Origin of the sequence: Egicoccus sp. AB-alg6-2 (assembly GCF_041821025.1) — a bacterium.
Classification (GTDB): Bacteria; Actinomycetota; Nitriliruptoria; order Nitriliruptorales; family Nitriliruptoraceae; genus Egicoccus.
The window spans coordinates 1-57,671 of sequence record NZ_JBGUAY010000003.1 but is presented as its reverse complement, the minus strand read 5'-3'; the positions used below and the strand labels follow the sequence as shown (position 1 = coordinate 57,671).

The following is a 57,671-nucleotide window of genomic DNA, read 5'->3' as shown; positions in this document are numbered from 1 at the left end:
CCCGTGAAGGAAGTACCCTTGGTGCGCGAAGCGCCCCGTCACCCCGTCCGGACCTGTGTCGCCTGCCGTGCAGCGCGACCCCAGCCACAACTGCTGCGGTTGGCCCGGACACCCGACGGGATCCGCTTCGACACGAGTGGACGCCTGCCCGGCCGGGGCGCCTATCTCTGCCCCGAACCCCCCTGCCTCGACGCCGCCGCACGCCGCGGCGCCACCGGACTCCGGCGCGCGCTCCGTGGCGGCACCGAGGCAGAGGCGCTCGCGGCACTCGCGGCGATACGCGCCCGAAGCAACGCCCCCGATCGGGGCCCCGACGAAGATGTGCAGCACCAGGTGCCGGATGGCACCGTGAGGAGCGACAACGCGTGAGCAACAAGGTCCGCGTCTACGAACTGGCGAAGGAAACCGGCCTCCACAACAAGGAGGTCCTCCGTCGCCTGACCGACCTCGGCGTCGATGCCAAGAGCCACTCCTCGTCCATTGCGGACGCGGATGCCGCGAAGTTCCGCGACTCGCTCGGCAAGACCGAGGCAGAGCGCCGAGCCGAGGAAGAGGCCAAGCGCAAGCGGGAGCAGGCCGAACTCGAGCGTTACCGCTCGATCCAGGCCGCCGCGCCGCCCGAGGGCAAGAAGGCCGCCAAGGTCCTGCCGCCCCATCTGCGCAAGCAGCAGGAGGAGCAGGAGGCGGCCAAGCGGGCCCAGGCGGCTGCCGCCGCCGAGGCGCCGGCCCCCGAGGCACCGACGGCGCCGGCTACCCCCGTCGCCCCGGCCGCGGAGCAGCCGACGTCGGCGCCCGCCGAGCCGCAGGCGCCGAAGCCCGCTGCCGAGTCGCCTGCGGCCGAGGCCGCACGTCCCGCCCCGACGGGCGGGGACGCCGGCGCTGACGCACGGCGCATGCCGGGCGCCCCCCCGCCGCGGCTGAAGCCGGGGGAGGCACCGTTGCGGCCGCCGTCGCAGCGTGGGCCCGTCCCGCCTCCGACGGTGACCGGCGGTGGCGTCCCACCGACCCGACGCTCCGAGGGCACCCTGCCGCAGGAGGGCTCCGGCCGGCGTTCCATCCCGCCGCCGTTGCGCAAGGCGCCCGCGCGTCCGCAGCCCCAGCCCGGCGCTCCCGCCGGCCGTGGTGCCGGCGGTCCCGGTGGGCCCGGCGGTGCGCGTGGCGGCCCGGGCGCTCCGGGTGGTCCCAACCGTGGCGCGCCCGGTGGCGCCAACCGTGGTGCGCCCGGTGGCGCCAACCGCGGTGGTCCCCCGGGATCCCCCTACCGCCAACCGGTCGGCCGCAGTGGTCCCGGTGGCGGGCCGGGCGGTCCGGGTGGTGGCCCGGGTGGTCGTGGCGCACCGGGCGGGACGGGTGGCCCGGGTTCGGGCAAGACCCGCCGCAAGAAGAAGGAGAAGCAGAGTCCCGCCGAGCAGGAGCTCGCGCGCGGGCCGCGCCGCCGGGACGTCCCGATCGAGGACCTGATCCAGGTCGATCGCGTCGAGGTGCTCTCGGGGGTCACGGTCGGCGAGCTCGCCGACAAGCTCGGCGTACCGGGCGCAGCGCTCGTCAAGAAGCTGTTCGAGATGGGCGAGATGGCGACGGTGCAGCAGACGCTGCCCGACGACACCGTCGAGATCATCGGTGACGACCTCGGGGTCGAGATCTACTTCCTCTCCGAGGAGGAGCTCGAGTTCGGTGTCGAGGCCGCCGACGCCCCCGAGACGCTGCAGCCACGGCCGCCGGTCATCACCGTCATGGGTCACGTCGACCACGGCAAGACCCTGCTGCTCGACGCCATCCGGCAGACCGACGTCGTGTCGGGCGAGGCCGGTGGCATCACCCAGCACATCGGTGCGTACCAGATCAACCACGACGGCCGCCTGATCACCTTCATCGACACCCCCGGTCACGAGGCGTTCACCGCCATGCGCGCCCGTGGTGCCCAGGTGACCGACGTCACGATCCTCGTGGTCGCCGCCAACGACGGCGTCATGCCCCAGACCCGCGAAGCCATCGCCCACGCGAAGGCGGCCGAGGTCCCGATGGTGGTCGCGATCAACAAGATCGACCTCGAGGGCGCCGATCCCAACCGCGTCAAGACCCAGCTGACCGAGCACGACGTGGTCGCCGAGGACTTCGGTGGCGACGTGCCGATGGTCGAGGTGTCGGCCAAGCAGAAGCTCAACCTCGAGGAGCTGCTCGAGGTCGTGCTGCTGCAGGCCGACCTGCTCGAACTGCAGGCCAACCCGGACAAGGACGCCCGCGGCCGCGTGGTCGAGGCGCACCTGGACAAGGGCCGTGGTCCGGTCGCGACGGTGCTGGTGCAGAACGGCACGCTGCGGCGCGGTGACATCCTCGTCGCCGGTACCGCCGACGGCAAGATCCGCGCCATGTTCGACGAGAACGGCAACAACGTCGACGAGGCGCCGCCGGCCCGGCCCGTGCAGATCATCGGTCTGAACGACGTGCCCGAGGCGGGTGACGAGTTCCGCGTCGTCGACGCCGAGCGGTTCGCCCGTGACGTCGCCGAGCGCCGCTCGGCGCGTGAGCGTCGCAAGGAGCTCGCCGAGCGGCGGCCGACGACCCTCGAGGAGTTCACCTCGGCGGTCCAGGCGGGCGACAAGGCCGTGCTCAACGTCATCATCAAGGCCGACGTGTCCGGTTCCGCCGAGGCACTCGAGGACGCGCTGCTCAAGCTCGAACTCGACGAGGTCCAGGTCCGGGTGATCCAGAAGGGCGTCGGTGCCATCACGCAGGGCGACGTCCGGCTCGCCGAGGCGTCCGACGCGATCATCGTGGCGTTCAACGTCCGTCCGGGTCCCAACGCCCGCGACGAGATCGACCGCTCCGGGGTCGACGTCCGCACCTACCGCATCATCTACGAGGCGATCGAGGACATCGAACGCGCCGTCAAGGGCCTGCTCGCACCGGAGTTCCGCGAGCAGATCATCGGTGAGGCCGAGGTCCGCGAGATCTTCAAGGTGCCGCGCGCCGGCTTCGTCTTCGGCTGCATGGTCACCCGCGGCGAGATCCAGCGCGACGCCGGTGTCCGTGTCATCCGCGAGGGCGTCGTCATCGCCGAGGACACCATGACCTCGCTGCGCCGCTTCAAGGACGACGTCCGCGAGGTCCGCGAGGGCTTCGAGTGCGGTATCGGGCTCGAGAAGTTCCAGGACGTCAAGGAAGGCGACGTCTTCGAGGCGTACGTGACCGTCGAGGTCGCACGCGACTGACCGCAACCGGCGCCCGGCCCATGCACGTTGACGGGCCGGGCGCCGGGAGAACCGCTGCAGCAGGAGGCCGCGCGTGAGCTCCGGGCACGGCCGCGTCCACTACGGCGTCGCGCGCATCGAGGTGCATCTGCCCGGTGTCGACAACCTCAAGGGCAAGCGGGCCCTGCTCAACCGCGCCAAGGCGGCGCTGAGCAACGAACTCGGGGTCTCGGTCGCCGAGGTGGGCGAGCAGGAGCGCTGGCAGCGGGCCGTCCTCGGGGTCGCCGTCGCCGCTTCGACGCACACCGGGGTCGATCGCGTCCTCGACCGTGTGACCGCGGTGCTCGAGCGCGATCCCCGTATCGTCGTGCTCGGCAGTGAGGACCTCGCCGACACGCTCGACGCCGACGGTCCCGGCCTGCCGTCGCTGCCCTGAACACGGCGCCCTGTCCGGGGGCGCTCCCCGCCGATCCGCCGGTCCGGCCGGCCCGAAGGAGTTTCCGATGGTCAAGAAGCGCAACCCACGCGTCGACCAGGCCGTGCGCGCCGCCGTGGCGGACCTCCTCGAGACCGAGATCGCCGATCCGCGCCTGCAGCTGATCACCATCACGGAGGCCGAGGTCACCCAGGACCACGAGGTCGCGACCATCTACTACTCGACCCTCGACCCCTCGCTGGTGACCGGCGATCCGCGTCGCACGGGCGGCGACCGCCTCCCCGAGGCCCACGAGGTCGAGGCCGGCTTCGCGGCGGCGGCACCGCGCCTGCGTGGGATGGTCGGGCGTCGCGCCAGGCTGCGCACCTCGCCCGAGCTTCGGTTTCGTCCCGACCCGGTGGTCGAGCAGGCCAATCGCGTCGAGCAACTGCTCCGCAAGCTCGAGCAGGACGAGTCCCGGTCGTCCGGTGAGGGCGCCGTGACGTCCAGCGATGACGGCGTGACGTCCGGGAACGACGGCGTGACGTCCGGGGACGAGCAGGCGTGAGCATGCCCGTCGCGCCAGCCTGGCTCGCCGACGTCGACGAGGACGTGTTCACCGCGGCGGTGCACCGCCTCGCCGCGTGCGCGCACGCCGGGGGTCGCATCGTGCTGGCGGCCCACGTCGGCCCCGACGGGGATGCGCTCGGCGCGGCGCTGGCACTGCACGTCGCACTGTCCGGCCTGGGCGCCCGGACCGTGCCGACGGTCGGGGAGGAGCCGCTGAAAGTGCCGGCGCCCCTCGCCGACCTCCCGGGCGTACGCGACCTCGTGCCCCCCTCTGCGTTGCCCGAACCGGCCGACGTGGACCTGCTGGTGACCCTCGACGCTGCCAGCCCGGCCCGCCTCGGCAGCATCGGGCACCTGCTCGACGCGGGCGTGCCCACGATCGTGGTCGACCACCACGCTTCGAGCACCGCCTTCGGCGACGTGCGCCTGGTCGCGCCACGGGCGGCCGCCACGGTGCTGATCGTCGACGAACTCCTGCATCGGCTCGAGGTGCCGCTGACGGTCGAGTTGGCGACCTGCCTGTACGTCGGGTTGGTCACCGACACGGGCCGTTTCGGACACTCGTCGACCGACCGTGCGGCGATGGAGTTCGGGGGTCGGCTGATCGACGTCGGCGTCGAGCACGCCGAGCTGACCCGCCGCCTGTACGGCACCGCGTCGTTGGGGGAGCTGCGCCTGCTCGGGCGCGCGCTGGAGCGGCTGACGTTCGTGCCCGACGTCGCGCTCGTGCACACCCACCTCACGGCGGACGAGCTCGCGCTGACGGGGGCGGGGCTGGAGGCGACCGAGGCGTTGATCGACGTGGTCCGCACGGCGGACGTCGCCGAGGTGGCGTTGGTGTGCAAGCCGGCGCCCGACGGGACCTGGCGCGCGTCCATGCGCTCGCACGGCCGCGTCGACGTGGGCACGATCGCCGAGGGGTTCGGCGGCGGCGGGCACGCGTTCGCCGCCGGCTTCTCCGCGGCGGGACCGGTCGAGGACGTCGTCGCCGGCGTCGTCGCCGCGCTGCGGAGCGCCTGATGGGTCGCAAGCGCCGCAGTCCGGACGACGTCGACGGTGTCCTGGTCGTGGACAAGCCGGCCGGGCCGACGTCGCACGACGTGGTCCAGCGGGTCCGGCGCGCCGTCGGTCAGAACCGGGTCGGGCACACCGGCACCCTCGACCCGGCCGCGACGGGTGTGCTCGTGGTGTGTCTCGGGCGGGCCGCACGGCTCGTGCGGTTCCTGCAGGCGGGCCGCAAGACGTACGCGGCCCAGATGGTGCTGGGCGTGGTGACCTCGACCCAGGACGCTGACGGCGAGGTGCTGGCGACCACGTCCGCCGCCGACCTCGACGAGCAGCGCGTGTGCGAGGTGCTCACCCGCTTCCAGGGCGATCTCGAGCAGGTGCCACCGATGGTGTCGGCCGTCAAGGTCGGCGGGGAACGCCTGCACGAGATCGCGCGACGCGGCGAGGAGGTCGAGCGCGAGCCGCGGCCGGTCACCGTCCACGACCTGATGCTGGACGCCTACGACACGACCGACCCGGACCATCCCCGGGTGTCGTTCCTGGTGACCTGCTCGCCCGGTACCTACGTCCGCACGCTGGCGCACGACATCGGTGCCGCACTCGGGGTGGGGGCCAGCCTGACGTCGTTGCGGCGGGTGGCCAACGGCGCCTTCGGGGCCGACGAGGCCGTCGACCTCGACGTCGTGCAGGACGCAGTCGCGGCGGGCGCGTTGGACCGCGTGCTGTTGCGACCCGAGGACGCCGTCGCACGCACGCTGCCGACGGTCGAGGTGGAGGATGCCGCGGTCGCCTTCGGGCTGACGCAGGGAAAGCCGCTGCTGCCATCGCAGGGCATCGAGGGTGCGTACGCGGTCCGCTTCGGCGACCGACTCGTCGGCGTGTTCGCCGATCGTGGTGAGCTGGCCCGCTCGGAGCTGGTGTGGACCCGACCGGAGGAACTCGTGGACGTCGAAGGGACCGGCACGTGAGCGAGGTGTTCCACGGCGGTGTCCGCGACCTCGGGCAGCTGACGCCGGTCGACTCGGTGGTGACGATCGGCAACTTCGACGGGGTCCACAAGGGGCACCAGGTGTTGCTGCGGCGCGCGGTCGACGCGGCCCGCGGCCGCGGTGCACGTGCGGTGGCGATCACGTTCGACCCGCATCCCGCCGCTGTGCTGCGGCCCGGGAGCGAACCGCTGGCGTTGCAGCCCCTCGAGGAGCGGGTGGCCGCCCTCCTCGAGCTCGAGGTCGACCTCGTGGTGGTGCTGGCGTTCACGCCGGAGCTGTCGCAGTTGACGCCCGAGGCGTTCGTGACCGAGGTCCTGGCACGGCCGTTGGCGACGCGACGGCTCATCGTCGGGACGAACTTCCGCTTCGGCCATCGTGCCGCCGGTGACGTCGTCAGCCTGGTCGAGGGCGGCGAGGAACACGACTTCGAGGTCGAAGCGGTCACGCTGCTCGAACTCGAGGGCCGGCCCATCTCCTCCTCGGCGGTCCGTGAGGCGTTGACGAACGGGCGATTGTCGTGGGCGAACCGTGCCCTCGGCCGTCCGTACTGCCTGCACGGCGAGGTCGTCGAGGGCGAGGGACGCGGACGCACCATCGGCGTGCCGACCGCCAACGTCGCGGTGCCGCCGGGGCGGTTGGTCCCTGGCAACGGCGTCTATGCCGGCACCGCCGGCGTCGGAGGGCGGCGGTGGCCCGCCGTCACCAACGTCGGGCTGCGGCCGACGTTCGACGGGCGCAGCCGCACCGTCGAGGTCCACCTGCTCGATGCCGACCGGAACGTCGATCTCTACGGGCGCGACCTCGAGGTCGGCTTCGAGCACCGCCTCCGGGACGAACAGCGGTTCGACGGGGTGGATGCGCTCGTCGCCCAGATCCAGGCCGACATCGCGCGTGCACGCGTGTTGCTGGGCTGAGGCGGACCTGCCGGGCAGCGGCGGTGACCCCGGACCGTCCGAACGGTGGCAACCGTTTGGTCACACGACCAGACAAGTCGTCGCGGCCATGACCGTTTCGACCCTCCCGCCCGTGGAACCCGGGCCGCCGTGGCCGACACTCACCGGACACGACGAGGGGGAGCACGGATGAGCAACGCTGCACGCGCGAACGGTGCCGGAAAACACCCGGCGCAGTACCTGGCCCTGGCCATCGGCATCATCTACGTCCTGGTTGGACTCGCGGGCTTCCTGGTGACCGGGTTCGACGGGTTCGCCGAGCCCGAGGGCGACCTCCTGCTCGGCTTCGAGGTCAACCCGCTGCACAACATCGTGCACCTGCTGATCGGCGCCGCCGGCCTGGCGCTGTGGAGCACGCTGGACCGGGCACGCACCTATGGCTGGCTGTTGGCCGTGGGCTACGGCGCGACGTTCGTCTACGGACTGTTCGTGGCCAACTCCGACGACCAGGCCAACTTCCTGGCCCTCAACCAGGCCGACAACATCCTGCACCTCGTCAGCGCCCTGGCCGGTCTGGCCATCGCGTTGTGGCCCGCGCGTGACCGTTCGACGGCGAACACCCGCCGGTGAGGGACGCGTACGCCGCCGATCCCAGCCGGAGCACGCCGAGCGCGGCTCCCGGGTCCATCGCCCCGGGAGCGCGCGCCGTCGCGCCGAGGAGCACGACGATGAGGATCAGGAGCGCACAACCGCGCGATGCCCAGGCCCTCGGCGAGGTCCACGTCGCCGCGTGGCAGGCCGCCTACCGGGACCTGATGCCCGACGCCTATCTCGACGGCCTGTCCGTCGACGAACGGGTCGGCGTGTGGGAGCAGGTGCTCGCCCGCACACCGGTCGAAGGCGTGACCCGACTGGTCTGCGTCGACCAGCACGATCGTCCGCTCGGCTTCGCCGTCTCCGGCCCCACCGCCGTCGCCGAGGAGGCCGTCGGGGTCGGCGAGATCTACGTCCTCAACGTCCTGCCGACGGCCTGGGGACGTGGCCACGGTCGCCAGTTGCTGCTCGCCTCGCAGGACGCCCTGCGCGAGGGCGGCCACAAGCAGGCGGTGTTGTGGGTGGTGGACCGTAACCAGCGCGCCCGCGCCTTCTACGAGCGGGAGGGCTGGCACTACGACGAGGGCGGCGAACGGTTCGAGGAGGTCTACGGCATGCGGGTGTGCGAGGTCCGCTACCGCCGCGACTTGTAGGCTTCGGCCTCCTCACACGGTCGTCGACCGTGCCCCGTCGTCCGGAGCTGCTCGATGTCGCCAACGATCGGGGTCGTGGGTGGCGGGCAGCTCGCGCGCATGTTGCTGCCGCCGGCGGCCCGCCTCGGGTTACGTCTGGTCTTCCTCGCCCGTCCCGGTGACGCCGTCGCCGCGGTGTGGCCCGACGTGATCGAGGGGGACCCCGACGCGCAGGGCCTGCGCCGCCTCGCCGAACAGGTCGACGTGCTGACGGTCGAGCACGAACTGGTCGACCTGGCCACGATGCGGGCGCTGCAGGACGAGGGCACGGCCGTGCGTCCGTCGGCCGACACCCTCGACATCGCCACCGACAAGGTCCGACAGCGCGAGGTCCTGGGCGCGGCCGGCGTGCCGGTGGCCCCCTGGACGCTCGCGCACGAACTGGCGGGCATCACGGCCTTCGCGGGCGATCACGGCTGGCCGCTCGTGCTCAAGCGGCCCCGGGGTGGCTACGACGGCCGCGGCGTGTGGGTGGTCGAGGGCCCGGACGCCGCCGAGGCGGTCCTGGCCGAGGTCGACGGGGACCCGCTGCTGGTCGAACCCCGGATCGCGCTCACCGCCGAGCTGGCCGTACTGGTCGCGCGTCGCCCCGGCGGCGAACGCGCGGTGTACGACCCGGTGGAGACGGTGCAGGTCGACGCCATGTGCCGTGAGGTGCTGCAGCCACCGCGCGTCGCCGCGTCGACGGTCGCCGAGGCCCGCCGCATCGGCGGGCTCGTCGCCGAGGTGATCGGGTCCGTCGGCATGCTCTCGGTGGAGCTGTTCGTCGCCGGGGACCGGGTGCTGCTCAACGAACTGGCCGCCCGCCCCCACAACGCCGGACACGTCACGATCGAGGGCGCGGTCACCTCGCAGTTCGAGAACCATCTGCGCGCCGTCGCGGACCTGCCGCTCGGTGATCCGAGCCCGCGGGGTGCCGCGGCGATGGTCAACGTCGTCGGCGGTGAGGTGGATCCCGCCGACCGGCTCGCCGACACGCTGGGTGCGGCGCCCGGCGCGGCCGTCCACCTCTACGGCAAGGCCTATCGCCGGGGTCGCAAGCTCGGGCACGTCACCGCCACCGACGACGACCTCGAGCGTGCCCGGACGCTGGCGGTCCACGCCGCCGACGTCCTCACGCGGCCCGCCGCCGCCATTGCGCAACCGACCGGACAGGAGGCCACCTCGTGAGCGTCGCCGTCGTCATGGGATCCGCGTCCGACCACCCGGTGATGCGCGAGGCGTCCGAGATCGTCCGCCGGTTCGGAGTCGACTGCCACGAGCAGGTCGTGTCCGCCCACCGGATGCCCGACGAGATGCTCGCCTTCGGACACGTCGCCGCCGAGCGGGGTTTCGAGGTCATCATCGCCGGCGCCGGGGGAGCGGCCCACCTGCCCGGCATGCTGGCCAGCGTCACCGAACTGCCCGTCATCGGGGTCCCGGTCGCCCTCAAGACCCTCGACGGACTCGACTCGCTGCTCTCGATCGTGCAGATGCCCCGCGGGGTTCCCGTCGCCACGGTGGCCATCGGCGGCGCCGCCAATGCGGGGCTGCTCGCCCTGCGCATCCTGGCCGTCGGCAACGCCGAACTCGCGGGAAAGCTCCGCGACCACCGCGCCGAGCTCGCGGCCGAGGCAAAGCAGCGCGGACACGACCTGTTCGGCACGCCCTGACCGGCGCCCCCTCCCCGGAGGTCGCGCCGGCGCACGGCCGCACGCACGCGTGTGGCGGGCCGAAGGCAGCGGTAGCGTCGCGCGTCACCTTCGCAGGCCAGGACGAACGGGGAACCTCGTGCGACCGGTACCCGTCACCGACGCCATCTTCCTGTTGGGCGAGGGGCGTGGCCGGCCGCTCCACGTCGGTGGCCTGCAGCTGTTCCAGCCGCCGCGGGACGGGGGTCCGGACTTCGTGCGCGAGCAGCACCGGATCGCCCTCGCACACGAGCCCGCGCCGCTGTTCCGTCAGCGTGCGACCCGGACGCTCAAGGGTCTGGGTCCGTGGGCATGGACCGAGGACGACGACCTCGACCTCGAATACCACGTCCGCCACTCCGCGCTGCCCCATCCCGGCTCGGTGCGGGAGCTGCTGACCCTGGTGTCGCGGCTGCACGGCACCATGCTCGACCGCAACCGGCCGCTGTGGGAGAGCCACGTCATCGAGGGACTCGCCGACGGGCGACTGGCGGTCTACACGAAGGTCCACCACGCCCTGCTCGACGGGACCACGGCGATGAAGTGGCTGCTGCGCAGCCTGAGCGAGGACGAGGCCGAGCGCGACATGCCCCCGCCGTGGTCGCAGCCGGCCCGCAGCGGAGGAACGCGGCACGCTGCCGTTCCGGCCGCGGACGGGGCGGGCGGGCTGCTCTCTTCGCTGACCGGGGGCATGGTGGACGACCTGCTGGTGGCCGGCCGTGCCCTGGGCGAGGCGGGTGTCGTCGCGATGGAGGCCCTGACCAGTTCGCTCGAGGACCGCACCGCCGCGCTGCCCTACCAGGCCCCGCGGACGATCCTCAACCAGCCGATCACCGCGGCCCGTCGCTTCGCGGCCCAGTCCTGGGATCTCGACCGCGTCAAGGCGGTCGGCGCGGCCACCGGCGGCAAGGTCAACGACGTGGTGCTGGCGATGACCGCTGGAGCGCTGCGCCGCTATCTGGTCGACCAGCAGGCGCTGCCGGACCGCCCGCTGATCGCGGCGGTGCCGGTGTCGCTGCGCGACGCCAGCGACCGGCCGGACACGGGCAACGCGGTGGGCGTGGTGCTGTGCAACCTCGGCACCCACCTCGCCGATCCGATGGAGCGCTTCGCGCTGATCCACCGTTCGATGCGCGACTCGAAGTCCCGGCTCGCCGACCTGCACCCGGCGGCGATCCTGCTGCTGAGCGTGCTCAGCTTCGGGCCGGTCGCCTTCGGGCCGCTGTTCCGGTTCCGGGCGCTGCGCAGGCCGGCCTTCAACCTCGTCGTCTCGAACGTGCCCGGACCCTCCGGACCGCGGTACTGGAACGGGGCCCGCCTCGACGGGTTGTACCCCGCATCGGTCCCCTACGACGGTCAGGCCCTCAACGTGACCGTCACCAGCCACGACGGCGAGCTCGACTTCGGGCTGACCGGTTGTCGGGCCCGGGTGCCCTCGTTGCAACGCCTGCTCGACCACCTCGAAGCGTCCCTGGTCGAACTCGAGGTCGCCAACGGCCTGGCCGGGGGCGCGGGCCGATGACGTGGCGGCCTTGCCGCTGGCGCCACGACGGCTACACTGGCCGGCGTTGACCCAGGAGGGTCACCTTCACCGTGCCCGCTCGGGTGTCGGGGTTCCCTGATCGAGATGCCGGCGCTTCGTGGCGCCGACAACGCGCAGATCCCCCGCGGCGAGAACCACTCGCCACCCGGCGACGCAGGGCCGACCACGACAGGAGCACCCGTTGGCTGCCGTCCTTCCCGACGACAAGTCCGAGATCATCGCCAAGTTCGCCCAGGGCGAAGGCGACACCGGTTCACCCGAGGTCCAGGTCGCGCTGCTGACCAAGCGCATCAGCCACCTGACCGAGCACCTGAAGGTGCACAAGCACGATCACCACTCGCGGCGCGGGCTGCTGATGCTGGTCGGCCAGCGTCGCCGCCTGCTCAACTACCTGCGTGACAAGGACATCGAGCGCTACCGCGCGCTCATCGCGGAGCTCGAACTGCGCCGCTGATCTTCCCGGGCCGGGGTCGACCACGACCCCGGCCCGCGCCGTTTCCCGGCAGGTGGGCATGGGCCCGCCGCCGGGGCACCACCACAACCCAACAGTCGCGACGCGACGGGCACCGGAACCGGTCGAGGTTTCGTCGGTCGTCAGTGGAGACGCCTCGGACACCCTTCCGAGCCGCCCCCACTGATGCACCGGCACCCGACAACCCGGCCCGTCCTCGCGCGAGAATCCACGACGAGGAGGCCCACATGGGCACGCTCGGAACGCACGAACATTCCGTCGAGATCGACGGAAAGACCATCACCTTCGAGGCCGGCACGCTGGCCCAGCAGGCGGGTGGGGCCGTCATCACCTCCATCGGTGACACCAAGGTCCTCACCACCACCACGGCGTCGAAGCAGCCGAAGGACTTCCTGCCGTTCTTCCCCCTCACCATCGAGGTCGAGGAGCGGATGTACGCCAACGGGCGGATCCCCGGCTCGTTCTTCAAGCGCGAGGGCCGGCCGTCGGAGAACGCCATCCTGGTGTGCCGACTGACCGACCGCCCGTTGCGCCCGACCTTCGCCGAGGGCCTGCGCAACGAGGTCCAGGTCGTCAACACCGTGATGCAGACGGTGCAGTTCGACCCCTACGACGTCGTCGCGATGAACGGCTCGTCGCTGTCGACGATGCTGTCCGGCCTGCCCTTCTCCGGCCCGGTCGCCGCGGTCCGTTACGCCATGCTGCGTGACGGTTCCTGGATCGCCTTCCCCTCCTTCGAGGAGCTCGAGGAAGAGGCCGTGTTCAACATGGTCATCTCCGGGCGCGTCGAGGACGACGGCGAGGTCGCGATCCTGATGATCGAGGCCGAGGCCACCAAGGACTCCTGGGTCAAGATCGAGATGGGCGCACCCGCCCCGACCGAGCAGGTCGTCGGTCAGGCCATCGAGGACGTCAAGCCGATCATCAAGCAGCTGTGCGAGGCCCAGCAGGCCTTCGTCGACCAGGTCGGCTCGCGTGACGCCGGCGAGTTCCCGCTCTTCCTCGACTACACCGACGAGGTCTTCGACCAGGTCTTCGGCTTCGCCGCCGACAAGGTCGAGGGCGTCTACCGGCAGTCCGAGCTGTCCAAGGCCGAGCGTGACGACAAGCTCGGCGAGGTTCGCAAGGAGGCCGTCGCGCACGTCGTCGACAATGGCCCGGCCGACCTCGACGAGGACGCTCGCGCCAAGCAGGCGTCCGAGGCGTTCCGCTCGACCGAGAAGAAGGTCGTACGCCGCCTGATCGTCGACGAGGGCTTCCGCGTCGACGGGCGTGGCGTCACCGACCTGCGCGAGATCACGGCCGCGGTCGGCGTGCTGCCCAAGACCCACGGTTCGGCGCTGTTCCAGCGCGGCGAGACCCAGGTCCTGTCGGTGTTGGCGCTCGGCACCACCCGCGAGGGGCAGCGTCTCGACACGCTCGACCCCGAGTCCGAGAAGCTGTTCCTGCACCACTACAACATGCCGCCCTACTCGACCGGTGAGGCCGGTCGTGTCGGCAGCCCCAAGCGCCGCGAGATCGGTCACGGGGCGCTGGCCGAGCGCGCGCTGATCCCGGTCCTGCCCGAGCAGGAGACCTGGCCGTACGCGATGCGCCTGGTGTCGGACGTGCTCAGCTCCAACGGCTCGACCTCGATGGGGTCGGTCTGCGCCGCCTCGATGGCCCTGATGGACGGCGGTGTGCCGACCCAGGCGCAGGTCGCCGGCATCGCCATGGGCCTGGTCTACGAGAACGGCAAGTACACCACCCTGACCGACATCCAGGGCGTCGAGGACTTCTTCGGCGACATGGACTTCAAGGTCGCCGGTCCCGAGGGCTTCATCACGGCCCTGCAGCTCGACACCAAGCTGGCCGGCATCCCGGCGCAGGTGCTGCAGGACGCGCTCCTGCAGGCCCGCGATGCCCGTCTGGCGATCCTCGACGTCATGAACGACGCGATCGCGCAGCCGCGCGACGAGGTCGCCGAGACCGCCCCGCGGGTCGAGATCGTCAACATCCCGCAGGACAAGATCGGCGCCATCATCGGTCCGCGTGGCGCGATCATCAAGGAACTGGTCGAGGTGACCGGCGCCCAGATCGACGTCGACGAGGTCGACGGTCACGGGGTCGTGAAGATCTACGCCAACTCGCGTGAGATGGCGCAGGACGCGCTCGACCGGGTCAACGCGATCGCCAACCCGCAGCTGCCCGAGGTGGGCGAGCGCTACAGCGCCACCGTCGTCAAGACGGTCGACTTCGGCGCGTTCGTCAACCTCACGCCGGGCACCGACGGGCTGCTGCACATCTCCGAGCTGTCCAAGATGGCCGGCAAGCGGCTCAACCACGCCGAGGACGCCGTCGAGGTCGGACAGCAGGTGCTCGTCGAGGTGAAGGACGTCCTCGACGGCGGCCGCAAGTTCAAGCTCGAGTACGTCGGCGAGCGTGCCGGCGGTGACGAGGGCGACGACGACGGTGGCGACGAGCCCCGTGGTGGCGGTCGCGAGCGTGGCGGCGACCGCGAACGCGGTGACCGCGGCAACCGTGGCGGCGACCGCGAGCGTGGCGGTGACCGCGGCAACCGGGGGGGCGACCGCGAGCGTGGCGGGCGCGAGCGTGGCGACCGCGACCGCGACCGTGGCGGTGACCGCGACCGCGGTGGTCGTGACCGCAGCGAGCGCGCCGAGCAGCGCGAGAACGGCGGCGATCGCGACCGCGGTGGCGACCGTGACCGCGGTGGCGACCGTGACCGCGGTGGCGACCGGGACGGCGGGGGCGACCGCACCCGTACCCGGACGCGTAGCCGCAGCCGCGAGCGCGACTGACCAGGCGACATGAGCAGCGGCCCCTCGGGACACACCGGGGGGCCGCCTGCGTGAAGGGCCCCGTGTGCACCAGCAGACGCAACTGCAGTCCGGTATCACCGTCGTGACCGAGCACATGCCGGCAGTGCGTTCGGCGACCCTGGGTCTCTGGGTCGGTGTGGGCTCGCGCGACGAGACCACCGAACAGGCCGGCTGTTCGCACTTCCTCGAACACCTGCTGTTCAAGGGCACCTCGCGGCGCAGCGCACGCGACATCGCCGAGGCGTTGGACGCCGTCGGCGGGGAGATGAACGCGTTCACCTCCAAGGAGCTGACCTGCTTCTACGCGCGCGTGCTCGACGACGACCTGCCGTTGGCCTTCGACGTGCTCGCCGACATGGTCGTCGACGCCAGAAACACCGAGGCGGACGTCGAGGCCGAGCGTCAGGTGGTGCTCAGCGAGATCGACATCCACTTCGACACGCCCGACGACCTCGTGCACTCCGACTTCTCCGAGGTGGTGCTCGACACCCACCCTCTGGCCCTCGAGACGCTCGGCACCGCCGACTCGATCACGCGGATGACCCGCGACACGGTCGACGGCTACTACCGCCAGACCTACCGCCCCGGCAACCTCACGGTGGCCGCCGCCGGCAACGTCGACCACGACCGGGTCGTCGCGCTCGCCGAGGACCTGCTCGGTGACCTGCACCGGCCCGGCGGGAGCCGCCCGCAGCGTCGTCGCCCCGAACGGTTCGGCGAAGGGCGTGTGCACGTGCGTTCGCGTCCCACCGAACAGGCGCACGTCGTGCTCGGCGTCCCTGGGATCGCGCACCGTGACGCCGACCGCTGGGCGCTGCGGGTGCTCAACACCCTGCTCGGTGGCGGCATGTCCTCGCGGTTGTTCCAGGAGATCCGCGAGGTCCGCGGGCTCGCCTACTCGACCTACAGCTACGCCTCGTCGTACACCGACGGCGGGCTGTTCGGCGCCTACGTCGGGACGGCACCCGGCAAGGTCGACGAGGCGCTGCAGGTGTTGCGCGAGCAGCTCGACACCGTCGCCGACGACGTGACCGCCGACGAGGTGGACCGGGCCAAGGGGGCACTGACCGGTGGCACGGTCCTCTCGCTCGAGGACAGTGGTTCCCGGATGTCGCGCCTGGGCAAGCAGATCGCCACCGGTGCCGACTTCGTGACGGTGGACGAGGCGCTCGCGCGCATCGGCGACGTCACCGTGGACGACGTCCGACGGGTGGCCGCCCGGGTCCTGCGCCAGCCGCGTGACCTCGCCGTCGTCGGACCTTTCGGTGCGGACGAGCAGGACCGCTTCGCGGACGTCGTGGCCTGACCCGTAGGCTGGGCCGCGTCGTCGACGATCGGGTGGCAGGTGGGTGCGGTGCGAGTGGGCGTGGTCGGTGCCGCTGGCCGCATGGGCTCCGAGGTGTGCCGGGCGGTCGACGCGGCCGAGGACCTGACGCTCGTCGCCGCCGTCGACCCGCACCGGGCGGGCGAGGCGCTGCGGGGGATCGCCGGCATCGACAGCGACCTCGTGATCGCGGCCGACCTGGACGCCCTGGTCGCGGCCGACTGTGACGTGGTCGTGGAGTTCACCGGGCCGGCGGCGGTCGGTGCCAACCTGCGTTGGCTGCTCGAGCACGGCCTGCACGCGGTCGTCGGCGCGACGGGCATCGACGAGGACGACCTCGCGTCGGCACGCGAGCTGGCGAGCCGCGGGCAGGCCAACGCGCTGATCGCGCCCAACTTCGCCATCGGTGCCGTGCTGCTGATGCAGTTCGCCGCCGAGGCGGCAAGGCACCTGCCCCACGTCGAGATCATCGAGTTGCACCACGACCGAAAGGTCGACGCGCCGTCCGGGACGGCACTGCGCACGGCGGAGTTGATCGCCCAGAGCCGCAGCGAGGTGCCCGACGCGCCGCTGGGCGACGAACGCCACCCGGGTGCTCGTGGCGCTGCGCATGCCGACGTCCGCGTCCACAGCGTCCGGCTGCCCGGCATCGTCGCCAACCAGGAGGTCATCTTCGGCGGCACCGGCCAGACCCTGACGATCCGCCACGACTCGATCGACCGGACCTCGTTCATGCCGGGCGTGCTGCTCGCCTGTCGCCGGGTGCGCGACCTCGACGGCCTCGTCGTCGGCCTCGAGCACCTGCTCTGACCATGGCTCAGCGCCGCGGGGGGACGGGGATGCGGTCGAGGTCGGTGGCGACCACGACGTCGAGCTCGGGGGCCGCTGTGCGCGCCTCGTCGAGGTGGCCACGCAGGTCGGGGTAGCGCTGGGAGAAATGGGTGAGGACGACCCGCCGCGCGCCGCACTCCGCGCCGATGCGGGCCGCCTGGGCGGCCGTCAGATGCCCCACCTGCTCGGCCAGTGCCCGCTGGTCCTCGAGGAAGGTGGCCTCGATGACCAACAGGTCGACCTCGTGTGCCAGCGACCGGGCGCCGTCGCAGTCCCGGGTGTCCATCACGAACGCCATCGACTGGCCCGGTCGCGGCTCGGCGACGTCCTCGCGGCGTACCGCCCGCCCGTCGAGCTTGATCTCGCCGTCGCGCATCAGGTCGCCGCGCAGCGCTCGGGGCAGACCGAGCTCCTCGAGCCGTTCGGGCAGCATGCGCCACCCGTCGGGCTCGTCGACGCGCCAACCGACCGCCGGCTCGCCGTGTTCGAGCGCCGCCGACCGCAGGACCAGGCCGCCGAGGTCGACCGTGGTCGGCACGAGGTCGTCCACCGCCCGCAGCTTCACCGGTGCGGTGTCCTCGAAAGGTGTCGCATGACGCAATCGCACGATCGTGTCGGTCGCCGCCTGCGGGAAGTGGACGGTCAGGGGCGTCTGCAGCTCGTCGAGCGCCCGCCGTTGCAGGACGCCGGGAAGTCCGAGACAGTGGTCGCCGTGCGCATGCGTGACGCAGACGTGGTCGATCCGCGACACCGCCAGGCCGGCGTGTGAGAACTGGCGCTGGGTGCCCTCGCCGGGGTCGAAGAGCAGGCCGAGGCCGTCCCACAACAGGACGTAGCCGTTGTGGTTGCGCGACCGCGTCGGCACCTGGCTCGCGGTCCCGAGCACGACCAGTTCCCGGCCCGACACGGCGGCTCCCGTCGTCGTCGATCACCGCGGGCTCACGGCTCGGGAGCCGACCGTAGCCCGCACCTTCGTGACGACGCCGGCGACGACGCGCTACCGTCCACGGTCCGGCCGATGGTCGGTTGGCCACAGCGCACGTGGGTGGGTGCGCGGCCCTGAACGGGTGCACGCGAGTCGTGCGGGTTCCGCCGCGCGATCCCGCGTCCCGGGTGGGGCGCGAGGGAGGTCGTGCCATGACGTCCGAGCAGCAGGACAAGTACCTCGACGCGATGCGCCGGTTCACCGGCGACCTGCGGATGATGCGCCAGGTCTTCGCCTCGATGCAGCAGCGCGACGTGGCCCCGGGCGAGGAGCACTACCGGCTCCTGCTCAAGACCCACCTCGACGCCCGCGACCTCGCCGGTGCCCGCGAGATTCTCGCGCAGATGCAGGCGGCGGGGATCGACGCCGCGGGCGCCACCCGGTGGGACGTCGCCATCGCGACGGGACGCGCCGGACGCACCGACGACGCCCTCAAGATGCTCGACGAGCTCCACCAGGAGGGCCTCGAGCCGGACGCCGGCCACGCCCCCTCGGTGCTGCAGATCTACCTGAGCGCGGGGCGCCTGCCCGCCGCCCGTGCCGTCGTGCGGCAGATGACACAGCGGGGCCAGGCCGCGGCGGAAGCCGACTACGAGCGGTTGCTGCGGGACTGCCTCGACCGGCGGGCGATCAAGGACACGCGCACCCTCGTCGACCAGATGCTGCAGGTCGGACGTGCACCCTCGCCCCGGTTGGCGACCGAGCTCGTGGCCATGATCGCGCGCGCCGGCCACACCGACCGGGCCATCGAACTGCTCGAGCGGCTGCGTTCGTCCGGCGTCGAACTGCGCGGGGACGTGCACGACGAGCTTCTGCTCGCACACGCCAAGGCCGGCGACGCCGAGGCAGCGGATCGGGCCCTGCGTGCGATGGAGGACTCCGGGACCCGTCCGTCGAGCTTCCACCGCAATGCCGTCCTGCGGGCCCGTATCGCCGCAGGAGACGCCGACGGCGCCTGGGACGTCGCCCTCGGCCTCGCCGCCGACGGGCGCATCCCCTCCGGCGAGAACCTCGAGGGGTTGATCGACGTCAGCCTGGCCGCCAACCGTGTCGCCGCCGCCAGCGGCGTCCTCGACTGGATGATGATCCTCGGGGTGCCGATCCCGCCGCAGAAGGCGTCCGACATCATCACCCGGCACCTGCAGGCCGGTGAGCTCGACACCGCCATCGGCCTGTTCGAGTTGGTGACCGCCCGCGGCGTCCCAGCGGACCGGCGCACCGCTCGCGACCTGGTCGAGCGGCTGGTCCGGGCCAAGCGGCTCGACGAGGCCCGCGACCTCCTCGAGCGGCTGCGCGCCTCGGGAACCCTCACGCACGGACGGCACTACGGCTCGCTGCTCAACGCGCTGGTCGCCGCCAAGCGGGGCGAGGAGGCGATCGCCCTGCTGCAGCACATGCTGGCCAAGAAGGTCGCGCCGGCCGCCGCGGATGCGTCCAAGTTACTGGGCAACCTGGTCCGCGCCGGCGACCTGGCCCAGGCCGACGAGCTTCTCGCCGCACTCGGCGACGCGGGCGTGCAGGTGGACGAGCCGACCTACCGCGAGCTGATGTGGGCCCACGCCCGCAAGGGGCAGGCCGAGCCCGCCCGCGAGGTGTACGCCCGGATGGTGGCGGCTGGCATCACGCCCGACGACCGCCACCAGAAGGCGCTCGAGTGGGCGTCCGGTGAGACCCGTCGGCGCCTGCCGGACGGGTCCGCGGACGAAGGCACCGCGCCGGGCGGTGAGGTGCTGGTGGTCGCCAACCCGGCCGACCAGCGCGAGCAGCCCGAGCCGGCACCGCACGCGGTCGCCGCCGCCGAGCAGTCGCAGGCGCCCGCCGACACGCCGCCCGCCGACACGACGCCCGCCGAGCAGTCGCAGGCGTCCGCCGACACGCCGCCCGGCACGACGCCCGCCGAGCAGCCGCAGGCGGCGGGCGCGTCGTCCGACCGCGACGAGGGCACGTCGGGGTCGACGGCCGACGGCGAGCAGGTGCGGACCGGGGGCGAGTAGCGCCGGCGCGGACGCGAATCGCCGACCTTGCCGACGCGACGGCGCGACGGCGCCGCTCGTCAGCCGCGGCGGACCTCGAAGCGCGGGTGCCCGGCCGGCTCGACGTCTTCGGCCGCCACCTCCTCGACCACCGCTCGGGGCGGGCCGCCGGCGCGGATCCACTGCTCGACGGCTTCGACCCCGTCCGCAGGGCCCTCGAGCCAGGCGACGACCGTCCCGTCGGAGCGATTGGTCACCCATCCGGCGAGGTCGTGGCGCTGGGCCTGCTGACGCGTGGCGGCCCGGAAGAACACGCCCTGTACCCGGCCGTGGACGGTCAACCGTCGTGCCCGCTGGTTCGCCATCACGCCTCCTCGACCGCGTCGCCACCGTACGTCGCCTCCCACTGCGCCCGTGCCGTCCGGTCGGTCGCAACCACCTGGCTGCCCGGGCCGTCCCACCCTCACACGGACGAGGGGAGCGGACATGCGAAGCACGGGCCGATGGGCGACGATCACCACGACGACCGCGCTGGGGGTGCTGGTCGCCGCGCCGGCACTGGCCTGCGGGGGCCTGGTCGGTGCCAACGGCACCATCGAGCTGGTACGGACCACGACCCTGTCGGCCTACACCGACGGCGTGCAGCGTTACGTGACCGCCTTCGAGTTCTCGGGCGCGGGTGAGGAGGTCGGCGCGATCATCCCGTTGCCCGACATCCCGACCGACGTCGTCCGTGCCGGCGACTGGACGTTGCAACGCCTGGTTCGCGAGGTCGCGCCCGAACTCGAACAGTTCGCCCTCGCCGGTGGCGACGACGCCGCAACCGACGAGAGCGCCGAGGTGCTGCTCGAGACCGAGGTCGACGCGCTCGATCTCACGGTGCTGCGCGGCGGCGGCGACGAGGTCGGTCGCTGGGCGGTCGACAACGGCTTCTTCCTCACGCCGGACGCGCCGGAGATCCTCGACTTCTACGCCGCCCGCAGTGAGATCTTCCTGGCGGCGAAGTTCGACGCCTCGCGTGCGGCTGATCTCGGTCAGAACGCCGGCGACAGCACACCGATCATGCTCACCATCCCCACCGATCAGCCGTGGGTGCCGTTGCGCATCCTGTCGATGGGGCTCGAGGGCGGCAAGCAGGTCGAGGCCGACGTGTTCCTGCTCACCGAGCAGCGACCGCAGCTGCTGGCCGGCGGCCGGGGACTGGCGCTGAACCGCAGCGAAGCCGCCTCGTCCACGCTGCTCGCGGACCTGCGGTCCGACGTCGGCATGGAATGGGTGCCGGAGCAGATGTGGCTGACCCACCTCGAGCTCTCGACGCCTGCCGACGCGCTGACCTACGACCTCGCCGTCTCCACCGACCCGCAGGTGCACCCGAGCCTCGACGACGTGGGTGTCGAGCTGGCGTCGGCCGCGGTTCCGGTCGAGCCGGCGCGGACGCCGGCTGACTGGTGGCCGGTCGCGGTCGCTGTGGCGGTCGGGTACGTGGCCTGGTTGTGGACCCGCGCGATCCGGCGCCAGTCGCTGGGACCGTCGTGAGCCCGCGACTGCTCCGCCGGCTGCCACTGCTGGTCGCCGTGGTCGCGACGACCGTGACCTACGCGGTCGCCGCGTCCGTGCAGGCCTCGGCGGTCGAGCGCGAGAGCGCGACGCTCGGTCCCGGGCACGTCACCGTGACGATCGACCTCGAGCACAGCCGGTTCGTCCCCGACCGCCTCCGGGTGCGTGAGGGCACCCTGGTCACCTTCGAGGTGGTCAACCACGACCCGATCCATCACGAGTTCGTGCTCGGCGACGCCGACGTGCACCTCGCCCACGAACGCGGAACCGACCTGGTGCACCCGCCGGTTCCCGGCGAGGTCTCGACGCCCCCCAACACGTCCGGGATGACCTTCTACGCGTTCGACGAGCCGCGAACGACGGCGTTCGCGTGCCACCTGCCGGGCCACGTCGCCTACGGCATGATCGGCGAGGTCGAGGTCGTACCGGCTACGACGCCTCGGTCGTGACCAACTGCGTCCGGGCGAGGTCGGCGTAGAGTCCACCGAGCCGCAGCAGCTCGTCGTGGGTGCCGCGCTCGACGATGCGGCCCTCCTCGAGCACGACGATCTCGTCGGCGTCGACGACGGTCGACAACCGGTGCGCGATCACCAGCGCGGTCCGGCCGACGAGGGTCTCGCGCAGCGCCGCCTGGACCAGGCGTTCCGACTCGGTGTCGAGGTGGGCGGTCGCCTCGTCGAGGACGACGATGGCGGGGTCCTTCAGCAGCACCCGTGCCAGTGACACGCGCTGCTTCTCACCGCCGGAGAGGCGGTAGCCGCGCTCACCGACCACCGTCTCGTAGCCGTCGGGCAACCGCTCGATGACGTGGTGGATGCGCGCCGCTCGGCATGCCGCCTCGAGCTGTGCCTGCGTCGCGTCCGCACGCGCGTAGCGCAGGTTCGACGCGATCGAGTCGTGGAACAGGTGCGCGTCCTGGCTGACGACACCCACCGCACCGGCCAGCGATTCCAGCGTCAGGTCCCGCACGTCGTGACCGTCGACGGTGACCCGTCCGTCGGTCACGTCGTACAGGCGCGGCACCAGCGAGGACAGCGTCGACTTGCCGGCGCCCGAGGGGCCGACCAGCGCCGTGACGGTGCCCGGGCGCAGGTCGAGGTCGATGTCGCGCAGGATCCAGTCGGAGGCGTCCTCGCCGTGCTCCGACCGGGGACCCTCGAGCGACTCGAGCGACGAACCGCCGGCGGCGGGATAGCGGAAGTCGACCCGCTCGAATCGGACGTGACCGCGCGGATCGGTCAGCTCGACCGCGTCGTCCTTCTCGTCGATGTCGCGCGGCAGGTCCATCACCTCGAAGACCCGTTCGAAACTCACCAGCGCGGTCATCAGGTCGACCGGCGCGTTCGACAGCTGCGCCAGCGGGCCGTACAGCTGGGTGACGTACATCCCGAGTGCGACCACGACGCCGATCTGCAGGCCCGACTCGGGCGACATCACCAGCAGCCCGCCGACGAGGTAGACGAGCGCCGTGGCGACGGCGCCGACGAGCCCGAGTGCGGCGAACAGGGCGCGACCGTGGACGGCGGTGCGGACGCCGATCTCGGACACCCGCTCGGCCTTGTCGGCGAACGCGTCCGTCTCGCGGTCGACACGGCCGAACAGCTTGACCAGCAGCGCCCCGGCGACGTGGAAGCGCTCGGTCATGGTGGTGTTCATCTCGGCGTTGAGTTCCATCGCACGCCGTGCCAGCCCCTGCAGGCGCCGCCCGACGATCCGGGCGGGGAAGATGAACAGCGGCAGCAGCGTCAGCGCGAGCAGCGTCACCTGCCAGCTCAGCGAGAACATGGCGGCCAACGTGACCGTCACGCCGATGAAGTTCGCGACCACCGTCCCCATCGTGCCGGTCAGCGCCCGCTGGGCGCCGATGACGTCGTTGTTGAGGCGGGTGATCAGCGCCCCGGTCTGGGTCCGGGTGAAGAACGCCAGCGGCATCGACTGGACGTGGCGGTACAGCATCCTGCGCAGGTCGAGGATGAATCCCTCACCGACGCTCGACGACAGCCACCGTTCGACCATCGACAGGGCCGCCTCGAGGATCGCGACGGCGACCATCGCCGCGAACAGCCAGAACAGCAGGCCGCGGTCGCGCTCGGGGATCGCGTCGTCGAGGGCGAGCCGGACCAGCTGCGCCGGGATGACCGCCATGATCGACGTCACGATCAGCAGCACCAGGTAGGCGAGGAGTCGGCGCCGGTAGGGACGGGCGAGCCCCCAGGCGCGCTTGACCACGGCCATGTCGACGCCACGTCCCTTCACCGCGTCGGCGTCGCCGACGGGTCTCAGGCGCATGCGGCCGTAGCTGGAGGGTCCCACGTGGCATTCCTGGCATGAAGTGGTGCGAGATCGGACGAACCGCGAGGGACAACGTCGCAGACGATGCGGCCCTTCCCGGTCCGGGTCGACCGGACGTCGGTGCGCCGACCGCGCACGGACGAGGGCACGGTGCGGCGGTGCGAGCGCCCCCGGCAGCCGAACGTCATTCGGTGCCGACGACCCGGCGGCTCGGACTGCCGATGGACACGGTCAGGTGCGTCGTCACGTGCTGGACGCGTTCACCGAGCGTGGCCCACACGGTCGCGACGGCGCCCAGCACCGCGGCGAGGTCACCGTCGAGGCGGGTGACGAAATGCTCGCGACCGACCTCGACGTCGAAGTCGGCGATGCGATCGATCGCGGTCTCGATCGCAGCCAGGTGTTCATCGCCGCCCAGCGGGTACAGCGCCCAGTGCGCGCCGACGGGCACGCCGGCCGCGGGCAGGTCGAAGGTCGCCGCCGGCGGCAACGAGACGTCGGTCCCGATGTCGCAGGTCACCGACCCGGGACAGCCGCGCGAGAGCAGGACCGAGCCGACGACGTGACCGGTCGGGGTCCGGCGCGCGGCGAGCCGGAGGACCTCGACGACGTAGGCCACCACCTCGCGGTCGTCGCCGGCGACCCACGTCGTGACGTCGTCGGTCTGCACGGTCAGTCCGCCCGGGTCGGCGTCGTCGAGGGCACCGAGGATCACCGAGACGAAGTCGTCGGTCATCGGGTGGACCGAGAACCGGGCGCCGACGCCGAGTTCGGTCGGGCTCGCCTGCCGGAGCGCGGCTGGCTGGGGACTCATGGGCTGCTCTCCTCCGCCGGGATGGCTCGACAGCCTCAGCGGGTGGCGGTTCGGTCCACCTCGATGAGGTGGCGCAGCTGCCGCCACCCGCGCAGGTTGCCGGCCGGCTGCGCGCCCGCGGCGGGGGTCGCCACGTGTTCGAGCGGCGACCAGTGTGGCGGCTCGGCGGTGACGAGGCGGTCGTAGAGCTCCTCGTCCGCGGACAGGTCACGTCGACCGTCGTGGGTCAGGTAGCTGACCCGGGCGCAGCGTGCCGCGGCGATGCGCTTGCGTGTCTCGACGTCGAGGTCGCGTTCGTCATCGCGGATGTAGGGGGTGTGCCAGTCGTCTTCCGCCACCTCGACGGGGGTGCTGGCGTCGAAGGCGGCGCGCATGGCGTCGGCGGCGGCGCGGATCTCGGGCTGGGCCAGCGGGCTGCACCGCTGCTGCCAGAACCCGTCCCAGTCGGTCGCGGTCACGATGACGGTGTGCCAGATGAACGGCTCGAGGATGCGGTTGGCCACCTGCTTGTGGACCCCGAGTTCGAGCAGCCGTTCGGCGGCCGCGACCGCGCCGTCGCGGGCATCGAGCCACGCGGCGAGCGCCCGCTCGTGGTCCTCGCCCTGCAGCGGCGGTCCGGCCTGCATGCCGCGCTGGTTGGCGCCGAACTCCAGGGGCACGGCCGGATCCTGCAGCACCGCCTCGAGTTGACGTTTCACCGGGATGGCGCGGGAACTGGCCGAGTTGCGCGAGAACGCCCGATGGGTGTTCAGCTCCGCGAGCACGAACCGGTGCAGCGTGACCTCGATGGTGGTCAGGCGGCTGCCGGCGGGCGAGATGCTGTCGCAGACGACCTCGGCGCGCGGGCCGCCGCCCGTCGACGGGGCGGTCACCGCGGGCGCGGGGGAGGAGGCGGACACCATGGCGGACCCTTCGCGTCGCGGCCCGCTCCGGCTGGTCGCGGGCGGCACCGATCCTACCGAGGGACCCGAGCGGCCCCGGCTAGTCTCGGCGCGCCGCAGCCACCGACGTCGAGGACGCGACCACATGAACGACCGCGCGCGTTCGGTGGCGATCGGCGCCTTCGCAGGCGTCGCGCCCCTCCTGCTGCTCGACCTCGCCCGTGTGCTGCACGAGGCGATCCGGACCGACCCGGGCAGCACCAGCGTGTGGTGGCCGGTCGCCTGCTACCTCGGGGTCGGCGCCGTCGCCGCGTTCGGCGTCTCGGCGTCGCGCGGTGATCGACTGGTGCCCGCCGTGGCGATCGTCGCCCTGCTGCTGGCCGCCCTGCCCACCGTCGCCACCCGGCCGGCGAGCTGGCTGCCGGGCGTGCCGCTGGTGACCACCAGCCTCGCCGCGCAGGCGGTCGCCTTCACCCTCGTCGGGGTCTACACCTACGCGTTGCTTCGCGGGCCACGCGGCTGACGCACCGCCGTCGGCGCGACCGGGGTTCGCAATCGGGTCGCGCCGCACCGGTCAGGACGCCTCGAACCGGACGCGGTCGGTGACCTGCGGTGCGAGGGGGATGCCGTCCCCGCGCGTGAACTCGACGTGCAGGTCGTGCTCGCCGGCCTCGAGTTCGACCGGGAAGGTGACCGTCTCGCACGGATCGGCGATGGTGCACGACTCGAGGTAGTCGACCACGATGCGTTCCCCGTTGAGCATCACGGTCAGACCACCGGCCTCCTCGGGGTCGGCGGGGAGTTCCTCCAGCGTGGCCGCGCCCGGCCCGATGCTGCCGCCGGTCACCGCGACGGCGACCTCCAGCGTGCCGGCCTCGATGACGTCGCCGTCCTCGGGCACCACGAACGCGACGCTGGCGTCGTCGGCCAACGGCAGGTAGTCCGGCGGGGGGTGCCAGGCGCGGGTGAGCGGGGCGTACAGCGTCACGGCGGCGACGACCGCGAGTGCGGCGATGCCCCAGGCGAACGGGAAGCGCCAGTGCAGCTCCAGGGGGGTGAGCGCGGCGGTGAGCACCCCGACGAGCAGCACGACACCCATGGGGAACGCCCACCCGATCCAGTCGGACAGCCAGTAGTCGGCCAGCGGCGCCAGCGAGGACAGCACGGCCACCGCGGCCAGTGGCACGACGAGGTCGTCGAGCGACGCGATGCGCACCCGTCCGGCGACGGCCAGCACGGCGATCACGAGCAGTCCGAGGCAGACCGCGGTCAGCAACGCCTGCCAGGTCGAGCCAGGCCCGGCGTGGGCGACGAACGGTGTCATCGGAGCCTCCTTGCACGCGCACCGCAGCGAGACGGCGGCCCGTGTCCGGCTACGACGAGGCGGGGAAACCCGCGCGAGACCCCTCCAGCGGACCGGGCCCGCCCCCGGCGGCCGCGGGTGCGGGGACGGTTAGGATAGGGCGTCGGCCGACCGTGACCCCTGGCGGGGCGGTGGCGCGCAACCCGACGACACACGAGGCCCATCCATGAGCACCCGATCCGGGGGCACGCCCGCCATCGGCGCCGTCGTGACGGCGATGGTGACGCCGTTCACCGCCGACGGCGCGATGGACCTCGACGGTGCCCAGCGCCTGGCGCGCCACCTCGTCGAATCCGGAACCGACACCGTGCTGGTCAACGGCACGACCGGCGAGTCGCCCACGCTGCACGGCCAGGCGCCGTGGGAGTTGCTGGCCGCGGTCAAGGAGGCCGTCGGCAGCGACGGCACGGTGATGATCGGCACCGGTTCCAACGACACCGCGAAGACGGTCGCCACGACGATGCAGGCCACCGACGCCGGCGCCGACGCGGTCCTGGTCGTGACCCCGTACTACAACAAGCCCCAGCAGAACGGCCTGGTCGCGCACTTCCGCGCCGCCGCCGAGGCGACCGACCTGCCCGTCCTGCTCTACGACGTCCCGGGTCGCACCGCCCTGTCGCTGTCCGTGGCGACCGTGACCGAGTTGTCCGGCCTTCCCAACGTCGTGGGCGTCAAGGACGCGACGGGGGACATCGGCAAGGCCGCCGACGTGCGGCTGGCCACCCTCGACGCGCCCGGCGGCTTCGACCTGTGGTCGGGATCCGACGAGGTCAACCTGCCGATCCTCGCCGTCGGTGGCATCGGGGTCGTCTCGGTCAGCGCCCACCTCGCCGGCCCCGAGATCGCCGAGATGGTGCGCGTCTTCCCGACCGACCCGGCGCGCGCGCTCGAACTGCACCTGCGCTGCCAGCCGCTGCACCGGGCACTGTTCATCGAGTCCAGCCCTGCGCCCCTCAAGGGAGCGCTCAACCAGCTCGGCCTGCCCGCCGGTCCCGTTCGTGGGCCGCTGGCCGACGCGTCCGCGGAGACCGTCAAGGCGGTCCTGGGCGCCTACGAAGCGATCGAGGCCAAACGATGACCGATTCCTCCCCCGTGACCGTCAGCTTCCTCGGCGGCCTCGGCGAGATCGGCCGCAACATGGCCACCATCGAGGTGGACGGTCGAATCGCCGTCGTCGACGTCGGGGTGCTGTTCCCCGACGCCGAACACCTCGGGGTCGACCTGATCCTGCCCGACTGGAGCTCGGTGCGTGAGCGCGCCGACGACGTCGAGGCGGTGTTCCTCACGCACGGCCACCTCGACCACATCGGCGCGTTGCCCTACCTGCTGCGCGACCTGGACCGCGACGGGGTTCCCGTCTACGGCACGCAGCTCACCATCGCCTTCGCGCAGGCCGTCCTCGAGGAGTGGCCCGACCTGCCCGAACCGCGCTTCGAGGTGATCGAACCCGCCGAGACCATCGAGGAGGGGCCGTTCACCGTCGAGGCGATCCAGGTCAGCCACTCGATCCCGGACGGGGTCGCCTACGCGTTCCGGACCCCGCACGGGATCATCGTGCACACGGGGGACTTCAAGCTCGACCAGACCCCCATCGACAACCGGCCCACCGACATCGCCCACTTCGCCCGTCTGGGCGACGAGGGGGTGGACCTGCTGCTGGCCGACTCCACCGGCGCCGACATGCCGGGGCACGTCCCGACCGAACGCACCGTCGGCCGCAACGTCCGTGAGCACATCGCCGCCCAGAAGGACGGCCTGATCGTGGTCGCCTCGTTCGCCTCGCACGTGCACCGCATCCAGCAGGTCCTCGACGCCGCCGCCGAGGTGGGCCGCCGTCCGGTGTTCGTCGGACGGTCGATGGTGCGCAACATGGGCATCGCGAAGGAGCTGGCGTACCTCGACTTCGACGCCGACTCGGTGGTCGAGCTGGCCGAGGTTGACCGCTACGACCGCAGCGAGCTGATCGTCATCTCCACCGGGTCGCAGGGCGAGCCGTTCAGCGCGCTGTCGCTGATGGGCGCCGGCGACCACAAGCACCTGCGGGTGGGCGAGGGCGACCTGGTGATCCTCGCCAGCAGCCTGATCCCGGGCAACGAGCAGGCGGTCTACCGCTCGATCAACAACCTGTCACGACGCGGCTGCAAGGTGGTCCACAAGGGCCTCGCACCGGTGCACGTCTCCGGCCACGCCAGCCGCGAGGAACTCGTCCTGTTCCACAACGTCATCGAACCCGAGTACTTCGTGCCCGTCCACGGCGAACACCGCCACCTGCGCGCCCACGGCGAGATCGCGGAGTTGACGGGGGCACTGCCCGAGCACGTCCTGATCTGCGAGGACGGCGACACCGTCGTGCTCGAGGACGGCGTGGTCACCCGGGGAGAGCCCGTGCAGACCAGCCACGTCTACATCGACGGGCTGCTCGACGACGTCGGCCCGGCGCTGCTGCGTGACCGTCGGCGCATCGGCGAGGACGGCATCTGCGTCTGCGTCGTCACCGTCGACAGCCACGAGGGCGGACCCGTGGGGGACGTCGTCGTGACCCAGAAGGGCGTCGTCTTCCATGGCACCGAGGAGGACATCCTCGAGCAGGCGAAGAAGGCCGTCGACCGTGAGCTCGACAACATGACCGCGGTCAAGTTCGAGGATCCGCAGGTCGTCCAGCGCCACGTCGTCCAGGCGCTCGGCACGTTCTGGCGGGCCGAGACCGGACGCCGCCCCTTCATCCTGCCGGTGGTTCGCGAGGCGTGACCCCTGCCATCGCGGTCGATCAGGACTAGCGTGGCTCCTGGTCGACGGGGGTGACCGGAGGTCGGTCGCGGACATCGGGCGGGTCGTGGAGGCAGTTCGCCGTGCTGCGTGGCTGTTCGCCGCGGCACTGCTGCTGGGCGTCGCCGGTGCGTCCGCACCCGCCTTCCTGTCGGTCACCGGCACCTCGCTGCTGCACGACGAGCTCGACAAGCACGGCGACCGGGTCTCGGCGCTGTGGGTCGGTGTGAGCTCGACCAACCATCCCGACGCGGTGCGTTCCGCCGAGGGTGCGCTGCGCCGGGAGATCGGCCGTCACGGGCGCTCCGACATCCGCCGCACGGCCGTCGGCAACGGCGCCACGGTGGTCGTGGACGGTCGCCCCCGGCACGCCAACCTGGTCGCCACGGAGGGCGGCATGGAGGCGCTGGGCGCGTCGGTGGCAGCGCCGGGTGCGACCCGCGTGGCCATCACCGAGATGACCGCCGGCCAACTCGGCCTGGACGCGCCGCAGACGCTGACCCTGGTCGGGAGCCGCGCAGCGATCGAGGTGACCGTCGACGCCGTCGTGCCCGACTTCGACTACTTCGCGATGCCCGATGCGTGGCAACCGGTGGCCGGCCGCGTCGCGGACGACGAGAACATTCTCACGTCGGCACCGGCTCCGGCGGTGCTGACCGACCCCGAGACGCTGCTGGGCATGATCGCGGCGGTCGACCACGGCGCGCCTCCGCCACCGGTCGCGACGCGCGTGCCGATCCCGCCGACACCGCTCGACCCCGACGCCACCGCCGACGACGCGCAGGAGTCGCTGGCCGTCGCGGCGACCACCCTGTCGATGGTCTGGGACGTCGACGCAGGGGCGGTCGAGACGCTGGCGGACGCCCGCGCGACGCTGCCGCCGGTCGTCGAGCTCCACTCCCAGCTCGTCGACTGGAACACCGAGGTCGGCGCGGCGATGTTCGCCGCGACCTCCCGCGGCTGGGGTTCGTCCGGACCATCGGTCGGCGGGCAGCTCGTCCCCGCCGTCGAGCGGACCGAGACCTCGCTCGCGGTCCTCGCCCGACCCGTCCGGGGCCTCGGTCTCGCCGGTCAGCTCCTCGTCCTCGGGGTGGTCGGGGCCGCCGCCGCCCGTGCCTACCGGGGGCGACTCTCCCGCGCCAGCCTGCTCGCCGTCCGCGGCGTGTCACCACCGGCGGTCGCGGCCCGCGCGACGATCGGCGCGGCGCCGCCGTTCGTGGCCGGGATCACCGCGGGCTGGGCCCTCGGTCGCTCCATGCCCGTCCTGCTGGGGCTCGGCGCCGGCGTCGGGCACGACGTCGGCGAGGCGTTCCGACGGGACGCGCCGCTGGCCCTCGCCTTCGCGCTGTTCGTGGTCGCCGTCGTGGTGGGCGTGACCGCGGCCGTGCGCGCCCAGCCGACGACCGGCGAGCGTCGTGTGCCGCCCGTCGTCGAGGTCGCGTCGCTCGCCCTGGTGGCGGCGGCGTGGTGGGGACGAGGCTCCGGCCGGCCGGTCCTGGAGCGCGGCGACGGGACCGCCGATGTCGACGTGGTCGCCCTCGCACTGCCGTTGCTGCTGGTCGTCGCTGCGGCCGCGATCGGGGCGCGGCTGCTGCGCTGGGCGCTGGCGGGCGTCACGGGCGTGGCCGACCGCGCCGAGTCGGCCTGGCGGTGGCGCGGCGGCGTGTACCTGGCGTTCCGTCGCCTGCGACAGCTGTCACCGGTGACCACCCTGCTCGTCTTCGTCACGGCCTCGGGCGTCGGGCTGCTGGTGGCGGGCGGCGTCCTGGCCGCGTCCTCCGAGGCGACGATCCGCGAGAAGGCGGGCATCACCGTCGGCGGCGACGCCCGGCTGACCGTGCCGCGCGGCGTGCTCAACAGCGCCGACGCCATGACCTCGTACGGCAGCCTGCCGGTGCCGACCACCCAGGTGCGCCGCATCGGTGACGGTCTGCTCGACGACCGCCGGGAGGTCGACGTGCTCACCGTCGATCCCCAGGGGTTCGCGGCCGTGGCCCACCAGCCCGCCAGCCTGGGTGAGGACCTCGACGACCTGCTCGCCGACCTCGCCCCTGCGGCCGGCGACGGACAGGCCGTCGAGGTGATCGCGGTCGGCACCGGGATCCGCAATGGGATGGTGCTGCACCTGCCGGGGCTCGAGTTGCCGGTGCGGGTCGTCCGCCGCGTCGCCGCGTTCCCCGGGATCACCGGGCAGCGACCGGCGGTCGTGCTCGCCCATGGTGGCGTCCTGGATCCCGACGACGTCGTCATGCGTGCCCGACTCCTGCCGATCACCCGGACGGAGCTGTGGCTGGGCGCGGGGGACGGCGGCGTCCCTGCGTTGCGCGACGAGCTGGAGCGGGCCGGTTTTCGTGACGAGTTGCTCTGGGCGGAGGACTTCCTGACCGCGCCGACGGTCGCGCCCGTGCGTGCCACGTTCACGTTCGTCCGTGGGCAGGCCGCCGTGCTCGCGGCACTCGGCCTCACCGCTCTGCTCGCCCACCACCTCGCACTGGCACGCGAGCGGGCCCTCTCGGCCGCGCTGGTCGGGCGCATGGGCCTGCCGCGCCGGTCGCTGTCCGCCGCGGACGCGGTCGAGTCGGCGGTCCTGGTGGCCGCGAGTGCCCTGATCGGGACGGGTGCCGGCCTGCTGGCGGCCAGGCTGGTCGTCGCCGACTACGACCCGATGCCGGACCTGCCGCTGCCGATGGTCGTGCGCGTGCCGTTGGGTTCCCTGTGGCCGCTGCTGGTGCTCGCCGCGATCGCGGTCGCCGCGACCGTGCTGCTCGCCCACCGTGCGACCCGTGCCGCCGACGTCGCCGCGATGCTCCGGGAGGCCGCCTGATGGCCGGCCGCAGCGGCTCCCCGGTGGGACTCGCCACGGCCGCGGCCGCTGCGGTGCTGGCCCTCGCCGCCGCCGTCGTCGAGCCCTACCTCGCAGCTGCCGGTGACGCGGCCACGGCGAACGAGCTGGCGAGGCTCACCCCCGGGCAGGCCGGCCTCACGGTGACCGCGACCGGCCGCTTCTCCGCCGAGGCCGCCGCCGAGGTGGGCGAGCAGATCGCCGGCACGACCGGCATCGATCCCGTCGGCACGACCGTCCGCGCCGACCCCGCCACGCTGATCCACGACGGTGCCGAGCAGCGCATGCGACTGGTCGGTCAGGCGGGTGCCGACCTCCTCCTCGACGTCCTCGAGGGCGACCCGGCGGTCGGCCTCGCCGTGCCGGAACCGCTGGCGGACGACCTCGCGCTGCGCCCCGGTGACCGCGTCACCCTGCAGCGCGGTTCCGCGACCGTCGATCACCGCATCGGTGCGATCTACCGTGCGCTCGACCCCGAGACGGCGCCACCGGGCCTGGGCGACCTCGCCATGGCCACGGTCGCGACAGGCCGGTCGACGCGTCCCCTCGACCTGGTGTTCGCCGCACCCGACGTGGTCCTCGACAGCATGGTCGACCTGCGGGGCGGCGCCGCCGTGTCGTGGCGGGTGCCCGTGCCGCCGGACCTGACCGGCCGGTCGCACGCCGCCGAGGTCCGCTCGGGCCTTCAGGACGTCGCGGCGGCCGTCACCGACCCACGCACGCGCATCGGGCAGACCATCGAGAACACGGCGGGTCGCCACGTCGAGGCGGCGATCGGGCTCACCACCGTCCTGGACGAGGCGGACCGGGCCGTGTCGGCCGTCGCCGCGCCGGCCCGGATCGCCGGCTTCGCCGGCCAGGCGGTCGCCCTGGTCGTCGTCGGGATGACCGCCCTGTTCGCCGCCCGCCAGCGGGCCACCGAACTGCGGCTCGAGAACGTACGTGGCCGGTCGCTGCCCCTGCAGGGCCTGCGCGCCGCCACGCGAGCACTGCCGGCGCTCCTGGCCGGGACGGTCGTCGGCTGGGCCGCCGCGGTCGGCACGATCGCGTTGGCCAACGCGCCACGCGGCGTCCCGCCGCCGGTCGCCACCGGGGCCGTCGGCGCGGCACTGGCGACGGTGCCGGCCGCGCTGCTGGTCGTCGGGGTGACGACGGCCGTGGTCGCCGGTCTCACCGTCCGGGTCGGCCGGGTCGTCCGGGTCCGTCGCCTGCGCCGGTTCCCCTGGGAGCTGGCGGCGCTCGGCCTCGCCGGCGTCGCGTTCCTGCAGCTGCGTTCGGCCGGGGGGCTGCGGTCGGTCGGCGGCGTCGACGGCCTCAGCCCGCTCGTGCTCGCCTTCCCGTTGCTCCTGCTGGTCGGGACCGTGGGGCTCGCGATCCGGGTACTCGGGCGGATGCTGCCGCGCCTGCGACGGATCGGCGGCGAGGCGGGCGCCGCATCCTTCCTCGCCATCCGTCGGCTGGCGGCCGCCCGTGGCGCCGGACTGCTGCTCACGGGCGCGGCGGCAACGGCGCTCGGGCTGGTCGTCTACACCGCGGCCCTCTCGAGTTCCCTGCGGGTGGCCGTCGAGGAGAAGGCGATCGTGCAGCTCGGCGCCGCCGCCGTGGCGCCGCTCGGCGAGAACGGCGTGGTCGAGGGCACCACCACCGTGCTGCGCAACCGGGGGCGGCTCGGACCGGCGGGCCAGGCCGTCGACGTGCTCCTCGTCGACGCCGACACCTTCGCCGACGTCGCCTTCTGGCGTACCGAACTCGTGGGTGCGCCGCTCTCGGGGTTGATGGCCGGGCTCGACCGGACGACCGGCGACCGGCTGCCGGTCCTGCTCGCCGGTGGGATCGAGGGTGCCCCGAGCGTGCTGGACGTCCCCGGTTTCCTGGCACCGCTCGAGGTCGTCGCCCGACCGGCCACGCTGCCGGGCCAGTCGTCGGGCCGCCCCCTCGTCGTCGCCGACCTCGGGGCGGCCGATGCGATCGCTGCCGATGCCGGTCGGGGGGCCGACTGGCGCGACCGCTGGCGCGGCGAGCGCTGGGCCGCTGGCGCCGACGCGACGACGATCCTCGTCGCGGCCGGCGCGGACCCCGACGAGGTCGCCAGCGCCGCCGACGTCGCCGGTCGCGCGCGGTTGGTCGCGGTGGCGTGGGCACTCGGGGCACTGCAGGCGCTGGCGATCCTCGCGACGGTGCTCGCGCTGCTCGGAGTGCTGCTCTTCGTGGCCGTCCGGCAGCGTGACCTGCAGGTCTCCTACGCGCTGTCGCGACGCATGGGCCTGCGGCCCTCGACACACGCGGTGGCGCTGCTCTACGAGGTGCTGGCCCTGCTCGCGCTCGCCCTGGCGCTCGCGACCGCGCTCGGCATGCTGGCCGCGGCGGCCGTCACGGGCGGGATCGACCCGCTTCCCGACCTGTTGCCCGCGCCCCGTGTGGTCGTGCCACTCGGGGCGTTGGGCGGCGTGCTGGTCGCGCTCGTGGTGGCCGGCGGGCTCGGAGCCGTCACACTGCAGCGTGCCGCGGATCGCGCCGACGTCGCGGAGGTGTTGCGTGGTGCATGAGACGATGGCCGCCGAGTGTGCGGGGGTGGTACGGATCTACTCGATCGCGAGTGGTGAGGTCCATGCCCTGCGGGGCGTCGACGCGCACTTCCCGCGCCGCGCCATCTCGGCCGTCGTCGGGCCGTCGGGCAGCGGCAAGTCGTCGCTGCTGCGCATCCTCGCGGCACTGGACCGGCCCAGCGCGGGCACCGTGCGTCTGGGAGGCGAGCCGATCGACCAGCTCTCCGGCCGGGCGCTGCGCCGACTGCGCCGCCGCAGGGTCGGCTACATGTTCCAGCGCCCCTCGGACAACCTGCTGCCCGGCGTCGCCGCGGTGGAGCAGGTCGCCGAGGCCGGCCGGTTGCGGGGCCTGTCGAGGACGGACGCCCGCTCGCAGGCCGGCATGCTGCTCGGCGACCTCGGTCTCGCCGAGCGGCGCGACCACCGCCCGGCCGAGCTCTCGGGTGGCCAGCAGCAGCGTGTCGCCCTCGCGCAGGCCGTGATCGGCGAACCGGCCCTGGTCATCGCCGACGAGCCGACCGCCGAACTCGACTCCGGTTCGGCCGCCCTGCTACTCGACCAGATGCGGCTGCTGGCCGACCGGGGCGTCGCGATCGTGCTGTCCACCCACGACCCACGCGTCGTCGCGGCCGCCGAACGGACCCTGTCGCTGCACCGAGGCGCGGTCGCGTCCGAGACGACCGATGCGGGCGTGCTGGCCGTCATCGACGAGTCGGGTCGCGTGCAGATTCCTCCCGGCGAACTGGTCCACTTCCCGGATCGCCGCGCCGTGCTGACCGTCGAACCCGACGGCATCCGCATCCGCCCGCCCGGGAGGAATCCATGAGCGGCAGGTCGCTGCTCGTCGCGACGGGTCTCGGCAGGACCTACCGCCGTGGTGCCGAGGACGTCACCGCCCTCGCCGACGTGTCGTTCACGATCGAGGCGGGGGAATTGGTCGTGATCACCGGCCCCTCCGGATCGGGGAAGACGACGCTGCTCAACGTCCTCGCCGGCTGGGAGACCCCGGACACGGGCACGCTCGAGTGGGCCGACCACGGCAGCGCCGGCGCGCCCGGCTGGGACCGGCTGGCCATCGCGCCACAGCGGCTCGGGCTACTGCCGGAGCTGACCATCGGCGAGAACGTCGAGTTGCCGCTGCGGCTGGGTGGCGACCACGACCGTGCGGGGCGACGGCAGCGCCTCGAGACGGCACTCGAAGCGTTCGGCATCGACCACCTGGTGCACCGGATGCCACCGGAGGTCTCACTCGGCGAACAGCAGCGGACCGCGCTGGCGAGGGCGCTGGTCGGGGTGCCTCGACTGCTGCTCGCCGACGAGCCGACCGGTCACCAGGACGCGGCGTGGGCGTCGGGGGTGATGGATGGACTGCGCAAGGCGGCCGCGGCCGGCAGTGCGGTGTTGATCGCCACCCACGACGAGGAGATCATCTCGCAGGCGCCGCGGCGGCTGCAGCTACGCGACGGGCGTCTGGTCTGAGGAGCCCGACGCCTCGTCCGCCCGGTCGAGGAGCCGTTCGACGGCCTGTCGCAGGGCCAGCGAGCGTTCGGCGTCGGCGTCCGACGGCGGCTGGCGGGCGAAGCGGGCACGGGAGGTCAGCGCGGCCAACTCGGCGTGCGCCTCACCGAGGGTGACCCGCCGAGCGTGTTCGAGCGGGGTCTCCCACCGCTCGCGTGCGCGGACGTGACCCTCGCCCTCGCGCGCCAGCGCCCGCTCGACCCGCAGGTAGTCGTAGATCACCGCCTGGCGCGGATCACGCGGACGGGGGAGGAACCGCTGCAGTGCCTGACGCCAGCCTCGCTGCCGGCCACGCTCGACGTCCTCGCCGCTCCAGGCCGAGACGTCGTCGTCCTCGGTCGCCAGGCCGAAAACGCCCCGTACCAGTTGCCGCAGGCGTGCCAGGAGGGTGCGCCAGTGCCCCGGTCGGAACACCATCCAGGCGATCAGCCCGAGGACGACCACCACCACCCACCACGGTGGGTTCGGAACGTCGGCGAACACGTTGCGGACCGGTCCGCGGGAACCGGTGCCGTCGGCGTCGTCGTCCGACTCGACGTGGCGGCCGGCACCGACCACGCCGTCACGCGCACCGGTGCGCTGGCGGAAGTCCCAGTCGAACGCCTCGCCGACCCATTCACTGGGCCGGCCGCGACCCTCCATGGCCGCCGGCGGCAGGGCGACGACCGCGACCGTGCCGAGCACGACGACGGCGCCCAACGCCGCGGCTGCCGTGCCAGGTACGAGCCGGCGGGGTCCGCCTCGCAGCACGGCGCGTTCGCTGTCGGGGCCGCGCAGCATGGTGCGCAGTTCGGCCAGGACGAACAGGGCGGCGAGCGGTCCCGCCACGATGCAGGCGAGTACCCAGGGCACGCGACCGGCGGGGGACGCCGCCAGCAGCAGCAACAGGGTCGTGCTGGCGAACCACACCTGCAGCGCCGTGACTTCGCGTGCCCGGTCGGCGTTGGCCGTCCGCGAACCGACGATCGCGGCCGCCACGCGCGTGCTGATGACCTGCGTGGCGCCGAGGGCGAACACCAGCAGCACCAGCGGAACCAGCAGACGTGCGGAGGCCAGCGCCTCGTCGCCGTCCCGGTAGGCGGTCCAGGCGGCGGTCGGGCTCGGGTGGGCGAACCGCAGGGCGAACGCGATCAGCAGCAGCCCGGCGAATCTGGCCCCGAGGCGCCGCAGGTCCAACCGACGCGCGTCGGGCACGAGCACGATCCCGACGACCACCGTGAGTGCGGTGGCGACGAAGGTCACCACGCGGGGAAACCCGGCCACCCGGCTGGCCGCGGTCTCGACGACCACGGCAGCCAGTGGCAGCACCAGCGCCAGCGTCAGGCCGAGCGCGTGCCGCTGGCCATCGGCAGCCTCGAGGGCGCGGTCCTCGGAGGTGGTGGCGGTCACAGCGTCAACCTCGCCAGCGGGACGTCGCTCGGCACGGTCAGCCGGGGGGCGCCCCCGGTGGGCGGGACGCGGGACTGCAGGACGTCCGTGCGCCCGACCTGGATGACGACCGGCGCCAGGCCCCGTCGGCGGAGCAGTCGCAGCGCCGCGGCGAGTTCGGTGCCCGGTCGTCCGGTGACGACGGCGACCGTCGTGCCGGGCTGGTGACGACGGACGTCACGGCCCACGAGATCGGCCAGCAGCAGTCCGGGGTGCAGTCGTGCGACGGCCAGGTGGGTCAACATGGCGTCGAGGTGGGGGCGTGCGCCGCCGACCCGGAACCGCGCCGCGTGCGGGTCGTGGCCGGGCGCGCCCGGCCAGGAGGTCAGCAGGCCGGCCGGTTGACGCAGCCGCAGGATCGCGTCCGCCAGCAGCGACGCGGCCACGACCATGCCGACCTCGGGGGCGTGCTCGTGGCGCTCCCACCCGTCGTGGTCGAGGTCGACGACCACCAGCAGGTCCCGCGCCCACGCCCGCTCCGTCTCCCGGCGGACCAGCGTCCCGGTAGCGGCGGTCGCCGGCCAGTGGATGGCGCGCAGCGGGTCGCCCGGTTCGTAGGGGCGGATGCCGACGATGGCGGTCGGGTCCGTCAACAGCGACCGCTGGTCGGGCACCTCGGCCAGCGGGGACGCCGCGGGCAGTTGCAGACGCCGGACCGGGAGGACGACGGGGAGCACGATGACCGGCTCCGCGGCAGGCGGCACGCGGGTGTCGACCTCGTGGATCCCGAACGGGTCGCTGACGCGTACGGGCAGTGGAGCGGGCTGCCACCGGCCGCGGTTGAACGCGGTGACCGGGCTGCTCCTGCGCACCGTGCTGCGAGCCGGCACGGCCAGCTCGAACGACAACTCCGACGGCGACAACCCGCCAGGTGGCAGCTGCACGTCGACGCGCACCCGCGTCGCGGGCAGGCGGCTGCGGTTGGTGGCGACCAGCACGAGGTCGGCGTCCTCGCCGCGGACCAGCCGCGCCGGCAGCACGATCTCGACCCGCACCGCACGACGCAGCACCGCGGCCCAGCCGGTACTTCCCACCGACAGCAGCGCCGCGCCGATCGCCAGTCCCCACCCGGCGGGGGAGGGCAGGACGAGGGCGAACAGCAGGGCGGCCAGGCTCGCGGGCCAGATCCAGCGCGCCACGCTCAGCGGTCCAGTTGCACCGGCACACGCGTCCCCGCCAGCACCTCGGCGACCAGCGTGTCCGGGTCGCGCCCGTGCACGCCCGCGTCCTCGTGCAGGACCAGCCGGTGGGCGAGCAGCGGCACGGCGAGGCGCTTGACGTCGTCGGGAAGGACGTGGTCACGGCCGGCGACGGCGGCGGTCGCCCGGGCGGCCTGCTCGAGCATCAGCACCGCGCGCACCGAGGGGCCGACGGCGATCTCCTCGTGGCCGCGCAGGCCATCGACGAGGTCCAGCACATAGTCCTCGACACTGGGATCGACGTGGACGCGCCCGACCTCGTCCCAGAGTCCGGGCAGCGCGTCCATCGCGGCGACGACGGGCGACAGGTGCTCCAGGGGTTCGGCGCCCCGCCGGCCGCGCAGGATGTCACGGTGGGCGTCGCGGGTCGGGTAGCCGAAGGAGACCCGCAGGAGGAACCGGTCCATCTGCGCTTCCGGCAGCGGGAACGTGCCGGCCTGCTCGACGGGGTTCTGGGTCGCGATGACGGTGAACTCGCGACCGAGCGGGTGGGATTCGCCATCGACGGTGACCTGGCGCTCCGCCATGGCCTCGAGCAGGGCGGCCTGGGTGCGCGGCGTGGCGCGGTTGATCTCGTCGACCAGCAGCAGCGACCGGAACACCGGCCCCCTGCGGAACCGGAACTCGCCCGTCGCCTGGTCGTAGACGTTGACCCCGGTCACCTCGGTGGGCAACAGGTCCGGGGTGCACTGCAGGCGCCCGAACGGCAGTCCGGTCACCGCGGCGAGCGCGCGGACGGCCGAGGTCTTGCCGGTACCGGGGACGTCCTCGACCAGCACGTGCCCGCCGGCGAGCATGCCGATCACGACCAGTTCGAGTTGGTCGTCGAGGCCGACGACGGCCGTGCCGGCCGCGTCGAGGACGGAGCGGGCGAACGCAGAGGCGGAGAGCGTGTCCATGGCCGCGGAGCGTACGGGGTTCGCGTCGCCGTCGGCGCCATCGCCGTCACACGTCGGTGCGCTCGGCGTACACGATGACGTTGTCGCGGTAGCTGCGGGCGTCGCGGTCGAAGTCGCCCCCGCAGGTGATCAGGCGCAGCTCCGGACCCGGCGTCCCGGCATAGACCCGTTCGGTGGGGAAGTCGTCCTTGGGGTGCCGCTCGAGTTCGCGGACCGTGAACGTGACGATCTCGCCCTGCTCGCCGTGCACCTGGATCTCGTCTCCGGCGGTCAGCTCGCGCAACCGATGGAAGACGGCGGGGCCGTTGCGGTCGTCGACGTGGCCGGCGATGACGGCCGGTCCGACCCGTCCCGGGCGCGGTCCATGGCGGAACCAGCCCGTCTGCGCGAAGTCGGTCGGTACCTCCATCTCGCCGTTGGCCTCGAGGCCGAGCTCGACGACGTCGGCGTCGACGCCGATGGCCGGGATGACGACGCGGACGGGGTCGATGCCGTTGGGATGGGTGGCCGCGCGCTCCGGGTCGGTGTCGTCGGCGTGGCCGGCGTGGTCGGTGTGGGCGTCGTGCCCGCCATGGTCGTGCAGGGAGGCGAGCCGCTGCGGGTCCATGGCGCGCAGCTGCGCGATGGTCCGTTCGGTGACCGAGCCCGCGACCTCGACGGCGTCGGCGTCGCTCCCGGACAACCCGTCGAGGAACGCCTCGTGCTCCTCCATGGTGTGATGGTCGTGGGCATCGCCCGTCGCGACGGTGTCACCCGCGAGGGCCCCATCGGGTGCGGCGGTACCGGGTTCGCCCGTGCCGCACGCCGTCAGCAGCAGCGCGGCGGGAAGGGAGGCGGCGAGCCGCCGTGGGAACCGGAACACGGGGAGTCCTTCCTCGATGGTGGGACGGTGGCCGGGTGCCCGGCCGGCTCCCTGGTGCGCGATGGAGCCGACCGGACACCGGAGTGGGTCAGCTCGTCTCGCCACGACGGCGACGGAGCGCGACGACGCCCAGCGCACCGAGGCCGGCGGCCCCCGCCAGGGCGGACGAGGCCGCGTTGTCGTTGGTCGCGGCGCCACCGGCACCGGTCGCGACCCCACCGGCGGCCATGGCGGTGATCTGACCACAGGCGGCCGGCGCGGTTGCCTCGATGTCGAGTTCGGGGTCCAGCGAGCTCGGGATCCCGCGGTCACCGATCTCGCCGGAGCCGTTGAGGTCGGTCGCGTGCACCACGACGTGCAGGGTGCTGAGGTTGTCCGCGACCTCCTGCGGCAGCTCGATGGTGCGGTGGTAGTCGAGGGTCCCCGAGGTCGGGAAGCGGTCGACGGCGAGCGCGCTCTCGGGGCTGGTGTCACCCTCGGTGGTCAGCGACACGGTCACGCCACCGTAGGACGGGACGCCCTCGACGACGCTGAGGATGCCGTCGCCGTCCTCGTCGGCCTCGTCGAAGCCGGCGTCACCCGGGTTCAGCGGGCCACAGACGTTGTCGCCGCCCGGCTCACCGTGGAAGTGGATCGCGTGCGGGAAGCCGTCGAAGAAGTTCCGACCCTGGATGCTGACGTCGGCGGTGGTGCCGTCGAGTTCGATCGTGACGGTGCCGCTGGCGCCGGAGTCGTTGGCCTGCGTCAGATTGGCGGAGTAGGTGTGAGGGGTCTGGGCGAACGCAGCAGTCGCGGGCAACGCGAGTACTGCGCCGGATACGGCGATCGTGGTCAACATGCGGCGCACCATGAGCTCCTTGGGTCGGGTTGTCGGCTCGTGCAGCAGTGGTTCGCCGGGCCCGCGTCCGGGGTTGTGTCGTGGTCGCCCGACGACGACGGACGGGGTGCAGCCGCGCGGCCAGCAATCCGGTCGGGTGTCCGCAGCGGACGCGAGTCCGTGCGCCCGCCGTCGAACGTGTAGTTCCAGGCGTGTCTTTGCCCGTTATCCTGGGATCGCCGAGCCGACCAGGCGCTCGGGCGCGTGCACGCGCGCGACGAGTCCGACGTGCCAGGGGAACGAGTCGCCGTGGCGTCCACCACCAAGAACCCGCCGAAGAAGAGCCGGGGAAAGCCCGCCCCACGCCGCCCCGCGGCGCGGGGCAGCACGGCTCGCGGCGGCGCCAAGGGCGCGAGCCGGACGACCACCCGCAAGCAGGGGACCGTGTCGAAGGCGGGCAGCGCCTTCGGGGAGCACCTGTCCGCGCAGAAGCAGGACGCGCTCGGGATCCTGTTGATCCTGCTCGGCGTCCTGACGGCGCTCGGCACCTACGCCGACGCCGCCGGGCCGGTCGGCAGCTTCCTCGAGGCGGTCTCCCTCGGTCTCCTCGGGCTGCTCGGCTACGCCGTGCCGGTCCTGCTGGCCTGGTTCGGCGTGCTGGTCGTCATCGGCCGGCCGAGTCCGGAGCTGGGGCGCATCGGCGTGGGCGCGTTCCTGTTGGGTGTCGGGCTGCTGGGACTGCTGCACCTGATGGCCGGTGGGCCCGAACCCGCGGACGGCGTCCGTGGCCTGTGGCTGGCCGGCGGACTGCTCGGCTGGGCGATCGGCACACCGTTGACGGCCGCCCTGTCGGTGTGGGGCGCGGGTGCAGTCGTCGTCGCGTTCATCTCCCTCGGCCTGCTGGTCGTCACCAAGACCCCGTTCTCCGCCGTGATCGCCGCCATCAAGGGCGTGTTCACCCGGGCCCCGCGGGTGGCTGACGAGGCCGCGGAGACGGACGACGACCCCGACGTCACCCAGCGGATCGCGGCGAAGGACCGCCGGAGGAAGTCCACGCCGGCAGCTGACGACGTCGCCTCGGCCGCACCGGACACGGTCGCGGCGACCCGCGTCCGGGCGACGCTGGCGAACAAGGCGTTCGAGCAACCCGAACTCCACGACAGCGAGGGACCGGCCCGCAGGTCCGACCCGGACGGGGACGACGGCACCGCCGCCGACCGCCTCGCCGGGCGCGTCCCCGACCCGCCGGTCGGTGCGGCGCGCGGCGGCGTGACGGATCCCGCGACGAAGAAGGCGACCAAGGTGTCGCCGATCACGTCGTGGGACGACTACCAACTGCCGACGATGCAGTTGCTCGCCGCCGGCAAGAAGATGGGCAAGGAGTCCACCCGCACCATCGAGGCACAGACCGCCGCCCTGCAGGAGACCTTCGACCAGTTCGGCATCGACGCCACGGTGGCCCGCTGGTCCAGGGGGCCGACGGTCACCCGGTTCGAGATCGAGCTCGGGCCCGGCGTGCAGGTCAAGAAGGTCGCCAACATGGGCGACGACATCGCCTACGCGCTCGCGGCGCCCGACGTGCGCATCGTGGCGCCGATCCCGGGCAAGTCCGCCATCGGCGTCGAGGTCCCCAACCGGCAGCGCGACCTGATCACCCTCGGCGACATCCTGCGCTCGCCCGAAGCGCAACGCGACCCGCACCCGCTGACGGTGGCGCTCGGCGTCGACATCGCCGGCAACCCCGCGCTGGTCAACCTCGCCACCATGCCGCACCTGCTGGTCTCGGGCGCGACCGGGTCGGGCAAGTCGGTGACGCTCAACGGGATGATCACCTCGATCATCATGCGCGCGAAGCCCGACCAGGTCCGCATGATCCTCATCGACCCCAAGCGGGTCGAGCTCAACGGCTACGAGGGCACCCCGCACCTGCTGTCCCCGGTCGTCACGGATCCGCGCCGAGCCGCCGACGCGGTGCAGTGGTGCGTCAAGGAGATGGAGCAGCGCTACGAACTGCTGGCCCACCTCGGGTTCCGCAACATCGACGGCTACAACGACGCCGTCCGCGCCGGCGACGTCGCGCCGCGGCCGGGTCCCGACGGGCAGGACCTCGAGCCCCGCGAGCTGCCCTACATCCTGCTCGTGATCGACGAGCTCGCGGACCTGATGCTGGTCGCCCCCCGGGACGTCGAGGACGCGATCTGCCGCATCGCGCAGATGGCGCGTGCGGTCGGCATCCACATGGTCATCGCGACGCAGCGGCCGTCCGTCGACGTCATCACCGGATTGATCAAGGCCAACATCCCGTCGCGTCTCGCCCTGGCGGTCGCGTCGCAGACGGACTCCCGCACCATCATCGACATGAACGGTGCCGAGAAGCTGGTCGGCAAGGGCGACATGCTGTTCCTGCCCGCCAGCCAGGGCAAGCCGTCGCGCCTGCAGGGCTGCTGGGTCACCGAGCGCGAGGTCACCTCGGCGGTGGCGTACTGCAAGCAGCAGCGCGAGGCCGAGTACGAGCAGGCCGTGGTCAAGACCGGCGAGGCGGCCGAGCGTGCCGACTCGACCCGGTCCGGCGACGACGACTCCGACGAGGCGCTGCTGCGCCGCGCGGCCGAGCAGGTCGTGGTCTCGGGACTGGGCTCCACCTCGATGCTGCAGCGGAAGCTGCGCATCGGGTTCGCGCGCGCCGGTCGGCTCATGGACGAACTCGAGGAGCTCGGCGTGGTGGGACCGAACGAGGGGTCGAAGGCCCGCGACGTGCTGTGGACACCCGAGGAGCTCGACGAGGCACGGGCCGCCAACGTGCTCTGAACCGTCACCCTGCGCGCGGAGGCCCGGTCGGCCTCCTGGACGCGTCGCGGGGGGTCACCGCCAGCGGAACTCGCCGGTCGCCTGGGGGCGTTCTCCCTTGAGCTGACGCCGTGCATTGCCGGCCGCGAGCCAGGTACCGACGCCGAGCGCGCCGAGCAGCAGCAGGCCGACCTGCTGGCGGGGCGTCTCGGCGATCTGGTAGCGGTCGGAGGTGCCCTCGCCGTGGTCGCCGACGACCTCTTCCGAGCCCTCGCCGGCCTCGGGCGCGGCAGGGTCCTCGGCAGCGGCGACGGGGCCGGCGACGAGGATGAGGGCCGCCAGTGCGGCAGCCGACGAGCGCAGGAGCTTGGAGGTGGCATTCATGGCGCGCATCGTAGCCACAACGGTGCGCGATCCCGTCATCGGGAAGTGGCGCGGTCGCGACCGGTCGCGCGGGGCGCGCGTCCTGCGGGGGCGGCCCGACCGGCCTAGTCTGTCGGCGTGTGAGCCGGGGCGCTGCTCGTGTTCCGGTCGGTGTTTGGCGTCGGGAAGGCCGGTCAGGCGTGAGCACGGGCATCGGCGAGTCGCTGCGAACGGCACGCGAGGACCGGGGCCGTTCCGTCGAGGACGTGGCCCAGGTCCTGCGCATGCGCAGTGACTACGTACGGGCCCTGGAAGACGAACGGTTCGAGGTCTTCGGCGGCGAGATCTACGCCAAGGGCTTCCTGCGCAACTACGCCGCCGAACTCGGTCTGGATCCGCAACCACTGCTCGAGCAGTACCGGCGCGAGCACGGCGATCAGCTGGCCACGGTCGGCCTCGTCGGCTCCAGCGCGACCTCCCGCCCCTCGCCGCGCAGTGCCCCGCCGCCGTGGATCGCGTGGGTGCTGGTGGCGGTCGTGGTGATCGCGGGGCTCGCCTTCATCGGTTCCCTCGGATCAGGTCGCACCCCGCCCCAGGCCGGCCAGGACCCCACCACGGCACCGCCCGCCCCGGTCCAGGAGGAACCGACCGAGGAGCCCGAGGACGGCACGGATGCAGGCGAGGAGGAGCCCGAGCCCGAACCCGAGCCGGAGCCCGAACCGACCTTCGACGGGGTCGAGGTGCTCCTCGCGCTCGAGGAGAGTTCGTGGATGCGGGTGACCATCGACGGCTCCATCGCCTTCGAACAGACCGTGCCGGCGGGCGAGACGCTGCCGTTCGAGGGCCAGGACGAGGTCCGCGTGCGGCTCGGCAACGCCGGCGGCGTCCGCGCCCAGGTCAACGGCGAGGAGGTCGAGTCGCTCGGTGCGCGCGGCCAGGTCGTCGAAGTGGTGTTCACTGCCGACGGCGTCGAAACCGCCTGACGTCCACCGAGCGACGCGCGTTCCGTCCGTCGTTCCGCCCCCGGCACCCGAGGTTCCCGTCGTGTCCGCATCCGCACCCCCCGACGCCTACCGCGTCGCCGTCGTCACCCTCGGCTGCGGGCGCAACGAGGTGGACTCCGAGCAGCTGGCGGGCCTGTTCCACCGCGAGGGAACCGCCGTCGTGGACGACCCGGCCGACGCCGACGTGGTGCTCGTCAACACCTGCACCTTCATCGCGCCGGCGAAGCAGGAGTCGATCGACACGGTCCTCGAGGCCTGCCAGCTCAAGGAGGACGGGCGCGCCCGGGCCGTGCTCGTGGTCGGGTGCATGGCCCAGCGCTACCCGAACGAGCTGGCCGAGGCGATCCCCGAGGCGGATGCCATCGTCGGTTTCGACGGGTACGCGGACCTGCCCGCCGTGGTCGGTGACGTGCTCGCCGGGCGTCAGCGTGAGCGCGTGGTCGGCGTGGGCGAGGCGCATCCCGGCGCCCGTCCCTCCCGCCGCGACCTGCCCCTTCTGGTCGCACCCGTCGGCGCTCCCGCGGACCAGAGCAGCCACACGCCCTCCACCGCCGCGGACCTCGACACGTTGCTGCTCGGCCTCAGCGTCCCCGAGCTGCCGCCCGAGGCACCCCGCGTCGCCACGCCGGCCGGGACGTCACAGGACCTGCTCGACCGGGTCCCCGACACCGGCCCGCGCTTCCCGGTCCGGCTGCCCCAGACCGGCGGCGTCGCCCGACCGTGGGCGTACCTCAAGATCGCGTCGGGCTGCGACCGTGTCTGCACGTTCTGCGCCATCCCCTCGTTCCGTGGCCGCTTCCGCAGCCGACCACTCGAGGAGTTGCTGGCCGAGGCCGCCTGGCTGGTCGACGGCGGCGCCCGCGAGCTGGTGCTGGTCAGTGAGAACACGACCTCGTGGGGCAAGGACCTCGACGGCGGCCGGGCGCTGCAGCCGACCCTGCTGCGCGAGCTGTCGCAGCTCGACGGCCTCGATCGCATCCGGCTCATGTACCTGCAACCGGCCGAGCTGACGTTGCCGCTGCTCCAGGCGATGGCCGAGCTGCCCAAGGTGGCGTCCTATTTCGACCTCTCGCTGCAGCACGTCTCCGGCCCGGTGGTGAAGGCGATGGCGCGCTCGGGTGACCCGGAGCGGTTCGGCACGATGATCGAACGCATCCGCGACCTGGACCCCGACGCGGTGTTCCGCTCGAACTTCATCCTCGGCTTCCCGGGCGAGACCGACGCCGACGTCGCGGCGCTCGAGGACTTCCTCGAGACCCACCTGCTCGACTGGGTCGGGCTGTTCCCGTTCAGCGTCGAGGACGGCACCCCGTCGGCCGACTTCGCCGACCAGGTCCCCGAGGAGGTGGCGCAGGAGCGCCTCCTGCGCGTCGGCGAGCTGCAGGAACGTCTCGCCGACGAGGCGGCTCGCCGCTTCGTCGGTCGCCGGTTGGACGTGATCGTCCAGGAGCGCGCGGCCGCGGACGACGACGAGGGACCGACGCTCGCCCGTTCCTACCGCGAGGCACCGGACACCGACGGCGAGATCGAGCTGGTCGACCGATCCGGGCGACCTGCCCCGTTGCCGGTCGGTGCGCGAGCGACGGTCGAGGTGGTGGACGCGGTCGGCGTCGACCTCGTCGGCCGGGTCGTCGACGCGGGTGGTGACGCGGTCGCGGCTCGGCGGTGAGCGAGCACCCACAGCCGGACGAAGAACCCGAGGCGGTTCCCCTGGCGGAGCTGCGTGCCGGCGAGCCGCACTGGTTCAACGTCCCCAACCTGCTGACGTTCCTGCGTGCCCTCCTCGTGCCCGTCATCCTCTGGCTGCTGACCGCCGACGGCGAGGCGGCCCGGTGGTGGGCGTTCGGCGTGTTCGTGTTCGCGGCCGCCACCGACTCGATCGATGGCTGGGTCGCCCGGCGTTGGCACGGCGTGACAAGATGGGGCCAGCTCGCCGATCCGATCGCCGACAAGTTGCTCATCATCGGCTCGCTCGCGAGCCTGGCGGTGGTCGGGGAGCTGCCGTGGTGGGCGGTCAACGTCATCGTCGCCCGGGAGGCCGCGGTCACGTTGCTGCGGGTCCGGTTGGTCCGGCGGCTCGACCTCGTCATGCCCGCCAGCTCGTGGGGCAAGGCCAAGACCGTCTCCCAGGTGGTGGCCGTCGCCGCCTATCTGTCCCCGGGCGTCCGCGCGACCGTGGCAGGTCCGTTGCTGGACCTGGCGGTCGTGCTGACCATCTGGTCCGGCATCGAGTACGCCTTCCGGGCGGGCCGCCTCGCCCGGGCGCGACGCGAAGGAACCCCGACGTGAACACCCAGCCAGGCATCCTCGACGGGGTCGAGCTCGTCCCCGCCGACGAGGTCGCCCGCGCGGCCATCGTCTCGGTCGGCAGCGAACTGCTGCTCGGCGACCTCACCGACACCAACGCGACCTGGCTGTCGTCGCGACTCCGCGACATGGGCGTCGAGGTCGTCCACCACGTCGCGGTCCGCGACGACACCGAGGAGTTCGTCCAGACCCTGCGGTGGCTGGCCGGGCGCGTCCACGTCGTCATCTGCGGTGGCGGGCTCGGTCCCACCTCCGACGACCGCACGCGCGAGGCGGTGGCCGCGGCGGCCGGCGTCGAGATCGACCACCACGACGACCTCGAAGAGGCCATCGTGCAGAAGTTCGCGTCCATGGGCCGCGCCATGCCGCCGCAGAACGCGAGGCAAGCCGGCATCCCCCGCGGCGGCCGGCCGTTCCCGCCCGTGGGCACCGCGCCCGGGTTCGCGCTGACCATCACCGACCCCGGGCCGGTGCGCGTCTATGCCCTGCCCGGCGTGCCGTGGGAGCTCAAGGAGCTGTTCCATCGCGAGGTCGCGCCCGAACTGCAGGCGATCGCCGGTGCGCGAGCGACGGTGACGCGCGTCGTCCACGTGATCGGCAAGGGGGAGTCCGACGTCGCCGGGATCGTCGAGCCGATCGTCGAGGGCCACGACGCGGTCGAGTTGTCCTTCCTCGCCCGCTCGCACGAGATCCAGGTGCGCCTGACCGTCAGCGGCAGTGACGCCGACGCCGCCAGGGCCGCGTCGCAGCCGTTGCTCGAGGAGGTGATCGACGCGCTCGGGGGAGCGGTCGCCGGCCTCGACGAGGAACAGCTCGAGGACGTGGTGCTGCGGCTGCTCGGCGATGCTGATCAGACCGTCGCCACGGCGGAGTCGGCGACGGCCGGCGACATCGCCGCGCGCCTCGGACTGGTGCCGGGTGCCTCGCACGGGTTGCTCGGCGGGATGGCCGTGTACGACACCGAGGTCAAGCACGACGTCCTCGGCGTCGACCGCGGCATCCTGGACGAGCACGGCCCCGTGAGCGAGGCGGTGACGCGGGAGCTGGCGCGTCTGGCCCGCGAGCGGTTCGGCGCCGACTGGGGCGTCGGGGTGACCGGCTGCGCCGGACCCGAGCAGCAGAACGGCCAGCCGGTCGGCACCGCGTTCTGGGCGCTCGCGCATCCCGACGGCCACGTCGAGGTGCACACTCGCCTGTTGCCGGGCGACCGTGGCCAGGTCATCAAGCGGCTCGGAAGCGCCGCGCTCGATCTGCTGCGGCGCCGGCTGCTGGAGCGCTGAGCCGGCCGTGCGCCTGTTCGTCGCCCTGCCGGTTCCCGACACACTGCGTACCGCCGTGGTCACGGCCACGCGCGAGCTCCGGGACGGTGACGGCGAGGGACTGCGGTGGGCGTCCGCCGAGCGTTTGCACGTGACCCTCGCCTTCCTCGGCGAGGTGGCCGCCGAGCACCTGGCCGACGCCGTCGCGGTCGTGGACACGGTCGCGACGGCCGCGCCGCCGTTGGCCCTGCGCTCGGGCGAGGCGGGCCGCTTCGGTCGGGGCGTGCTTTGGCTGGGCGTCGTCGACCGACCGCCGGGCGGGGTGGCCGACCTCGGCGAGCGGCTGCAGGCCGCGCTGGCCGACCAGGGACTACCGGTCGAGCGGCGCGCGGTACGGCCGCACGTCACCCTCGGCAGGGGAGGGAAACGCCGCGTCGACGACGCGCTGGTCGCTGCGGTCAGCGTCCCGCCGGTGGCGTGGCGTGCCACCTCGATCCAGCTGTGGTCGTCGGAGCTGGGCAGCGGCCCGGCGCGCTACACCGTCGAACACGAGGCACCGCTGATCGGCTGAGCCTCGGCGCTGACCGACGAAGCGTCGGCGCTGACCGATTGAGCGTCGGCGCCGACCGGTCGAGCCTCGGCGTCAGCGGGGGGTGTGGGCGTCCTGCTCGGCCCGCTGGTCCGGCGCGTCGGGATCGGCCGGCGTGGCCGCCATCTGCTTCGCCACCCCCGGGTCGACCGCTCCGGCGCCGTTGCCGTTCCCGTTGCCGTTGCGGCCGTTGTCGCGGGGGACCGGCGGCGGCAGCGGCGCGCCGGTCGCGCGCAGTTCGGCCAGCAGCTGCCAGATCCGGTCGAACGCGAGACGTGCCTGCCGGGCGTCGTAGAGCGCGCCGTGGGCCTGGTCCTTGTCGTGGGGGATTCCCAGCGCGAGGCAGGTCTTGGCCAGGCTCCTCGGTGCCTCGGGCCCGGGCGCGATCAGCGGCAGGGCCAGCGTCTCGACGTCGAGCAGGTGATGGTCCCAGGTCGGTTCGAGCCCCAGCTTGCGGCACATGCGCTCGAGGTGCTGGGCGTCGAAGTCCGGCACCGCACCGACCAGCACGGCGTCCTGTGCGTCCTCGAGGAAGAGCGTGAGCCACTCCGACGCCGGGGTCTTGTCCTGCGGCGCGATCCGGTCGTCGTAGCGCGTCAGTGTCAGGGCGTCGGCGTCCGCCCCGTCGATGGTGTGCTGGGGGAAGAACTGGCGTTCCTCCTCACGGCCGTCCTCGAAGCGGACGATCCACGACACCTCGGTCAACTCGTGGCGCTCGTGGTCGAGGCCGGTCGCCTCGGTGTCCACGAACACGAACCGGGTCCTTCCGGAGCGGCGTCCCGACGGTGTGGGGGTCGCGGGGTCGGCGGAAGGGTCGGACATGGAGGGCGCCTTCGACGGTCGTGGGGGCTGCCGACACCGTAGCCGCCGGGGGTGTTGCCACCGGCGTGCGGCGGCCCGTCGGTGGGGGACGAGCGCTGGTGGAGCCGGGGTGCTCGCGTCCGAACAAGCGTTCGGATAACGTCGGTGTCCACAGCGATGGGGGGTTCGTCCACGGCCGTGTCGCACCCGCGACATACCGTGCCGACCTCATCGACCGAGACCCACGTCGACCGGTACGCGGTCGGCTCACCCGGGAGGCACCCGTGGACAAGGACAAGTCCCTCGATCTCGCCCTCGCGAACATCGAGAAGCAGTTCGGCAAGGGCTCGCTGATGCGGCTCGGGGACGAGGCCGCGGTGAAGGTGGCGGCGATCCCGACCGGGGCGCTGTCGCTGGACCTTGCCCTCGGCATCGGTGGGCTTCCGCGAGGCCGTGTGGTCGAGATCTACGGTCCGGAAAGTTCCGGCAAGTGCCTCGTGGCCAGGACCTACGTCTGGTCGGACCACGGCCTCGAGACCATCGAGGAGCTGTTCGCACGGGTGGACCAGCCCGCCAGCTGCACGTCGCGCGTCACCGACGTCTCTGACTACGGCGTCCGACTGGTCAACGAGGAGGCCCGCCTCGAACGGATGGCGGGGGTGACCCACAACAACCGCAAGCCGGTGTGGCGGGTCACGCTCGAGTCCGGTCGTCACGTCGAGGCCACCGCCAACCACCCGCTTCGGGTGCTCAACGAGCGGGGGCGCATCGTCTGGCGCACCGTCGGCAACCTGCAGGAGGGCGACGTCCTGGTCTCGGCGCTCTTCGGTGCCGAAACGGCGACCGGCGGCAGCGACCTGAGCGAGGACGAGGCGGTCCTGTTGGGCTACCTGGTCGCGGAGGGCTCGCTCGGGGAGAACGCCAGGAGCGGGGTCCAGTTCACCAACGCGCACGACGCCGACGTCTACGAGGAGTACGTCTCGCTGCTCGAGCACGTGCTCGGCGTCGACCGGAGCCGCGTCGTCACCTACCAGGACAAGGAGCACCGGGTCCATGACACGGCGCTCCGGCAGCGCCTGGCCGACGAGTACGGACTCAGCTTCCGCCTGTCCGCGGGCAAGGACATCCCCCACGCCGTCCGTACCGGCGGGCCGAAGATCCAGCGGGCGTTCCTGTCCGCGCTGTACGAGGGCGACGGCTGGATCGAGCGTGGTCCCGGGGTCGGCCTGACCACGGCGTCCGAGACGCTGGCGGAGCAGGTACAGCTGCTGCTGTACGGGCTCGGAATCCCGGCCACCCGTTCCTCGCGGCACCACGACGAACTCGACCGGAACTACCACACCGTGCTCGTCGGCCCTGGTGGGGTGCACCGGTTCCTGGAGCAGATCGGGTTCCGTTCGAAGCGGCGGGCCGACCAGGTCGAGCGACACCTCGCGACCGCGCCCGGCACGGCCCCGGCATCGCGCCACGAGCATCTGCCGAACGTGCGCGAACTGCTCTTCGACCTGCGTGACGCCCTCGGCGGTGACCGTGAGCTGGACGCCCTCATCGGCGACCTGCGACGGGAAGACCTCACCGGACGGTCGGACGGCAGCATCGACTGCTCGCCCAGTCGGCTGCTCGGTGCGCTCACGTGGATCGAGTCCAAGCACGTGCCCGCCAGCGCGAAGCCCCTCGTGGCGCAGCTGCACGAACTCGCCGCGCGTCCGCTGACCTACGAGCGCATCACCGCGATCGAGTCGGTCGGTTCGGTACCCACCTTCGACGTCGTCGTACCCGAGACGCACAGCTTCCTGGCCAACGGTGTGCTCTCCCACAACACCACGGTTGCTCTCCACGCCGTCGCCGAGGCGCAGAAGCTCGGTGGCATCGCGGCGTTCATCGACGCCGAGCACGCCCTCGACCCCGTCTACGCCCGCGCGCTCGGGGTCGACATCAACGAACTGCTCGTGTCGCAGCCGGACACGGGCGAGCAGGCGCTCGAGATCGCCGACATGCTGGTGCGCTCCAACGCCGTGGACATCATCGTCATCGACTCGGTCGCCGCGCTCACGCCACGTGCGGAGATCGAAGGCGAGATGGGCGACAGCCACGTCGGCCTGCAGGCACGCCTGATGTCGCAGGCGTTGCGCAAGCTCTCCGGCTCGCTGCACCGCTCCAACACCTGCGCCGTCTTCATCAACCAGCTCCGCGAAAAAATCGGCGTCATGTTCGGCTGTTTTTCGTATTCGACGCGGGTGACGCTCGCCGACGGCACGCAGGAGAAGATCGGCAAGATCGTCAACCAGAAGCTGCCGGTCGAGGTGCTCTCCTACGACCCGGAGACGGGCGAGTTCGCGCCGAAGAAGGTCGTCAACTGGTTCGACAACGGACCCACCGACGAATTCCTGCGGTTCACCGTCGCGCGTGGCTCGGGGAACGGACGCTCGCAGTTCTCGGTCACCGAAAACCACCTGATCTCCACCCCGCACGGCTGGGTGCACGCGGGTGAGCTTGCCGTGGGCGACACGGTCCTGCAGGCGGTGGAGCACCACCTGTCGCCGTTGCAGTGGGACGTGCTGCTCGGAGGCCTCATGGGCGACGGCGCCCTTTCGCCCTCGCGCAGCGGCCACGGCGCGCGCTTCCGATTCGGGCACGGAAAGCAGCAACTGGCGTACGCCGAGTGGAAGGCGTCGCTGTTCGCCAACGTCACCGTCTCGCGCAGCACGAACGAGAAGGAGGCGGTGTTCTACGACGTGCAGCCGCTGCCCGAACTCGCCGAACTGCGCCGTGCGGTGTACATCGGCGGCAAGAAGGTCCTCAGCTGGGACTACCTGAAGCGCCTGACACCGCTGTCCCTGGCGGTCTGGTACATGGACGATGGAACGTTCACGTTGCGGTCGAAGGGAGCGCAGGAGCGCACGCGCGGCGGATCCGGTCGCAGCGAGATCTGTGTCGAGGCGTTCGAGGCCACCAGCCGGGAACGACTGCGCGCCCTGCTGGCGGACACCTGGGGGATCGAAGCGAAGCTGGTCGAGCGCGGAGGCAACGCGATCTTGCAGTTCCCTACGGCCGAGACGGCCAAGTTCCACGAACTCGTCGCGCCGTACGTGCACCCGTCCATGCAGTACAAGTTGCTGCCCCGTTTCCAGGGCCAGTTCTCGGTCGAGGCCTCGTTCGAGGCGCCGCGAACGGTCGCCACGCCGATGCCCGTGGTGGAGATCACGCGTGGCGCTCCTAACGGAGCACAGACGCACCGTTTCGACCTCGAGATCGAGGGCACGCACACGTATCTCGCCGACGGCGTCGTGGTGCACAACTCGCCGGAAACGACGCCGGGTGGGCGCGCGCTGAAGTTCTACAGCTCGGTACGGCTCGACGTCCGCCGGATCGAGACGTTGAAGGACGGCACCGACGCGGTCGGCAACCGGGTCCGCGTGAAGGTCGTGAAGAACAAGGTGGCGCCACCGTTCCGCCAGGCCGAGTTCGACATCCTCTACGGCGAGGGCATCTCCAGGGAGGGCTCGCTGATCGACGTCGGGGTCGAGGAGTCGATCATCCGCAAGGCGGGTGCTTGGTACACCTACGACGGCGAGCAGCTGGGGCAGGGCAAGGAGAACGCCCGCAACTTCCTCAAGGAGCACCGCGACGTCGCGCTCGAGATCGAGAAGAAGGTCAAGGACAAGCTGGGCGTGAACCCGCTGGCAGCCGATGACGCCGAGTTCGACGACCTGGAGGACTGACGTGGCGGGGCCCTACAAGGACGCCGAAGCCTGGCTCGCCGACCGGGGGGTCGAGCGCGATCCCATCCGGGTCCCGCTCACCCCGCCACCGGACCCGGCGCCGGCCGATCCAGGTCCCGAGGCAGCGGCGCCGTCCGCCGACGCGGCCACGCCACCGAGCCGCCGTGAGGTGCAGCGCCTGGCCGAAGACGCCGCTGACGCGGCGGTGCGGCGCGCGGACGAACGCGCCGCCACCACCGACGCCGCCACGCCCCGTATGGAGGACGACGTCGCCGAGGCCGTCGCGTTCCTCCGGCGCTCGACCAGCATGACGCCGCAGAGCGAACAACGACTGCGGGACAAGCTCCGCGAGCGCGACGTGGCCGAGCCGGTGATCGAGCAGGCACTCGAGCGCGCCAGGCGTGAGCGGCTCGTCGACGACGAGGCGATGGTCGCCGCGCTCGTCGACGAACGCCGTCGGAAGGGGCACGCACCGGCCAGGATCCGGCGCGACCTGCGTGAGCGGGGGTTTGCGCCCCCGTTGCTCGACGCCGCGTTGGCCGCCGCGGATCGCGAAGATCCCGAAGCCGCGGCCTACGCCCTGGCCCGCGAGAAGGCGCAGCGCACCAGCGGTCTGTCGCCCGAGGCCGCGGTCCGTCGCGTCGCCGCCCATGTCGCCCGCCGCGGCTACAACGACGGACTGGCGCGCAAGGTCGCCCGCGAGGCGGTGTTCACCGCAAGGGACGCCCAGCGGACCGCCGGGCGCTGATGCGCGGCCCCCGACGCACGGTGGCGGTACCTGCCCCCGCCGGAGGGCGGGATCGAGTTGGGTGGTGACACGACCCATCCGAACGGGGGCCACATGCTCGGTAAACAGGACCTCTACCAGCTCATCGGCGCAGCGGCATACGACCACGACGGGCAGGAACTCGGCACCGTGGACACGGTGTTCGTCGACACCCAGACCGACGAGGGCACGTTCGCCGCGATCAGGACCGGCCTCTTCGGCACCCGATCGTCATTCGTCCCACTCGCCGACGCGAACTTCCGCGACGGCGAACTGCACGTCGCCTACTCCCGCGAGCGGGTGAACGACGCGCCGAACGTGGACGCCGACGACCGGCTCGACGCCGACCAGGAACTCGAGCTGTACCGCTACTACGGCATCCCGGCCACGGAAGAAGATGCCGACGACGACCACCTCCGTCCCTCGCATGACGAGCGGACCCGGCCTGATACCGACGTCCGGAGCGGCAGCGGCTCCAGTGCGGCGGACGAAGGCGACGCGATGCGCGACGCCGGTAGCACCGGCGACGACACGGGCATCCCGGGCGACGACCTGCCCAGCGGCGCCGACCTGATCGCGGACCAGGGCTTCGACCCGACCCTCGACGGCCCGCGGGCGTCGCCCGAGGAGCGCCTACGCCTGCGACGCCTCGGAGATCCCGCCTCGCACGCCGACGACGGTCGTAGCCGCCGCGGCGACGCGGACGCGGTCCGTTAGCTCGCGCCACCTTCTTCGGTACGCCCGCGCGTCCCCCGCCCGGCGACGGTGCCACGTCTGGTCGAATTGGACGGGTACCCCGCCGGGTGATCCGTGTCCGGACAGGGGAACGTTGTGCCCCGAGCGGTCGGGGGGATTCGCGGGCGGCGCAACAGGGTCGCGGCCGGTTTCGTAGGGGTACGAATCACCGACGAAAAAGGACAGGCATGATTGGCAAGCAGGAGCTCGACCGCGTCATGGGCGCGACCGCCTATGACAGTTCCGGCGACAAGATCGGCAACGTCGACACGGTCTTCGTCGACGACGTCACCGGTGAGCCGACCTTCGCGCTGGTGAACACCGGCCTGTTTGGGACGCGCTCGTCCTTCGTGCCGATCCAGAACGCCACGATCGACGGCGATGACCTGCGCGTCGGCTACACCAAGGACAAGATCAAGGACGCGCCGAACATCGACGCCGACGGGCACCTCGAGCCCTCCGACGAGGCCGAGCTGTACCGCTACTACGGCATGGACTACGACCAGTCCTACGGCGACACGCTGCGCGACGACCGCGACGACGTCGGGCGGACCGGCGAGCCCGTCACGGGCGGTATGACGACCGACCGTAACGACCACGGCACCGTCGGCCACGATACGTCCGGGCCGACCACCGACGACGCGATGACGCGTTCCGAGGAGGAACTGCACGTCGGCAAGGAGCGTCGCGAGGTCGGACGCGCACGGCTGCGCAAGCACGTCGTGACCGAGCACGTCACCAAGACCGTGCCGGTCCAGCGCGAAGAGGTCCACATCGAGCGTGAGCCGATCACCGACGGCAACGTCGACCGGGCCACCGACGGTCCGGCGATCTCCGAGGAGGAGCACGAGGTCGTGCTCCACGAGGAGCAGCCGGTCGTGGAGAAGCAGGCGGTCCCGAAGGAGCGCGTGCGCCTCGACAAGGACGTCCACACCGACGAGGCGCGGGTCGAGGACGACGTCCGCAAGGAAGAGATCGACGTCGCCGGTCTCGAGGAGTCCCGCGACGACACGCGTCGCTGACGTCGATCGATCGAATCACCGGGGTGTCGGTGGGCGGTTCCACCCGCCGCCGGCACCCCGGTGTCGTTCCGGCAGACGAAGGAGCGAGGCCATGAGTGCCGACCACCACCCCGACGAACACCATCCCGACATCGTCACGGACGACACCGTCGATGACGAGGTCGACCACGACGGCCTGCTCGACGAGACCGCGCCGCTCCCACCGCCCGGCGGCGAGCAGACGACCCCGTCGGAGGGTCCCGACGACCTGCCCGCCGAGGGCGGGACGTCACGCGACCGCGACTAGCGAGGGCCAGCACCGGGGCCGCCGCACCGCTCCGCTAGCTGTAGTTCCTCGCAACGTTGTTCACAGAGTGAGAGCCTCCCGGCTCATCCGGCGAAGAACGAGCTAACGGGAGGCTCTCGTGGAGCATCGTAGGGCGAAGCTTTCGATCGAAGGTCGACGGCTGCTGATCGAGCGGATCCGGTTCGCAGGCTGGCCCGTCGCCCGCGCGGCCGTGGCCCAGGGTGTCTCGCGTGCGACCGCGCACAAGTGGCTACGCCGCTACGACGAGGAAGGC

Annotated in this window: 51 protein-coding genes (1 of these 51 running past the window's edge); 38 read left to right on the top strand and 13 right to left on the bottom strand. The window is 72.5% G+C overall.

Annotated features, from left to right (window positions below):
- From ACERMF_RS05135 to dapB, 16 genes are all read left to right on the top strand, one after another.
- Positions 1-369: the 3' portion of a YlxR family protein gene (locus tag ACERMF_RS05135; RefSeq protein ID WP_373667959.1), read on the top strand. It extends 153 nt beyond the left edge of the window; only the last 369 of its 522 coding nucleotides appear in the window; its start codon lies beyond the left edge, outside the window; its stop codon occupies positions 367-369.
- The gene (infB, locus tag ACERMF_RS05130) at positions 366-3,212 is read left to right on the top strand and encodes a translation initiation factor IF-2 (RefSeq protein ID WP_373667958.1); all 2,847 of its coding nucleotides are present in this window, start codon (positions 366-368) and stop codon (positions 3,210-3,212) included. Before ACERMF_RS05135 ends, infB begins: the two co-directional genes overlap by 4 nt.
- 73 nt (positions 3,213-3,285) lie before the next feature.
- The gene (locus ACERMF_RS05125; protein ID WP_373667957.1) at positions 3,286-3,627 is read left to right on the top strand and encodes a DUF503 domain-containing protein; all 342 of its coding nucleotides are present in this window, start codon (positions 3,286-3,288) and stop codon (positions 3,625-3,627) included.
- 67 nt (positions 3,628-3,694) lie between these two features.
- Positions 3,695-4,174, top strand: coding sequence for a 30S ribosome-binding factor RbfA (rbfA, locus tag ACERMF_RS05120; RefSeq protein WP_373667956.1), 480 nt, complete (start codon positions 3,695-3,697; stop codon positions 4,172-4,174).
- 2 nt (positions 4,175-4,176) lie between these two features.
- Positions 4,177-5,196 (top strand): bifunctional oligoribonuclease/PAP phosphatase NrnA, encoded by a 1,020-nt coding sequence (locus ACERMF_RS05115; protein ID WP_373668371.1) that lies wholly within the window; start codon positions 4,177-4,179, stop codon positions 5,194-5,196.
- A complete protein-coding gene (gene truB / locus ACERMF_RS05110) occupies positions 5,196-6,152 on the top strand; it encodes a tRNA pseudouridine(55) synthase TruB (RefSeq protein WP_373667955.1) in 957 nt (318 codons plus the stop codon). Before ACERMF_RS05115 ends, truB begins: the two co-directional genes overlap by 1 nt.
- Complete coding sequence (locus ACERMF_RS05105; RefSeq protein ID WP_373667954.1) at positions 6,149-7,087, top strand: bifunctional riboflavin kinase/FAD synthetase; 939 nt, start codon at positions 6,149-6,151, stop codon at positions 7,085-7,087. The genes truB and ACERMF_RS05105 overlap by 4 nt, the downstream gene beginning before the upstream one ends.
- Positions 7,088-7,255: 168 nt before the next feature.
- Positions 7,256-7,696 (top strand): DUF4383 domain-containing protein, encoded by a 441-nt coding sequence (locus ACERMF_RS05100; RefSeq protein ID WP_373667953.1) that lies wholly within the window; start codon positions 7,256-7,258, stop codon positions 7,694-7,696.
- A gap of 98 nt (positions 7,697-7,794) precedes the next feature.
- On the top strand, positions 7,795-8,313 hold the full coding sequence (locus tag ACERMF_RS05095) for an N-acetyltransferase family protein (RefSeq protein WP_373667952.1): 519 nt from the start codon (positions 7,795-7,797) through the stop codon (positions 8,311-8,313).
- A 54-nt stretch (positions 8,314-8,367) separates the two neighbouring features.
- Positions 8,368-9,522, top strand: coding sequence for a 5-(carboxyamino)imidazole ribonucleotide synthase (locus ACERMF_RS05090; protein ID WP_373667951.1), 1,155 nt, complete (start codon positions 8,368-8,370; stop codon positions 9,520-9,522).
- 14 nt (positions 9,523-9,536) lie between these two features.
- A complete protein-coding gene (gene purE / locus ACERMF_RS05085) occupies positions 9,537-10,004 on the top strand; it encodes a 5-(carboxyamino)imidazole ribonucleotide mutase (protein WP_373668370.1) in 468 nt (155 codons plus the stop codon).
- 118 nt (positions 10,005-10,122) lie between these two features.
- Complete coding sequence (locus ACERMF_RS05080; protein WP_373667950.1) at positions 10,123-11,544, top strand: wax ester/triacylglycerol synthase family O-acyltransferase; 1,422 nt, start codon at positions 10,123-10,125, stop codon at positions 11,542-11,544.
- 202 nt (positions 11,545-11,746) lie between these two features.
- Positions 11,747-12,019, top strand: a complete 273-nt coding sequence (gene rpsO, locus ACERMF_RS05075) for a 30S ribosomal protein S15 (RefSeq protein WP_373667949.1) — start codon at positions 11,747-11,749, stop codon at positions 12,017-12,019.
- A gap of 245 nt (positions 12,020-12,264) precedes the next feature.
- Positions 12,265-14,838 (top strand): polyribonucleotide nucleotidyltransferase, encoded by a 2,574-nt coding sequence (locus tag ACERMF_RS05070; RefSeq protein WP_373667948.1) that lies wholly within the window; start codon positions 12,265-12,267, stop codon positions 14,836-14,838.
- A 64-nt stretch (positions 14,839-14,902) separates the two neighbouring features.
- Positions 14,903-16,165: a M16 family metallopeptidase gene (locus tag ACERMF_RS05065; protein ID WP_373667947.1), complete on the top strand. Its 1,263-nt coding sequence runs from the start codon at positions 14,903-14,905 to the stop codon at positions 16,163-16,165.
- A 48-nt stretch (positions 16,166-16,213) separates the two neighbouring features.
- The gene (gene dapB / locus ACERMF_RS05060; RefSeq protein WP_373667946.1) at positions 16,214-16,993 is read left to right on the top strand and encodes a 4-hydroxy-tetrahydrodipicolinate reductase; all 780 of its coding nucleotides are present in this window, start codon (positions 16,214-16,216) and stop codon (positions 16,991-16,993) included.
- A gap of 7 nt (positions 16,994-17,000) precedes the next feature.
- Here dapB and ACERMF_RS05055 read toward each other — a convergent pair whose 3' ends face one another.
- A complete protein-coding gene (locus ACERMF_RS05055; protein WP_373667945.1) occupies positions 17,001-17,921 on the bottom strand; it encodes a ribonuclease Z in 921 nt (306 codons plus the stop codon).
- A 230-nt stretch (positions 17,922-18,151) separates the two neighbouring features.
- On the opposite strand from ACERMF_RS05055, the gene ACERMF_RS05050 reads away from it, so the two are divergent.
- Positions 18,152-19,993 (top strand): hypothetical protein, encoded by a 1,842-nt coding sequence (locus ACERMF_RS05050; protein WP_373667944.1) that lies wholly within the window; start codon positions 18,152-18,154, stop codon positions 19,991-19,993.
- A gap of 59 nt (positions 19,994-20,052) precedes the next feature.
- Here ACERMF_RS05050 and ACERMF_RS05045 read toward each other — a convergent pair whose 3' ends face one another.
- Positions 20,053-20,337 (bottom strand): acylphosphatase, encoded by a 285-nt coding sequence (locus ACERMF_RS05045; protein ID WP_373667943.1) that lies wholly within the window; start codon positions 20,335-20,337, stop codon positions 20,053-20,055.
- A 121-nt stretch (positions 20,338-20,458) separates the two neighbouring features.
- Here ACERMF_RS05045 and ACERMF_RS05040 point away from each other — a divergent pair, with 121 nt between their 5' ends.
- Both ACERMF_RS05040 and ACERMF_RS05035 read left to right on the top strand, forming a co-directional pair.
- Positions 20,459-21,508 carry a DUF2330 domain-containing protein gene (locus ACERMF_RS05040; protein ID WP_373667942.1) on the top strand — a complete coding sequence of 350 codons (1,050 nt, stop codon included), beginning with the start codon at positions 20,459-20,461 and terminating at the stop codon, positions 21,506-21,508.
- Positions 21,505-21,978, top strand: coding sequence for a plastocyanin/azurin family copper-binding protein (locus tag ACERMF_RS05035; protein ID WP_373667941.1), 474 nt, complete (start codon positions 21,505-21,507; stop codon positions 21,976-21,978). Before ACERMF_RS05040 ends, ACERMF_RS05035 begins: the two co-directional genes overlap by 4 nt.
- Here ACERMF_RS05035 and ACERMF_RS05030 read toward each other — a convergent pair.
- From ACERMF_RS05030 to ACERMF_RS05020, 3 genes are all read right to left on the bottom strand, one after another.
- Positions 21,959-23,842: an ABC transporter ATP-binding protein gene (locus tag ACERMF_RS05030; protein WP_373667940.1), complete on the bottom strand. Its 1,884-nt coding sequence runs from the start codon at positions 23,840-23,842 to the stop codon at positions 21,959-21,961. The genes ACERMF_RS05035 and ACERMF_RS05030 overlap by 20 nt on opposite strands.
- 163 nt (positions 23,843-24,005) lie before the next feature.
- Positions 24,006-24,635, bottom strand: coding sequence for a YkoF family thiamine/hydroxymethylpyrimidine-binding protein (locus ACERMF_RS05025; RefSeq protein WP_373667939.1), 630 nt, complete (start codon positions 24,633-24,635; stop codon positions 24,006-24,008).
- Between the two features lie 35 nt (positions 24,636-24,670).
- Positions 24,671-25,537, bottom strand: coding sequence for an FAD-dependent thymidylate synthase (locus tag ACERMF_RS05020; RefSeq protein WP_373667938.1), 867 nt, complete (start codon positions 25,535-25,537; stop codon positions 24,671-24,673).
- Positions 25,538-25,661: 124 nt separating this feature from the next.
- Here ACERMF_RS05020 and ACERMF_RS05015 point away from each other — a divergent pair, with 124 nt between their 5' ends.
- Positions 25,662-26,039, top strand: a complete 378-nt coding sequence (locus ACERMF_RS05015; RefSeq protein ID WP_373667937.1) for a hypothetical protein — start codon at positions 25,662-25,664, stop codon at positions 26,037-26,039.
- Positions 26,040-26,090: 51 nt separating this feature from the next.
- Here the strand turns inward: ACERMF_RS05015 and ACERMF_RS05010 are convergent, their stop codons facing one another.
- Positions 26,091-26,840: a hypothetical protein gene (locus ACERMF_RS05010; RefSeq protein ID WP_373667936.1), complete on the bottom strand. Its 750-nt coding sequence runs from the start codon at positions 26,838-26,840 to the stop codon at positions 26,091-26,093.
- Between the two features lie 205 nt (positions 26,841-27,045).
- On the opposite strand from ACERMF_RS05010, the gene dapA reads away from it, so the two are divergent.
- The 6 genes from dapA to ACERMF_RS04980 all read left to right on the top strand — a co-directional run bounded on the left by dapA (position 27,046) and on the right by ACERMF_RS04980 (position 36,512).
- A complete protein-coding gene (gene dapA, locus ACERMF_RS05005; RefSeq protein ID WP_373667935.1) occupies positions 27,046-27,957 on the top strand; it encodes a 4-hydroxy-tetrahydrodipicolinate synthase in 912 nt (303 codons plus the stop codon).
- Positions 27,954-29,627 carry a ribonuclease J gene (locus ACERMF_RS05000; protein ID WP_373667933.1) on the top strand — a complete coding sequence of 558 codons (1,674 nt, stop codon included), beginning with the start codon at positions 27,954-27,956 and terminating at the stop codon, positions 29,625-29,627. Before dapA ends, ACERMF_RS05000 begins: the two co-directional genes overlap by 4 nt.
- A gap of 85 nt (positions 29,628-29,712) precedes the next feature.
- Complete coding sequence (locus ACERMF_RS04995; RefSeq protein ID WP_373667932.1) at positions 29,713-32,469, top strand: hypothetical protein; 2,757 nt, start codon at positions 29,713-29,715, stop codon at positions 32,467-32,469.
- The gene (locus ACERMF_RS04990) at positions 32,469-35,033 is read left to right on the top strand and encodes a hypothetical protein (protein WP_373667931.1); all 2,565 of its coding nucleotides are present in this window, start codon (positions 32,469-32,471) and stop codon (positions 35,031-35,033) included. Before ACERMF_RS04995 ends, ACERMF_RS04990 begins: the two co-directional genes overlap by 1 nt.
- Entirely contained in the window at positions 35,023-35,859 is an 837-nt protein-coding gene (locus ACERMF_RS04985) for an ABC transporter ATP-binding protein (RefSeq protein ID WP_373667930.1), read from the top strand. Before ACERMF_RS04990 ends, ACERMF_RS04985 begins: the two co-directional genes overlap by 11 nt.
- Complete coding sequence (locus ACERMF_RS04980) at positions 35,856-36,512, top strand: ABC transporter ATP-binding protein (protein ID WP_373667929.1); 657 nt, start codon at positions 35,856-35,858, stop codon at positions 36,510-36,512. The genes ACERMF_RS04985 and ACERMF_RS04980 overlap by 4 nt, the downstream gene beginning before the upstream one ends.
- Here the strand turns inward: ACERMF_RS04980 and ACERMF_RS04975 are convergent.
- The 5 genes from ACERMF_RS04975 to ACERMF_RS04955 form a co-directional block, all read right to left on the bottom strand.
- Positions 36,489-37,940, bottom strand: a complete 1,452-nt coding sequence (locus tag ACERMF_RS04975) for a DUF4129 domain-containing protein (RefSeq protein WP_373667928.1) — start codon at positions 37,938-37,940, stop codon at positions 36,489-36,491. The genes ACERMF_RS04980 and ACERMF_RS04975 overlap by 24 nt on opposite strands.
- Positions 37,937-39,118, bottom strand: coding sequence for a DUF58 domain-containing protein (locus ACERMF_RS04970; RefSeq protein WP_373667927.1), 1,182 nt, complete (start codon positions 39,116-39,118; stop codon positions 37,937-37,939). Before ACERMF_RS04970 ends, ACERMF_RS04975 begins: the two co-directional genes overlap by 4 nt.
- Positions 39,119-39,120: 2 nt before the next feature.
- On the bottom strand, positions 39,121-40,077 hold the full coding sequence (locus ACERMF_RS04965) for an AAA family ATPase (RefSeq protein WP_373667926.1): 957 nt from the start codon (positions 40,075-40,077) through the stop codon (positions 39,121-39,123).
- Between the two features lie 46 nt (positions 40,078-40,123).
- Entirely contained in the window at positions 40,124-40,939 is an 816-nt protein-coding gene (locus ACERMF_RS04960; RefSeq protein ID WP_373667925.1) for a class F sortase, read from the bottom strand.
- 88 nt (positions 40,940-41,027) lie between these two features.
- Entirely contained in the window at positions 41,028-41,777 is a 750-nt protein-coding gene (locus ACERMF_RS04955; protein ID WP_373668369.1) for a hypothetical protein, read from the bottom strand.
- 288 nt (positions 41,778-42,065) lie between these two features.
- Between ACERMF_RS04955 and ACERMF_RS04950 the strand changes: the two genes are divergently transcribed.
- Positions 42,066-44,564 (top strand): DNA translocase FtsK, encoded by a 2,499-nt coding sequence (locus tag ACERMF_RS04950; protein WP_373667924.1) that lies wholly within the window; start codon positions 42,066-42,068, stop codon positions 44,562-44,564.
- A gap of 54 nt (positions 44,565-44,618) precedes the next feature.
- Here the strand turns inward: ACERMF_RS04950 and ACERMF_RS04945 are convergent, their stop codons facing one another.
- Positions 44,619-44,927, bottom strand: coding sequence for a hypothetical protein (locus tag ACERMF_RS04945; protein WP_373667923.1), 309 nt, complete (start codon positions 44,925-44,927; stop codon positions 44,619-44,621).
- A gap of 179 nt (positions 44,928-45,106) precedes the next feature.
- On the opposite strand from ACERMF_RS04945, the gene ACERMF_RS04940 reads away from it, so the two are divergent.
- From ACERMF_RS04940 to thpR, 5 genes are all read left to right on the top strand, one after another.
- Positions 45,107-45,889: a helix-turn-helix domain-containing protein gene (locus ACERMF_RS04940; RefSeq protein ID WP_373667922.1), complete on the top strand. Its 783-nt coding sequence runs from the start codon at positions 45,107-45,109 to the stop codon at positions 45,887-45,889.
- Positions 45,890-45,950: 61 nt separating this feature from the next.
- Positions 45,951-47,579, top strand: a complete 1,629-nt coding sequence (gene rimO, locus ACERMF_RS04935) for a 30S ribosomal protein S12 methylthiotransferase RimO (RefSeq protein WP_373667921.1) — start codon at positions 45,951-45,953, stop codon at positions 47,577-47,579.
- Positions 47,576-48,199 carry a CDP-diacylglycerol--glycerol-3-phosphate 3-phosphatidyltransferase gene (pgsA, locus tag ACERMF_RS04930; protein ID WP_373667920.1) on the top strand — a complete coding sequence of 208 codons (624 nt, stop codon included), beginning with the start codon at positions 47,576-47,578 and terminating at the stop codon, positions 48,197-48,199. The genes rimO and pgsA overlap by 4 nt, the downstream gene beginning before the upstream one ends.
- Complete coding sequence (locus tag ACERMF_RS04925; RefSeq protein ID WP_373667919.1) at positions 48,196-49,497, top strand: CinA family nicotinamide mononucleotide deamidase-related protein; 1,302 nt, start codon at positions 48,196-48,198, stop codon at positions 49,495-49,497. Before pgsA ends, ACERMF_RS04925 begins: the two co-directional genes overlap by 4 nt.
- Positions 49,498-49,504: 7 nt before the next feature.
- The gene (gene thpR / locus ACERMF_RS04920) at positions 49,505-50,047 is read left to right on the top strand and encodes an RNA 2',3'-cyclic phosphodiesterase (RefSeq protein WP_373667918.1); all 543 of its coding nucleotides are present in this window, start codon (positions 49,505-49,507) and stop codon (positions 50,045-50,047) included.
- A gap of 72 nt (positions 50,048-50,119) precedes the next feature.
- Here thpR and ACERMF_RS04915 read toward each other — a convergent pair whose 3' ends face one another.
- Complete coding sequence (locus ACERMF_RS04915; protein ID WP_373667917.1) at positions 50,120-50,887, bottom strand: PolC-type DNA polymerase III; 768 nt, start codon at positions 50,885-50,887, stop codon at positions 50,120-50,122.
- A 263-nt stretch (positions 50,888-51,150) separates the two neighbouring features.
- Here ACERMF_RS04915 and ACERMF_RS04910 point away from each other — a divergent pair, with 263 nt between their 5' ends.
- The 6 genes from ACERMF_RS04910 to ACERMF_RS04885 form a co-directional block, all read left to right on the top strand.
- Entirely contained in the window at positions 51,151-54,588 is a 3,438-nt protein-coding gene (locus ACERMF_RS04910; RefSeq protein WP_373667916.1) for an LAGLIDADG family homing endonuclease, read from the top strand.
- A gap of 1 nt (position 54,589) precedes the next feature.
- Positions 54,590-55,336, top strand: a complete 747-nt coding sequence (locus tag ACERMF_RS04905; protein WP_373667915.1) for a regulatory protein RecX — start codon at positions 54,590-54,592, stop codon at positions 55,334-55,336.
- 93 nt (positions 55,337-55,429) lie between these two features.
- A complete protein-coding gene (locus ACERMF_RS04900; RefSeq protein WP_373667914.1) occupies positions 55,430-56,071 on the top strand; it encodes a PRC-barrel domain-containing protein in 642 nt (213 codons plus the stop codon).
- Between the two features lie 206 nt (positions 56,072-56,277).
- Entirely contained in the window at positions 56,278-57,111 is an 834-nt protein-coding gene (locus ACERMF_RS04895; RefSeq protein WP_373667913.1) for a YsnF/AvaK domain-containing protein, read from the top strand.
- A gap of 91 nt (positions 57,112-57,202) precedes the next feature.
- Positions 57,203-57,397 carry a hypothetical protein gene (locus tag ACERMF_RS04890; RefSeq protein ID WP_373667912.1) on the top strand — a complete coding sequence of 65 codons (195 nt, stop codon included), beginning with the start codon at positions 57,203-57,205 and terminating at the stop codon, positions 57,395-57,397.
- A gap of 118 nt (positions 57,398-57,515) precedes the next feature.
- A partial coding sequence (locus ACERMF_RS04885; protein WP_373668368.1) for a leucine zipper domain-containing protein occupies positions 57,516-57,671 on the top strand: 156 nt, incomplete at its 3' end.

Coding starts and splice junctions, on each gene's coding strand:
- ACERMF_RS05020 (WP_373667938.1), bottom strand. CDS start 25,537: ATGGTGTCCGCCTCCTCCCCCGCGCCCGCGGTGACCGCCCCGTCGACG.
- ACERMF_RS05070 (WP_373667948.1), top strand. CDS start 12,265: ATGGGCACGCTCGGAACGCACGAACATTCCGTCGAGATCGACGGAAAG.
- dapA (WP_373667935.1), top strand. CDS start 27,046: ATGAGCACCCGATCCGGGGGCACGCCCGCCATCGGCGCCGTCGTGACG.
- ACERMF_RS05025 (WP_373667939.1), bottom strand. CDS start 24,635: ATGAGTCCCCAGCCAGCCGCGCTCCGGCAGGCGAGCCCGACCGAACTC.
- ACERMF_RS05000 (WP_373667933.1), top strand. CDS start 27,954: ATGACCGATTCCTCCCCCGTGACCGTCAGCTTCCTCGGCGGCCTCGGC.
- ACERMF_RS04900 (WP_373667914.1), top strand. CDS start 55,430: ATGCTCGGTAAACAGGACCTCTACCAGCTCATCGGCGCAGCGGCATAC.
- ACERMF_RS04890 (WP_373667912.1), top strand. CDS start 57,203: ATGAGTGCCGACCACCACCCCGACGAACACCATCCCGACATCGTCACG.
- ACERMF_RS05010 (WP_373667936.1), bottom strand. CDS start 26,840: ATGACACCGTTCGTCGCCCACGCCGGGCCTGGCTCGACCTGGCAGGCG.
- ACERMF_RS04895 (WP_373667913.1), top strand. CDS start 56,278: ATGATTGGCAAGCAGGAGCTCGACCGCGTCATGGGCGCGACCGCCTAT.
- ACERMF_RS05050 (WP_373667944.1), top strand. CDS start 18,152: ATGACGTCCGAGCAGCAGGACAAGTACCTCGACGCGATGCGCCGGTTC.
- ACERMF_RS05095 (WP_373667952.1), top strand. CDS start 7,795: ATGAGGATCAGGAGCGCACAACCGCGCGATGCCCAGGCCCTCGGCGAG.
- ACERMF_RS04955 (WP_373668369.1), bottom strand. CDS start 41,777: ATGTTGACCACGATCGCCGTATCCGGCGCAGTACTCGCGTTGCCCGCG.
- ACERMF_RS05040 (WP_373667942.1), top strand. CDS start 20,459: ATGCGAAGCACGGGCCGATGGGCGACGATCACCACGACGACCGCGCTG.
- ACERMF_RS04965 (WP_373667926.1), bottom strand. CDS start 40,077: ATGGACACGCTCTCCGCCTCTGCGTTCGCCCGCTCCGTCCTCGACGCG.
- purE (WP_373668370.1), top strand. CDS start 9,537: ATGGGATCCGCGTCCGACCACCCGGTGATGCGCGAGGCGTCCGAGATC.
- ACERMF_RS04980 (WP_373667929.1), top strand. CDS start 35,856: ATGAGCGGCAGGTCGCTGCTCGTCGCGACGGGTCTCGGCAGGACCTAC.
- rbfA (WP_373667956.1), top strand. CDS start 3,695: ATGGTCAAGAAGCGCAACCCACGCGTCGACCAGGCCGTGCGCGCCGCC.
- ACERMF_RS05090 (WP_373667951.1), top strand. CDS start 8,368: ATGTCGCCAACGATCGGGGTCGTGGGTGGCGGGCAGCTCGCGCGCATG.
- ACERMF_RS05100 (WP_373667953.1), top strand. CDS start 7,256: ATGAGCAACGCTGCACGCGCGAACGGTGCCGGAAAACACCCGGCGCAG.
- ACERMF_RS05115 (WP_373668371.1), top strand. CDS start 4,177: ATGCCCGTCGCGCCAGCCTGGCTCGCCGACGTCGACGAGGACGTGTTC.
- ACERMF_RS04915 (WP_373667917.1), bottom strand. CDS start 50,887: ATGTCCGACCCTTCCGCCGACCCCGCGACCCCCACACCGTCGGGACGC.
- ACERMF_RS04990 (WP_373667931.1), top strand. CDS start 32,469: ATGGCCGGCCGCAGCGGCTCCCCGGTGGGACTCGCCACGGCCGCGGCC.
- ACERMF_RS05045 (WP_373667943.1), bottom strand. CDS start 20,337: ATGGCGAACCAGCGGGCACGACGGTTGACCGTCCACGGCCGGGTACAG.
- truB (WP_373667955.1), top strand. CDS start 5,196: ATGGGTCGCAAGCGCCGCAGTCCGGACGACGTCGACGGTGTCCTGGTC.
- ACERMF_RS04945 (WP_373667923.1), bottom strand. CDS start 44,927: ATGAATGCCACCTCCAAGCTCCTGCGCTCGTCGGCTGCCGCACTGGCG.
- ACERMF_RS05015 (WP_373667937.1), top strand. CDS start 25,662: ATGAACGACCGCGCGCGTTCGGTGGCGATCGGCGCCTTCGCAGGCGTC.